Raw genomic sequence first — 53,270 nt, 5'->3', positions numbered from 1 at the left:
TGAAGCGGGGCACCCGCGGCCCGAGCGCCTTCACCACCCCCAACGCCCGCTCGGCGGCGGTGCGATGGGGCTCGGAGCCGGTGTGGGCGGCGTAGCCGAGCAGCGCGCCCGCGGCGGCCGTCCACCCGGAGGGCGTCGCGTTGTCGGTCGGGTCCTGCGGCCGGCGGATCAACCGCTCGGCGTCGGCGGCGGTGTCGTAGAGCCCGCCCGACTCGGAGTCGGTGAAGCGGGCGATGACATGGTCGAGCAGGAATCCGGCGAACTCCAGCCAGACGCCCTCGCCGGTGACCGAGGCGAGCGCGAGGAAGCCCTCGGCGACATCGGCGTAGTCCTCCAGCACGCCCGCGTTGGCGCCGACTCGGCCGTCCTTGCTGGTACGGGCCAGCCGGGTCTGCTCGTCGAGGTGTAGCCGTACGAGGAGATCGGCGGCCGACACCGCGGCCTCGACCAGGTCGGGACGGTCGAAGTACGCGCCCGTCTCGGCGAGCGCGGCGATCGCGAGGCCGTTCCACGCGGCGACGACCTTGTCGTCACGGCCGGGAGCGGGGCGCCCGGCGCGCGCGGCGAGCAGGCGCTGCTTGACGGACTCGACCTTCTCCGCGTCGAACAGGCCGTCCTGCTGCGGGAGTTGGAGGACCGAGGAGCCGTGCTCGAAGGTGCCCTCCTCGGTGACGCCGAAGTGCTCGGCGGCGACACCGGCGTCCTCCTCGCCGAGGACCTCCACGAGCTGCGCCGGCGTCCAGACGTAGTGGGCGCCCTCGACGTGCCTGCCGCTGCCGTCGTCGCTGTCGGCGTCGAGGGCGGAGGCGAACCCGCCCTCGTTCGTGCGCAGTTCACGCACCATGAAGTCGGCGGTCTCCAGCGCGACACGGCGCGCGAGCTCGGAGCCCGTCGTACGCCAGAGGTGCGCGTAGACGCGGCAGAGCAGGGCGTTGTCGTAGAGCATCTTCTCGAAGTGGGGCACGACCCATTCGCGGTCGACGGAGTAGCGGGCGAAGCCGCCGCCGAGCTGGTCGTAGATACCGCCGCGGGCCATGCGCTCGCAGGTGTCCGCGGCCATCTGCAGGGCGCCCTCGGACCCGGTCCGCGCATGGTGGCGCAGCAGGAACTCCAGGGCCATGGACGGCGGGAACTTGGGCGCCCCGCCGAATCCGCCGCGCTGCGCGTCGTACTCGCGGGTGAGCCCGAGCAGCGCCTGCGCGAGCTCCTCCTCGCCGGGGGCGTCGGGGCCGCCGTAGGAGATCTCCCGTCCGGCGAGGTCCCGCACGATCTTGCCGGCGACCTCGGCGACCTCGTCGCGCCGGTCGGTCCAGGCGCTGCGGACACCCTCCAGGACCTGGCGGAAGGAGGGCATGCCGTGGCGGGGGGCGGGCGGGAAGTAGGTGCCGAAGTAGAAGGGTTCGGCGTCGGGGGTGAGGAAGACGGTCATGGGCCAGCCGCCCTGGCCGGTGGCGGCCTGCACGGCCTCCATGTAGACCGCGTCGACGTCGGGGCGCTCCTCGCGGTCGACCTTGACGCTGACGAAGTGTTCGTTGAGGTAGTCGGCGGTGGCCCGGTCCTCGAAGGACTCGTGGGCCATGACATGGCACCAGTGGCAGCTGCTGTAGCCGACGCTCAGCAGTACGGGTTTGTTCGTCTTCCGGGCCTCGTCGAAGGCCTCGGCCGACCAGGGCCACCAGTCGACGGGGTTGTCGGCGTGCTGGAGGAGGTACGGGGACGTCTCATGGGCCAGTCGGTTCACCCTCCCACTCTCCCACGGGGTCGGGGGCGGCGTAGAAGCGCAGACTGACCCGGCGTGCCCCCTCGGGGGCGTCGTCTCCGGGGCGGCCGTAGCGGTCGAGGAGCTCCTCGTAGGCGCGGACGAAGGCGTGCAGGTCTTCCCTGGTCATCCAGGTGCCGGTGCGCCGCACCTGGGCCCAGCCCTCCGGGCCTCGGTACTCGGCGTGGGCGCGGCGGAACAGGCGGGTGTCCAGCTCGATCTTCAGCAGGGCGAGCTGCTCGGCCGCCGCGTACTCCGCCGGCTCCATCGTGGCCGGGTCGGGCGTGGTGTGGCTGAACGGCAGCGACCGCCACCAGCGCTCCCGGCCGCCGGACTTCTCCGGGATCTCCTCGATCAGCTTCTGCTCGGCGAGTTTGCGCAGGTGGTAGCTGGTGGTGCCGGAACTCTCGCCGAGTTCCTTCGCGAGCACGGTGGAGTTCGCCTCGCCGTGCCGGCCGAGGTAGTCGAGGATGCGGCGGCGCACGGGGTTGCCGAGGGACTTGTACAGGGCGGTGCGCTCGACGCTGGTCATCTCGGACATGCCGACACCGTAACCCCGAGAACCCTGAGTCGACCCTGAATTCTGCCGAGTTTTCTTTGCAGAGAAATCTCTGCGGTCTAGCGTGGAGGCATGGCGACGAAGAACCTGAACAAGCGGCAGAAGCAGCGGGACGTGCGGCAGTTGACGGGGTGGACGCTGCTCCTGCTGGGGCTGGCGGTGGGCGCGGTGGCCGTCGCCCTCAAGCGGTGGACGCTGCTCCTGGTGGGCGCGGCGGCCGTGCTGCTGGTGCCGTGGATGGTGGTGCTGGGCCTGACCCTTCCGGCCAGTACCGAGGTGCGGAACTGGTCGCTCGCCTGGATCGGCCTGGACGTCCTGATGGCGGCGGGCTGCGCGGCCACGGCCTTACTGGGGCTGCGCGGCGACCCCACGGTCCGTCTCACGGCCTCCGCGACGGCGGCCGTCGCGGTGCTGGACGCCTGGTTCGACATAACGACCTCGGCCTCGGGGGCGGCCCTCGTCCAGGCCCTGGCCTGTGCGGTGGCGGAGGCGGGGCTGGCGGTGGCGTGCGTGATGCTGGCGGTGGGCACCGCTCACGAGTCGGCTCCGCCGCCTCCCGGCGCCCGGGACGTCCGTCGATGATCGGCGCCCTCTGTCGCTCACGCCCCGCCCGAAGGACACTCGTAGGCAAAGGAGTTGCCGCCGGAGGGGGACGGGACATGCGGGACAGTCATCGGGCCGACGCCGACCGGCTGTTGGCCCGGGCCGTCGGGGAGGAGGTCCGGCGCTCCGGCGGGCGCACCGACGCGACCGTACTGCTGTCCCGGGCACGTGGCGCGCTGGACGCGATGGCGGAGACCGCCGCCGAGGAGTACGAGGCGTACACACGCGCACTCGACGCGGACGAGACGGGCCGGATCGGCTTCGGACAGCGGTACGCGCGGGAAGGCGCCGGAACTCCCCTGCTGGTGGCGGCCGTCGCGGCGATCGCCGCCGCCGTGGCCGACCTGGCCTTCGGCACGGACACCGGCACCGCGGTGGGCGTGGGCGTCACCGTCGGTGTCGTCGGCGCCGCGGCGACCGTCGTCAAGGTCGCCGGCTCGCACCTCCCCGCGGCCCACCATCGTGCCGGCGCCGCGGGCCAGCCCGGCGGCGCCGAGCAACTGCGCCTGCAGTGGCTCACCGCCCTGGAGGTCCGCGGCATCCGCCCCTTCCTCGACCAGCAGCGCGTCCTGGCCGCCTCCACCGGCCCCAAGCAGACGGGCCCCCGGCTGAAGGGCGCGGACAAGAGCGCGGCGGCCCGGGGGAGAACCGTGCTGCAGCAGTCCTTCGGTCAACTCCCCGAGCCGGACGGCCCGTTCGCGGGCCGGCGCCAGGAGCTGGCCCGTATCCGCCAGTGGGTCCAGGCGTCCCGCGCGAGCACGGAGACCCGTCCCACGGTCGTCGTCCTGCACGGCGCGCCCGGCAGCGGCCGTACGACTCTCGCCATCCGCGCCACCCATGACCTGAAGGACTACTTCCGCGGCGCCTGCGTCGTCGACCTGCGCGGCAACAGCACGGACGAGCCGCCCCTGAACACCCGGGACGCGCTCCTCCACCTCCTCAACCGCCTCGGCGCACCCCGCGAGCAGCTCCTGTTCCGCGAGCGTTCCTCCCCCGACCAGCAGGTCAAGCGCCTCAGCGAGCTGTACCACCAGCATCTGGCCGGCCTCCCGGTCACGATCGTGCTGGACGACGCCTCCGATCCCGAGCAGGTCCGCACCCTCGTCCCCGAGCGCTCCGACAGCCTGGTCCTGGTCACGGCCCGCGAACCCCTCCGGCTCCCCTCGGGCCTGCACGCCCAGGTCCACGAGCTGCCGGTGGAGCCCCTGGACCCGGCGGGCGCCGACGAGCTGCTGGGCGCGGCGGCCCAGGACGACTCGGGGCCGTACGACGCCGAATCCGCGGACCGGATCAGGGAGTTGTGCGGCGGCCTGCCCCTCGCCCTGACCATCGCGGGCTCGTCCCTCGGCCCCCGCTCACCCCGTCGGCTGGCCACGGACCTGGGCGCGTACGGCCCGGTGGAGCCGACCGAGCGGGCCCTGTGGCTCCGCTACACCGACCAGTCCGAGACGACCCGCCGTCTGCTGCGCCGTCTCGCCCTGGCGGGCCGCGCCTCGCTGGGCGCCGCTGCCGCCGCGGCCCTCCTCGCGACCGACGAGACCGAGGCCACCCGCCATCTCCTCGCCCTGTCCCGCGCGGGCCTGATCGACCACGTCCGCGGCAACCGCTACCGCCTCCACGACCTGGTGCGGGCCTTCGCCCACGCCCGTCTCCTCGACGAGGAGGAACCGACCGAGCGCACCGCGGCCCAGGAACGCCTGATCGTCAACTACGCCGATCTCGCGGACTCGGTGCTGCGCCTGGTCGACGGCAACATGTCGACCCGGTCGGACCGCTTCAGTCCGCACGGCTTCACCTCCCTGGACGAGGCCCTGCGCTGGCTGGACGACGAGTCGAGCTTCATCACCTCGGCCCTGCGGCACGCGGAGGGCGTGAACCAGGCGGCGGTCCTCAGCCTCCTCGGCGCCCTGTGCGACTACTGCCTGCTGCGCGGCGACCTCTACCGCCTGGGCGAGATCAGCGAGCTGGCACAGGCCGTCGACCAGGGTCTGCTGGTCCGCTCGGTGCAGTGGCGCACCGGTATCGCGGCCCGCCAGCTGGGCGAGCTGGACAAGGCCCGCACCACCCTGTCCTCCGTGGTGGACCTGTACCGCGAGGCACACCACGACGCGGGCGCGGCCCGCGCCCTGTGCTCCCTGGGCATCACCCTCCACCACCAGGGCAACCTCACCGAGGCCGAGACGAAGCTCCGTGAGGCCCTGGTCCTGCAGGCGCCCGACGAACTGGCCACGGACCGCGCCTGGACCATGCACGCGCTGGCGGCGGTGGAGCGCGACCGCGGCCATGTCTCCGAGGCCCTGACCCTGCTCACCGACTCCCTCGTCCTGCACCACGCGGGCGAGTCCCTGCACGGCGAGGCCTGGGCCCACTTCCAGCTCGGCCAGCTGTCCCTGCGCATGGGCGACGTGCCGCGCGCCGAGTCAGAGCTGCGCGCGGCCCTCGACCGCTACGGCCGCACCCGCGACGCCCGCGGCGAGGCCTGGGCCCTCACCCAGCTCGCCCGCGCCCGTCTCGTCGCCGGCGACCCCTCGCCGGCCGTCGACGGCCTCCGCCAGGCGGCCTCCCGCCACCGTGACAACGAGGACGCCCGCGGCGAGGCCTGGACGGTCTACTACCTGGGCCAGGCCCTGGAGGAGAGCGGCAACCTCGACCTGGCCGTGCGCGAACTGGAGCGCTCCCGCACGATGTTCTCCCGGATGCGGGACGTCTACGGGCTGGCGTGCGCCCGCCACCACTCGGCCCGGGTGACCCGGGACCAGCGAGCGGCGCAGACGGGCTCCCTGCGCAACTCGGGCTTCGCCCGCCAGCTCCTGGTGGACGCCCGGAGCGACTTCCAGCGCATCGGCGTCGCCCACGGCGAGGCATGGACATGCCTGGAGCTGGCGGTGGTGGACGCGGGCAACACCCGTACGCCCCAGGCGCTGACACTGTGCGACCAGGCGGTCGAGCTGTTCACGTCCTACGGCGACCGGCGCGGCGAGGACTGGGCGCGCTTCCTGCGCTGCACCCTGCTGCCGTACGCGGCACCGGGCGGCGTGGAGGTCGGCACCGCGGTGGCCCTGGAGGACCTGGGCGAGCTGCGGCGGACGGGCCACCGCCTCCGCGACGAGAAGCTCGACGACTACGTGGGGGCGTACCAGCTGCTGCTGGAGCGCGGTGTGAACCTGGAGGACGGCTGGCAGGCCTGGCGGCTGGGGATGGTGCCCAGCCGGCATGCGCGGGAGGTGATGGGGGTGCCCTCCGGCACGGTGTGATCCCGTGCCGCCCCGGAGGGGCACGGGATCACACCGCCGGTCGCCCGGCGCTCAGCCCTTGGTCGGCGAGGCCTTCTCGGAGGCCGCGGCCGTCTTGCCGGAGGCCTGCGCCTCCGGGTCCGCGGTCTCCTCGAACGTCACCTTGCCCATGTGCTTGCTCATGGACTTCATCAGCGTTCGTCGATGATCGGGTAGTCGCTGAACAGGGGGAATATCCCCTTGCGTTGATCATCTGGGAGACGAATGGGAAAAGGTGGCAGCCATGGCCCTGTGCTGAGGAACTTCTCCCAGACCTCCTGGAGGTACTCGACGATACGCTCCTCCATCGCCACTGAGACGTTGGTGTAGACACCTTCGACGCCAGGAAGTTCATGGCCCATGCGGGCCTCTTTGGCGACGCGAGCGATGTCGGCCCCCGGCTCATCGAGGAGCTCGCGGTGCCAGTGCCTCAGCCGGTAGATGTCCTGGCCGGCCATCTCCTCTACGGCTGGCAGCTTCGGCCGGACGAACCGCTCGTACCCCTTGCGGGACTTCCGTTCCGGTGCACCGCCGCGGATGGGGCGCCAGTAGTCCCGCGCGAACTGGGTGCCCAGGAGCGGCTTACCCATGTGCGAGAGGAACATGAACGGCTTGTCGTGCGAGGCGAGCAGGGCCGTGTGCATCTCGTGCAGGAACGGCGGAACCACGAGAGTGCGGTAGGACTCGTACTTCGGCCCGGCGAGGGTGGGCTTCTTGTTCACGTAGTACAGCTGGTGCTGGACCCGGAGCGCGGGCAGCTTCGGCCCGTACCGCGCCGCTGCCTTGACGCGGCGATCGCGCACCGGATCGGAGGCTGGCCAGTACGGAGAGGCGTAGCCGCGTTGCATGCCATACATCTCGCCAGGGGGGCGTAGCCCGGTGAAGGCGATGGTCCAGATGTAGGTCCAGCCGGTGAAGCCCCACACGTGGTAGGCGTTGGTGGCGAGTTGGTGTACGGCGTGGATGGGGAGATCCGACTTCTCTCGCCGCGTCTTCTTCTTGGTGTACCGGCCACGTCGGCGCTGCTCGATGATCGGCGAATCCGTCCGCAGTTTGTACTTGAGGACGGCGTCCTCCATCAGCATGCGGAAGAGGCCGCGCAGCTGGTCGGCGTAGTTGTCGGAGTATTTGGCCTCGATCTCGGTCTTCCACAGTTCGTATTCGAGGGCGGTGATGGCGCCGACGGGACGTTGCCCCCAGTACGGGATGATCACAGCGTTGAGCATCCACCTGTAGCTGTCCATGGAGTTGGGCCGCAGGGAGACGGTCTTGTACCACAGCCAGCAGTACGTCTCCATCAGCGTCTGGGTGTCAACGCGCGGGATGTGCTTGCCGTGCCGGACGTCGTATTCACGGTCGAGACCGTAGTTGTACGCCTCGTCCTCGTCCTGGAACGGAACGCCGGGCTCGGGTCCGGAGGCAGACTCGTAGATCTTGGTCTTCGTGGGCTGGCCGCCGGCGTCGCGTTTGTACTGCCCGCCCCACCATTTCACTCGGATGCTGTTGCCGCGGCGCTCGATGTACGGCATGCGCCATCCCCCAATTGGTGTGTGGCAGGGCGCCAGCCGTCACGGCCTGGCAGGGTCCCCGCCGTTGCCGCCCTGCTGCATCACTCCGACTGAGCAGCCGAGGCAGGCCTCGCAGTCGACGCCCTGGCCGCGCATCCATGTCCGGACAAGAGAGCGGGTCTCTGCGTCGGTGAAGACGTCCGGGCTGAGGACGCACACCGTCTGCCCGTTGAGCTCGAGGACGTCTGCGATGAAGCCTGGCGCTCCGTCGTAAGTGACGACTGTTGCCATTGATCTCCCCCACTTCTCCAGGATCGGAGCCCCCAGGCGGAACGTCAGAGTTACATGTGTCACCTGGTGTCGGCAGGGGTTACTGACCGAAAACTCGGTCATTCAAGTCACGATCTGATTACGCCGAAATGGTTGTACGGATCGGTCTACGAGTTGTCGGATTCGTTCAGGAAGCCGAGGCGCCGCAGCTCCTCGAGGACGCCGTCACTCATCGCCTGGTCTTCACCGAGGGTGATATCCGGCCGGATCAGGCGCGTCCATTTGGTGATGGCCTGCCGCAACGCCGGCCCCAGTTGCTCCTGATCGACGCGCGTCGAGCGCCCACCGACGAACAACTGGCCACCATCAGCCAAGGCGAGGGACTCCCCACCTTCGAGCACTGCCACACAGGCACCCGACTCGAGCTCAAAGCCCGCCTCGAGCTTCTTGTAGCTCATGACGTTGACCGGGTCACCATTCTCGATCTTGGTGTAGGTCGTCACCGACATGTCGCACCGCTTGGCCGCGACGCGCTTGTCGGTAATACCCAGCATGGTGCGCCGCTGGGTAACGAGTGACCCGAGTCGCCTCCTGTGGCGAGCGGTGTCATCACTGGTGGACGCCATGACGCCCATGATGACAGCTACCTCTAGCTACCGCCAGGAATCTCCATCGACGTGACCTGAACTTGGCACCCCCCTGGCTCTGTCGCAACCTCGCCAGTCCTGAAAGTTAGAGATTTCTAGAGATTACTGGTGAGTATCGCTAGCGATAGCTAGACACAGTCGCTAGATTTCTCCACATGCACAGACCCCCAGCCACCTTCCAGGTGGACGGGACGGCCATCCGCACCCGCCGCATGGAGCTGGGCCTGACTCGAAACGACTGCGCCAGGAAGGCCGGCATCAGCGGGCCCTACCTCAGCCAGCTCGAGACCGGCGCCCGGCACACCCTGCGGCCCCCCACCTACAAGCGCCTGCGCACCGTCCTCGACGTGCCCGCGACTGACCGCCGACTCCTCGCCCCAGCCGAAGAGCAGCAAGAACAGGAGAGCGATGCCCGCCACATCGGCCGCCCCGACGCGGCAGACGAAGACGGCTGATCCCGTCCTCGAGAACTTCTACAACCTCAAGGCCGCGACCGTACGGCTCGGCCTGGCCACCGAGGACGAGGACGACAAGCGCGGTCAGGACTGGCTCCGCAGAGGAGTCAACCGCCCCCAGGACGGCAGCAAGGGGCCCCGCTTCCCGGTGCACCGGATGGCGAACCAGCTCATGTTCAGCGACTCCGACCTCGCGGTGATCGCCGAGCTGATGCACGACAAGCCTCACGGCCACAACAAGCCGCGTCGGCCCCGCTCGAGAAGGACTGCCCGGTCGAGTTCCTGACCACTGGCCACGCGCACGGCAAACGGGGCCGCCCGGACCCTGCCCGGTCCGCAACGGCCCCGCTCGAGACGTCACCTCACCTCAACCAACCTGAAGCGAGGCTCACATGGAGCAGGCTACCGAGACCACCACGCCCATCGCACCCCCGAGAACCGACACCTTCGCCCACGCGCACACCGTGGCCGGAGCCGTCATCAGCTACCTGGGCACCGACGAGGTCCCGTTCGCCGTCGAGATAGAGGAAGACTTCCCCTCCGGCTGGCGAGTCCACCTGAAGTTCCGCGAGACCCGCGCCGCCGGCCTCCTCGCGTTCGCCGCCCTGGTCGACGTCCCCGTCACCCGCGCGACCACGGAGTTCGGCATCCACCTCGACGCCTACGCCCGCATCGAGTCCGTCGAGGTCCGCGGCAGCGCCCTCGTCTCTCCGCCCATCGCCGCCCAACTGGAGCACCAGCCCGGCTCCGCCGAGCCCAACCCCGAGCCCGCGGCCGAGGAGACGCCGGCCGTCCAGCCCGTCCCGCTCGGCGCCAGCGTGCTCGCCACCGTCCCCGCCATCACGCCCGTCACCGGCGACACCGCGGACGGAGGCCAGTGAGCCAGGACCCGCGGAACGTTCCGCTCAAGCTCCACTCCGCCATCGAGATGACCGCCGCCCTCCTCGATCTGCCCCTGGACACCCAGCAGCGTGAGGCCCTGGCCCTCGAACTCACCGGGCCCGTCCGCGCGTTGATCGCTGAGGCGCTCGCCGCCGCCGGTGACGACACCCCCGTCCGCTACGCCGTCACCGCCGGCGAACCAGTGGCGGACTCCGCGGAGTTCGAGGCGACCGAGTACGCCGGATGCCTCGCCCGCGTCGGCCTGGACGTCGACCTCGACTCCCCGGCCGCCGAGCTCGCCGCGCGGCTGCGCTCGACGCAGTACGACGTCATCGCCACCGAGGTGCCCGACGCGCGCACACTCGGCATCACCGTCCGGCCGCAGTCCCTGGACTGCTGGCGCTGGTGGATGCACCGGCTGGGCATCGACCCGGCCACCGTCACCGCCGACGGCACCGCAGTCACCGCGACCGGCTGCTGCAAGGGCGTGACCGTCCGCCTGCGCGGGGAAAGCGTGCCCGACCTCCTGACCGACCATGCGGCGGCCCGGCTCATGGGCGTGATCGTCGAGACCGAACCGGCCAGACCGTGAACGGCACCGCCAGCGCCACCGAGTGGCTCGTCTGTAGCGGCATCGGCTGCGGTACCGGCGCCCTGGTGCTGGGCCTGATCAAGCTCGCCCTCGACACCGAGGGCGTCGGGCCCGGCCTCACCGCGCACCGTTCCCCGGCCGCACCGCCGCCTGCGGCACTGCCCGCCCGCGCCCCCGCGCGGAGGCCGCGGCACGCCGCCCCGCTCGTCCTGGCAGAGACCCAGCCCATCCGCGTGCTCCACCACGCACGCCACGCCAAGAAGGCCGCCTGACCATGGACTTGATCGAGACCGTCTACTTCGGATGGAACCCCCTCGCCCACGCCGAGGGCTGCACCACCCCCGTGTGGGACGACGCCGAGGTCCTCCACAGCGAGGGCATCCGCCCCGGTATCACCGGCGACGAGCACCACACCTGCCCTAACGGCATCTGCACTCACGCCGACGCCTTCGGCCGCGTGCATCTGCGGCTGCTGTGCCGCACCTGCCACACGGTGCACACCCTCTCCGGCGAGAGCCTGACCCAGGCCATCTCCCACACCTCGGCGACCGGATGGGGCCAGCCCCCGCGCCAGATCGGCGAGCTGTGGCTGTGGCCCGGCCGCCCGGTCATCGCGGGCGGTGAGCCGCACCAGTACCTCGTCACCCGTCAGCCGTACAGCGTCACCACGGAGACGCTGTACGGGATCATCACCCGCTACCGCGACGCCGACGGCACCCCCCGCTGGCTCGCCGGCGCCGTCCCTGACGAGGACGGCGCGCACCAGATCTCCACCCTGCGCTGGCGGCACTCCTCCCACGGCCTGGCCGAGCTCGAGGACGCCGCCGCCTGGATCACCGACGCCGAGACCGTTCGTACCGTGGCGGTGGCCGTCTGATGGGCACCACCCAGGAGAACTCGCCGCGTCGCGTGGACTGCCCGGCGCCCCCACTCGGCTGCGCCGCATCCGCCGGCACACCATGTCTCAGCCACGGCGGCACCCGCGCCCGCAGCACCTTCCACCAGGCGCGTACCGCCGCGTGGAATGCCGCGCGGTTCGCCGCTGCACCCGCCGCCAAGCTCGTCGTCGACGCCGCCGCCAACCGGAGCATCCGGCACGGCAAGCACGCCGCCGAGCTGCTCGATGAGCACGGCTACACGGCCGAGGCCGAGCTGATCCGTAAGGCCGTGAGCGACCGCCACGGACTGATGTCCGCCAAGCAGGCCGCCGTGCTGCTGCTCGACCAGGCCGAGGGCGGTGAGAGCTGATGGCCTCCGGATACGTGCTCCTCGTCGCCTCGTTCACCGCGGCCGTCGCCATGGTCGCGTGGGCCGCCCTGATCGGTACGGGCGGTGAGCGCTGATGCCTACCCGTGCCCAGCGCCCGCGCCTGCCGGAGGTCAGCGAGGCACAGCGAAAGGCCCGACTGGCCTGGAACGGCGGCAAGACGGGCGCCAGCCACCCGGCGACCAGCTTGTCCGTCTTCGACGTCTGCAGGGCCGACGGCTGCGGTACGCCGGTCACCGGGCGCCGTCCGCCGGCGGACGGGATGGTCCAGGTCCGCGGCGCCGCCGATGGTGCGGCCGCGCACTGGTACTGCGAGGGCAGGTGCGCGGCGATCGCCCGAGCTCGCGCCGAGCTCCGCGCCATCCCGATGCGGTCGGGCGGTGAGAGCTGATGGCCGACCGGATCGAGGTCATCCGCAGCGTGCTGGTGGCCGACCAGCCCGTACGGCCGTTGCTGGCCTACGAGTTGCGCGGTCCCCTCGTGCAGCTGCTCGGATCCGGCACCACCGATCCGACCTGGCAGGCCCCGCCCACCCTGCTCGCCAAGGCGATCAGCGCCGCCTGGGCCCGGGCCGAGGAGAAGGACACCCCCGCCGGCGGCAACACCGCCGGAGGCCCGGGGGCGCCGTCCACTCCTCACGCCCTGGTCCTCGAGGCCGCCGGCCTCGACTTCCGCGCCACCTGCCGGTGCGGTCGCCCCATCGGCCGCACCCCGCAGGGCCGCTCGGTCGACGGCCTGGTGGGCCTGTGGGAGCAGCACGCCGCGCAGGCCGACCCCGACAGCGCATGGGCCAACGCCGTCAACTCCCTTCACTCGACCTCGATCGGAGCGTCATGACTACGCGTGAGGAACTTGTCGTGCTGGCCGTCAAGGTGGAGGACGTCCGTCTCGGCGACATCACCGACCATCTCGGCGGCCGCCTGAAGGTGCGGGAGATCGTCCACCGCCCGTATCTGTGGGACCTGGCAGGCGACGAGCCCGGGCACGTACACCGACAGGGACGGGGCCCTGACGAGATCGAGCCGCAGTTCCGCCGCCGTCTACCGAAGAGCGACACGGTGCGGGTGTGGCGCACACTCGACGCGATCGGCCCGGTGCGCGGTCACGGCCGGAAGTTCGAGCACACCGACCTGGTGGTCCGCGGCTGGTTCAAGTTCTACAGCTCCCACACGGCCGGCTGTTCGTGCGGCTGGCGGGACAAGACCACGTACACCGATGGCTCGTCGCCCGAGCTCGCCTGGCGGCAGCACAAGACCGCCACCCTGACCGGGCAGACGCACCAGGCGCAGCCCGGGCTGCGCCTGGTGACCGAACTGCAGGAGGCGAATCAGAGCCTGGCTCCGGTGCCGTGGACGTTCCAGCCGGTCTACAACGGCCCGGCCGCCGGCGGCGGTATGGCGAAGGGACGCCTGGACGGTCTGCCGCTGGAGGCCGCCCGTACGGCGATGGCTGGATGGGCGGGCGTCCTGGGCGCGGACGAGGTCAGCGAGTACCGGTATCCGGCCCGGCAGGGGCCGTGCGGCTGGCGGTCGCCGAGCGTTGAGCTGACGGTGTCGGCGTATGGCGGCGAGCGCGCCCTCGTCGAACTGTCTGCGCTCGCCCAGGAGCACACACCCGAAGCGGAGCCGGGGGACGGTGGGTCCCCCGTCGGCGTCCCTGACGGGGGTGACGACCCGTGGTGAACGGCTCGCGCCGCCCGTCGTGCACGTCGCTGGGCCTGCCCCACGCGCTCACCTACGCCCGCCTTTACCCGTCGGGCTGGTGGTGCGCCCGGCACACCCCGAACGCGCTTGCCGGACGGCCCGAACCCCCACCCGGCCCCGGCTGGCCCATCCACCGCCAGCCCCCGCCCGACGCCAACCCGCCCGAGGCCGCTGCCCCGCCAGCGCCGAGCACCGACAAGGACCCGAGGACATGAGCGCACCGGTCAGACCACACGTCCCCTCCCCGGCAGACCTCGCCCACCGCCCCGCCCCTGCCCCGGCCAAGACACCGGCATCCCGCGCTCCCTCACCCCGGCCGGCCGCCCCGCGGGCCTCCGTGGCGACGTCGGCGGCAAGCCTGATCGCGCCGGGTCAGCTCGAACCCCACGAGATGCTTCGGCGGATGTACCAGCAGGGCATGCGCATCAGCCGCATGCATCCCGAGGCGCGCCTCACCGCCCTCACTCTGCTCGGCTACGCCAACTTCCGCACCGGCCTGATCAACAAGCACTTGACCGGCACCCGCGAACTCGCGCACGACACCGGCCTCACCGAGGGCCAGGTCCTCGTCCAGATCGAGGTCCTCACGCAGCGCGGCTGGCTCACCCGCCGCGTCCTGGACGTCGGCCCCCGCACGGGTCAGCAGGTCCTCCAGCTGTGCATTCCCACCGTCGTGCTGCAGCAGCTCCGCGGCCGCGGGCCTGCCGCCACCTGACCACCCGCCCGGCGACCACACCCCCGGCGTCCCCCGCGCCCTCGGTCGCCACCACCGGGCCCCGCCTCGCCCTCCCCCAGCAGGCGGGGCCCGGACCACCACCGCCTCAACCACCCAGCAGACAGGCCCGAGATGGAAATCCGAAACTCCGAACCCAGCCGACTGTTCCGCGCCACCAATGGCGGCGCCGGTCTCAACTTCGAACATCCCTGCTCCCACGGAATGGCCGCCGTCTCCTTCCACCTCCTTGGCCAGACGGAGGACGGCACCGAGGACGACATCGGCATCCTCCTGCCGACCTGCTCAGCGCCCGCCATCTTCGGTGCCGCGCTCGCCTACATCGAAGCCGCCTACGGCAACGACGCCGGCGAGGAGTTCCTCGCGGTGATGCATGCCTCCAGGGACCAGGCGGCCGCGATGCTCGCGGCCCGACGCGCCCAGTACGAGGCGGCCGGACGCGCCTGCTGCCAGGCCGGCTTCTTCACCCAGGGACGCGAGCACACCTGCAGCCCCGAGACCCGTTCCTGACCCACCCCACCACCAGAGGAACCCATGTCCGCCGTCGCGCTCGCAGCCCACACGGCTGCACCGCACCCCCAGCCGCCCCGCGCGGCCGCTGGGGTGCGCCCGCGCGACGGCGGCATGACGGTCAAGGTCCCCCTGCGCCTGGTCGTAGGCACTCAGTACCCGGATGCGGCCCTGAGTACCTACGTCAAGATCGCAGCCCTGGCCCTCCGCCCGGAGGGCTGCACCGCGAAGGTCGCCACCCTCGCCGCCTACCTCGGCATGTCCAAGTCCGCCGTCGAGCGAGGCCTCAAGCCCCTGCGCCACCCGGACCCGGTCGACGGCATCACCGAGATCCCGACCACCCGCCGTACAAAGCGCGGCGGCAAGGGCGAGTCCGCCCACCGCGTCACCCGCCCGCTCGCCGACGGCGAGCTGTGGGTGCGGATCCCGGTGCGCGCAGCCGAGACCCTCACGCCCCGCCTGCTGCGCCTGTACGCGCTCCTCGCCTACTCCACCGCCCGCCGCATCCCGGTGACCGTCGCCGAGCTCGGCGAGATGCTCCACCACCACACCGGCAAGCACGCCGGCGAGCACCTCGGCGAGCGCCAGGCCCGCCGCCTGGTCGACGACCTCGAGCTGACCGGCTGGCTCACCGTCGGGCGCCGCGAGGGCGAGCAAGGCCGCCACACCTACGAGACCCACCGCCACCCGCTCCACCCGGTCCCGGCCGCGCCGGAGGCCGCGGCCCTCGATGACCAGGACGAGCAACTCCCGCTGTGGGAGTCGGCGTCACCGGTCGTCTATGACGGATCGGGTCCGGGCGATCATGACGGATCCCTCGCGTCTAAGGAAGATCACCGGACTGACCGACGCGATGAGACGGACCCTGTGGGGGTTTCCCGCCGTAGGCGAGGTGACCGTAAGTGGGTCCCCGCTCCTGTGGAGAACCCGGCCAGGACCGCGCCGGACACGTTCCGGCCTGGCCCCTCTCGCGCTCCGCGCGGGAACCACCCCACCGCCGCCAGCCCGGGCACCCCGTACGGCGGCCCGGAGCTCCGCTGGACCCGGCGCATCCACACCGCCCTGGCTCCGGTCCGTCACCTCCTCGACGAGCACGTCAGCCGGTTCCTCCTGCGCAAGGTCGCCCGCGAGATCGGCCGCCAACTCGACGACGAAGCCCGCAACTTGATGACGCCCGAGCGGATGGCCGCCCGGATCGCCGCCCGCTACCTCGACGCCCGCACCATCCGCGACGTCGGCGCGTGGCTCCTGCACGTGGCCATCGTTCCCAAGGGCTGCGGCCTGCCGCTGTGCGAGCACGGCTACGTCTGGCCCACCGGCGAGCCGTGCGAGACCTGCGCCCACACGCGGCAGATCACCAGCGAGCAGTGGCGCCAAGCCCGCGCGTGGGACGAGCGGCTCACCCAGCTCGTCCAGGAGCAGGCGCTGACCAAGGCCAGCTACCGGCAGCGGTCGCAGACGTCCGACGAGGAGGTCCTCGCGGCGGCGGCCCAGCACGGCCCCGCCGCCGCACTCCACCGCTACGGCGTCCTCCGCGCGAGTGAGCTGCTGCGCACCGCGTACGGCGCGCTCCCTGAACTCCCTTCTGCTGCGCCCGCGTTAGCGCCTGCCGTGCCCATTCCGTGTGCCGTCGAGGAGGCGCCCATGCGCGACGACTACATGCCCGCCGCCTTCCGTACCGCGGTCGGCCGAGCAGAGCTGACCGGGGCGCTCACGGCCGCGTGCCCGGTGCCGGGCTGCCTCGCCGACGAGGGCCAACCCTGCACCACGCCGCGCGGCCGCCGCCGCGCCGCACCACACACCGCCCGAACAGCCGCTGCCGCAGCGCGCGGAGAGGAGTCCTGATGCCGACCGTCCCGCACCCCACCCAAGGCGTCACCACCTGCACCCGGTGCGGCGCCCGGATCCGCTGGGCCACCTGCACCACCGGCCACAACAAGGGCCGGCGCATTCCCCTCAACGCCCTGCCGTCCCCGGCCGGCGGCCTGGCCGCGCACACCACGGGACTCGGCGGCCTGGTCGTGCGCGAGCTCGACCCGGACCGGCCCAACCCGGAGGGCCTGGAGTGGAAGGCCGTCGCGCACTGGGACTCCTGCACCGGCAACAGCCAGCAGGCCGCACCGTCACGGTCGCGGCCCGCGCGGCGCAGGCCCTCCGTGCAGCCCCCGCTCTTCGGCCAGCCGCAGGGGAGGCGGACGCGATGATCTTCCGGCATCCGAAGCAGGACGAGATCCGGGCTCTCCTGGCCGACGGCCTGACGAACACCGCGATCCGGGAACGGACCGGCGCGGACGTGTCCACCGTCGCTCGGTTGCGGGCGGACGGCGGGTTCGGCCCGGCCACAATCACCCGTCGCGGCACCCGGCCGCACCCGAAGGACGCCCAGATCCGCCGGCTCCTGCGCAAGGGGCTCAGCAACACCGCGATCGCCACCAAGCTCGGCGTCGACCGGGCCGCCGTACGACGCATCCGCAAGGAGACCGGGATCCCGTCACCCGAGCGTCAGCCGCTGTCCCTGGAAGAGAAGTGGAAGCAGCGGACCAGGCCGATGGAGGGCGGCCACCTGGAGTGGACCGGTGAGCGCGTCAACGCAAGCCGCACCCCGGTGATGCGCTACAAGGAGGCGACGTACACGGCGGCCGCGATCGCGTTCCGGCAGAGGACCGGTCGGGATCCTGTGGGCCAGGCGAAGGCCGAGTGCGGCGTGCACCAGTGCGTTGCCCCCGACCACGTCGAGGACGAGCCCGGGCGCACGCGACTACGCGAGCAGCTGCGGATCCTCCTCGGCAAGGGAGAGCGGCCGTCCTCGTGCCGGCGCGGACACGATCAGGGCGAGCACGGGCGTCTGTCGCCCGACGGGGTCGCCTACTGCCAGCTGTGTCACGTCCTCGGTCGCACTGCCCGCAAGGGGGCGCAGTGACACCGGATGCAACTGCAGCGGGGGTGGGCTGGCAGTCGTCCGCGGCCTGCGGCGGCACCAACTACAAGACGTTCTTCACCGCCCAGCCCGCCGAGGCGAAGGAGATCTGCGGCGGCTGCCCGGTCCGTGTCGAGTGCCTGTATGACGCCCTCGAGAGCCAGGCCACCAACGGCATCTGGGGCGGCCTCACCTACAAGGAGCGCCGCGCCCTGCCCGCTCTCCCCGCCGATCGTGCCGCTGCGCTCGCCGTCCTTGTCGAGCTCCGCCCGGCGGCGGCCGCACCCGTGCCAGCCGTGGCGGCGAAGCCGAAGAAGACGGTGGCCAAGGCGAAGAAGAAGGCGGCGCCCGCGCGCCGAAAGAAGAAGGCCGCCGCCCCGAAGCCGAAGGCGACCGCCGCCGTGCGGGAGGACGTCGCCGAACTCCTGCGCGCGGGCCGAACCCTGCGGCAGATCAGAGAGCAACTGCGGGTGTCCACACGGACCGTTGTCGCGACCCGGCAGGCGTACAACATCCCCTACCCGAAGGGCCCCGGCTTCCGGTACACGCCCGAGCAGCGTGCGGACAACGAGCGGCGCACCCTCGAACTGCTGAAGGCGGGCGCCACCTCCGCCGAGATCACGGAGCAGGTCGGTATCAGCGCGCCGACGATCCTCGCCATCCGCAGGAAGGCCGGCCTGCCGAGGCCGGTGCGGTGCGGAGGCCAGGCCCGTACGAAGGCCGAGGCCTTCGCCGCGTCCACCGAACCGTACGGCGACGGTCACGTGCGATGGACCGGGCCGACGGCCGGCCGAATGGCCCAGCTGTGGGCCGACAGCCGCCGCTTCAACGGCCGGCATGTCGCGTTCGAGCAGCACCACGGCCGGCCGCCCGTCGGCTACGTGCGCAGCAACTGCGGCGAGCAGGACTGCATGGCCGGAGCCCACCTCACCGACGACGTCCTGCGCCGCGCCCAACCGGAGGAGGAGCCGGTGACGGTCCAGGCCCTGAAGGACCTCCTCGACGAGATCGATGAGCAGGGCGGCCCGCAGGCCGCCCGCGACAAGCGCCTCAACCTCACCCGCCCCGCCGGCCCGACGACCGAGGAGCCCGACCCGATGCCCACCACCGACCCCGCCGAGCCGAAGCCCACCGCCCCCGGGCCGCGACCGTCCATCGCCCAGGCCACGGCCGAGGTCACCGTCTCGGCACTCCCGCTCGCCGACCTCCTGGCATGGGGCGACGAGCACCCCGACCCCGCAGTCCAGGACCAAGCCGCCCGCGGCCGCGCCATCCTCACCGGCCTGCGCAACCGGCACGCCACCGACCAGGAACTGGCCGCCCTCGCCACCAAGCGCCAGCAGCTGGAGAAGCAGCTCGCCGCCCTCACCGCCCGTCAGGCCGAGCTCGCGCCGCCGAAGAAGACCAAGCGGAAGACCGGCGTGTACGTCCGCGACTACGACGCGCGCACCGTGCGGGCCTGGGCCGCGGAGCACGGCGTCGACTGCCCTGGCGTCGGCCAGATCCCCAAGCGCGTCCTCGACGCCTGGCGTACCGCTCACGCTTCGGCCGGCGGTGCCGTGTGAGCGCGCCCGCCGAGTGCCCGATGTGCCACCAGCCCACCCGGTCCGCGGCCGCGAAACAGCGGGGCGGGATCGGCGGCCGCTGCTGGCGCAAACTCCGGCCCGCCCAGCGCGCCGCGATCCGCAAGGACCCGGCACGCTACCGCGCCGTCCTCGCCCGGCCCGTGCCCGTGGCCGACGACCAACTCCCCATGGAAGAGCAGGAGCCCAGCCAATGAGTCATCCCGAGCCCGGCACATCAAGGCCCTGTCCGTGCTGTCGACAGCCCAAGGGCGCAGGCAAGTACCTCTGCTTCGCCTGCTGGGGCAACCTGCCCTGCACTGCACGCCGCGCCCTGTCCCGCCGGGACAGCAAGGCCGTGGACCGCCTCCAAGAGCTGTACCGCCAGGTCGCCGCTGGTGTACCCCTCGCAGAGATTCAGGTGACGCTGTGACACGCCCGTCGAACCTCCTGTGCTCCGCGTACATCGGTCTGTTCCTCTGGCTCCTCTACTGCGCCGTCCAGTCCGCACGACACGGCGCCTGGTGGGCGACCGTCGTCTTCGTCGTCGGCACGTGCCTGGCCATGGTCGCGTTCCTCCGCGAGGACCAACTTGATGACCTGTTGCGCCGCGAGGCCGTGCGAGCAGAACGCGAGGCGCGGCCAGTTCTCACCCCCGACGAGACGGCCGACGGCGTGGTCGCGGTGGCCTTGGCTGGGGAGTGCTGCGACCGCTGGTGGACCAGCGCCGGCGCCGACCACGACCCGACCTGCCGCAGGCAGACCCCCGAGAGCAGCGCAGCATGAGCGAGCTGATCGTGTACCGGTACCTGTGCCCGCTGTGCACCAAGGGCGACATGGGCCCCTCCGTGGGCCGGTGCCTGCACTGCGCCGGCCGCGGCCTCACCAACGATGTCGAGCACTTCCCGCCCGACATGATCCGCGAGGCCCCGGTGCCGCCCGGGGTGATGCGGAAGCCGTGTGCGGATTGCGCGTTCCGGCCTGGCTCGCCGGAGCTCGAGGACGGCGGCCGCTGCTTCCCCGAGGACGGCCCGTTCTGGTGCCACCACGGCACCGCCCGCGGCTACGGCGGCAGCCACCAGCCGTACGGGGCCTGGCAGATCGACGGCCACCCCCGGGACATCCCCCTCGGCGAACTCATCTGCGCCGGCTGGTGGGCCAAGGCCACCGGTCGGCCCCTGCCGACCGAACCCTTCCGCGACATCGACACCCCGAAGAAGGACTGACCATGCACGACCCGATGACCGTCGCGTTCGAGATCCGCTCACCGTGGCCCAAGCCGGCCGTCTTTATGACCGAGCAGGCCGCCCGGACCGGCACCCGTTGGAAGGCCGGTGGCGCGTTCTGGGTGCTCGCTGGGCGCGGCCTGTACTTTCCCAGCCTGATCACTGTCTGGCACCGCGAGCCAGGCAACCGCGATGCCCTGACCGTTTGCGGTCGGCGCGTCCAGCGGAGCGGCGGCACATGGCACCGCACTCGCGGGTGGCGACTGCACGTCCACCACTGGCGCATCCAGATCCCTCCTCTGCAGGCGCTACGGCGGCGCCTGCTGACCCGCTGCACCTGGTGCGGCGGCAGCTCCCTGAACAGCGACCAGGTCAACGTCTCCCACCAGTGGAACCGGGCCCGCGGCCACTGGTGGCAAGGCGAACGCGGCCTGTTCCACATGGACTGCTCGGCCATCCAGTCCGCCCACTCCACCTGCCTGTGCGACAAGCCGCTCCTGGACGAGGTCACCTACGGCCGCTGCTCCCGCTGCACGAAGCACCGCTCCTACGGCACCACACCCCAACGCCTCGACCGCGCACGCACCCTTGCCGCCATCCCCGTCGGCCGCCGCGAACTCCCGATGGAGGACTGATCCGTGAGCAGCACGTTCTACCTCGTCTGCCTATCCCACGATCCGGCCCTTGATGCCCGCGAGTACACCAGTGCGGAAGCTGCCGAAGCCGCCGTCCGGGAAGGCACCAGCGGACACCCCAACTGCGACCTGATGATCGTCCGATCCTCCGGGGCACCGGTCGAAGTCGGCTGCCCCGGCCACGGCTTCGCTGACGACGCTCGGCCTCCGGCGCATTGGTGTCGCCTCCGCCACGCCCACACTGAGTGGGTCGACGTCGGGTGGCTGCACGTCCTCGTCCACGCGCGCCTGGCCGACGCACTGCCGGAGAATGTCGCGCGTCACCACGACCTGTCGTGCTGGACCGAGCAACGTCTGTGGCGGTTGCGCAATGAGCTCGGCCTCGAGCTGCCCCGCCAGGTGGACGAGTCCAGCACCACACCAGGCGCCGTCGTCCACGAGCAGGTGTTCGGGCAGGCCCAGGCCGTACAGGGGGTGGACGAGCAAGCTCCCCCTGCCGCTACATGCAGCCCGGTTCCCTCAGGGTGGCGGCAGAACCCTGACGGTAGCTGGACGCTGCCATTCGACGACGGCACCCTCACCGCATCTGCAGAAGTGAACAGACTCCGCCTGGACCTTCTGCTGCTCTTCTTCGCCGGGCCGGCCTTGCGCGGTGGGGCATGACGGACTGGCGCGGCTGGCGAATCCCCCACCCGGACATGGTCATCCTCGACGAGGCGCCACTCGTCCCGCTCAGGACAGTGACCTTCGACGAGGCCGGCGTCGAGCACGTCGTCGCGGACTGGCCCGGCATCGAGTGGCCCCGCAAGTCCGGCAAGGGCGCCTTGCGGCGAGCTCTGTCCGGCGAGTTGACCGTCGAGTTCCCTGCCTCACAGTCTCTGGCCCGGGCATTCAACGCGCTGTTCGCCGCCGACTGGGCCCGGCAGGAGCGGATGCTGCAGCGCCTCGCCGCTGACCTGGGTACCTCCGCGTCGCTCGCCAGGAAGCAGTTTCAGGACGTCGTGCGGGTCCTCGAGGACGCAGGCCTCGCCGACGGCTACGGCCGCCTCACCATCCCCCAGCCCGTACGCCCGCCCATCCTCGCCCCGTCCAGACGCTGACGAGCTCACCCCACCCCGCACCACCTGCAGGAAGGCGGACCCCATGATCTGCACCCTGTGCACCACCACCCAGCTTGAGCACGGCACCCTGTGCCCGGCCTGCACCCGCGACACCCTCGACCGTCTGCAGCGCCTGCCCCGCATGTGGCTGTCCCTCGAGGCCTGGCTCACCCCTGGCAGCAACGGCCCCGCCCAGTACGGCGGGCGCGCCCGCATGGCCGAGGCCCCCATGCCCCTGGTCCAGGAGGTCCTCGACCTACGCGCGGCCGGCGGCATCGTCGGCGTCCTCGAGGACTGGCGCGACGCTGTCCACCACACCCGGGGCCTGCCGATCCCGGCCCGGGTCGGCTCGCTGTGGCACCGCCTTGCCCACGCTGCCGGGGAACTGGAGGAACAGATCTACTTCATCGCCCTGTGGGAGCAGGGCGGAGAACTGGGCCGCGAGCTCCGCCGCCTGGTCGACCGCGTCCGCGCGGTCGTCCAGCCCGGCCGCGCTCTCGACGAGCCGCCCGCACCGACGTTCCTCGGGTACTGCGTCGCCGCCGACCCCGACGGCATCGTGTGCGGGACCAAGCTCTTCGCGGACATGACCCGGCCCGTCCAGTGCACCTGGTGCCTGTGCCCGTACCCGCCCGACTCGTGGCTGGCCCTACGTCAACTCCAGCCCGGGCGCCCGCAGCCAGCCGGACCCGAGGTTGGAGAGCGAGAGCCGACAGCGGCCTGAGACTCACGGCGCCCGGTCAGTCGAGGATCCCCAGCTCGGTGTCCGGACGACAGAACCCGCACGACTCCAGCTGCGCGTCCGTCAGCGCCAGCCGCGCCTCCTGCGCGGACACAGGGTGGGTGCGGTTGCTCGTCATCGTGCAGTCGTCCAGGTGCACCGTGGCCTCCAGCGGCCCCTCGGGCGTACGACGTTGCTCGATCATGAACCCGGCAGATCCCCGGCCCGTGCGCGTCGGTGCCGGCCCGAGCGCGGTTATGGCCGGCCGGGGGCGGGGGGACGGTGGGGTGTGGCTGGCGGGCTTCCGGTTCTCGGCCACGGCGAGGGCCTGCCGTACACCGTCGACCTGCAGCCGGAGGTAGAGGACGACGGTTTCTTCCTCGGCGAGCTGCTTCTCGAGGTACGCCAAGATCGCCCGCAGGCGGGGCACATCCGGCGGCAGCTCGTTCACGTGTTCGATTCAAGCATCACGCCCGTACCGCGTCGAGGTGAGGGTGTGACTGCTAGGGCTGGACGGGCTCCGGGTGGCGGGCCGCCTTCTTCACCGCGGCCTCGACGTCGTAGCGCGTCTTACCGTCTGCGGCCGCATGCTCGGTGACGGAGGCCTGGACGCCGGCGGCCGCCTTACGCCAGTCGCTCCAGGCCTTGCCGTACGTCTCGCTTTGCTGCTCAGTCCAGCCGTCACCTCGGGCGGGCTGGCCGTACTCGTCGAGCAGGGCGAGGACGCGGGCGTGTGCGCTGTCGGCGGCGCGTTGCATGTTCACGAGTTCTTCGAAGGTGTGTGCCACGTGCAGGGATCCTAAGGCGGGCGCGCGCGAGCCCCCGCCGTGACCCGCTCAGCGGGGACTCGAGATCACAGCTCAGTCCGATGGCTTCTCGCCGGCCTTAGGGCGGGCGGTACCGGATCCCTTGTAGGCACGGAACACATCCTGCACGGTGCTGAGCCTGACCTGGAGGCGGTCGGCGATCTGCCGGTACGAGAGGCCTTGACCGTCATCCCAGAGTTCGCGGATCAGGTCGGCGCGCTCCTTCGACCAGGTCCTGTTGCGCTTGATCTGTTCGGCCATGATCCGACTCTGGGCCCTGACGCGTTCCTCTCGGTCCGCGATTCCCTCGACTGCATCAAGGGCGTCCGACACGCGGCGCACCTCCTCGTCGCTCATCCCGGCCCTTTCCTTCGGTGGGCCGCTTGCCATGGACTGTAGGGGACCCCTACAGTCGTGGGCAAGCAGCTCGACTGCTGCACAACGGAAAACCCCTCGCCCCAATGGAGCGGCTACTCCGGGGCGAGGGGGGACCCGTCCCAAGCGATCACAAGGAGCAGGTCCGCCATGGAGCGTACCCAGACCATGGACCCCGGCGAAGTCCTCGCCCGCGTCCTCTCCCGGCCGAGCCACCCCGCGCAGATCATCAGCGCGACCGTGGTCCTCCTCGAACAGCACGGCAGCACCAGCCCGGTCACCGCGGGGAACTTGCAGACCGACCTGACCGCGGCCGAGGACGCGATCGTGGGCACCTGCCCCGAGGCCGTACGGCACACCGCCGCCTTCCGCGCCCGCTCCGTCCTGCCGCCCCTGGCCGACGTCAGCCGCGGCGAGTACGCGACCCTCCTCCGCGCGGCAGCCCGGGAGCTCGGGTGACCGCCCGCTACGGCCGTGCCGCGGCCCAGACGGATCAGCAGGTGCGGCGGATGCTCGGCGAGATGGCCGACCGGCTCGAGGCGAACCGTCCCGACGAGCCGATCACCGCCATCGGCCGGCTCGCGCTCATGCAGGCCACCACCATGGACCCGCCGCTCGCCCGCGCTCTGCGCTCGCGGGTCCCCGAGATCACCGGCTCGCTCCTCCGGCGCGAGTACGCGGTGCAGCTGCGTGAGCTGGCCACCGGCAACGGGCAGCCCCGTACGCAGGCCGAACGCGTCGCCGTCCTGCACGCCGAGTGCGACCAGGACTACACCGACGGCCTCACCCATCAGGACCTCAACGCCCACCGCGACGACGCGCACCTGATCGCCGGAGCCTCCCAGTCCGCGCAGGCCCGCGCGGACAGAGACCTCTGACCAGGGCCGCTGCTCTCGCTGCTCACCCAGACCGGCCGGTCCCGCCCCCGCCCCCGAGCGGGGCCGGCCTCTCCACGTTTGGAGTCCACGTGTTTCTGGACCAGCCCCTCGCGTGGGCGACCGGCCACGGGCCCGTCGTCCTGGTCGCGGGCGTCCTCCTCGCCGCGCTCGGCGGATTCATCGTGCACCGCACCAGCGGCGCCGTCCTCACCGCCGGCATCGGCGCCCTCGTCGCCACGTCGTTCTCCGCCGACACCTCCTGGCGGTTCGCCGGCGACCGGCTCGGCATGCAGGACAACGAGCGCCTGGCGCTGTTCGCCGCAGGGGAGGTCGCCCTCCTCGCGTGCGCCGTCATGGCCCGCGCCAACAAGCGGGCCACCGCCACGGACACCGAGGCCGGCACCCCGGGCGTGCCCGGGGTCCTCGTGTGGTGCATCACCGGCGTGCAGCTGGTGCCCGCGTTCGCCGAGTCCGGTGTCCTGGGCGGCACGGTCCGCGCGGTGTTCGGTCCGGTCATGGCCGCCCTGCTCTGGCACCTCGCCATGGGCTTGGAGATCCGCGTCAGCCGCCCGGAGGCACTGTCCACCGGGGTGCCCGCGCAGATCGGCCGCGAGCTCCGCGAGCGGCTCCTCAGCTACATGGGCCTCGCAGTCCGCGGCCGCACCGCCGCCCAGGTCTCACGCGACCGGGCCACCGCCCGCGCCGTGCGCCTCGCCTCCCGCAGGCACCTGGGTTGGTGGGGGCGCGCCGCCCTCAAGGCCTCCGTCGCCCGCTCCGGCGCCGCCGTCGACGCCTCCCAGCGCCACCAGCTGCTGCAGCAACTCGCCGCCCGACGCAACGCCTCCGCGCTGCGCGACGTCGAACTGCCCACCCCGTGGACCGCCGCACCCGTACCCGAGGCGTACCCGGGTACCCCGCTCGGCGTCGCCGGGGCCGAGCTCCGCCGCATGGACCCGGTCGACGCCGTCCTGCAGGTACACGCCGCACACCCCGACGCCGGCCCGGCCACGCTCGCCTCGCTGTGCACCGAGTACGGCGTACCCGTCTCCGAGGCCCAGGTACAGGTGGCCCTCCACGCCGCACCTCCACCCGTACCCGCCCGGGTACAGGTACGGGGCGACGTACCCGCGCCCGCGCCGCGCCTCGAACTGTTCCCCGTGCCGCCCGCCGACCCCGTCTCGCAGCCCGACGCGCACCAGGCCGTACCCGACACCATCGAGTACGCGTACCAGCACGGTGACCTGCACCTCGACGTCACCACCGAGGCCCAGGTACGCGCCGAGCACGCGTGCGCCGTACCCGCCCAGATGATCCGCCCGGCACGTACCCGCACCGAGGTACACGCCCGCGTACCCGACCGCAGTCCGGGTACGGCACCGGACCGACGCCCGCCCACCCGCCTTTCCGGCGAGGGCGCCCCACTCCGTCCGGCTACCGCCGACCCGGCGCGCACCCCGGCCCGGGTACACGCCGTACCCGCACCCGGAGTACACGCGAGCCAGCAGGTACCCCCCGTACTCAAGGCCTCGGGTACGGCGGGTACGGGCGTACCCGACGAGCTGCTCGAGCGGGCCCGCCGTGTCGACGCCGACCACATCCACACCCACGGCCGCCCCGCCCCGATCCGTGTCCTCAAAGCAGCGCTCGGCGTCGGACAGCCCAAGGCCGAACTCGTCCGCCAGGCCCTCAGCGAGCCGAGCCCACGGGCGGGAGCCCGGCATGGCTGAGACGCCCACGGTGACACTGCGGGACCTGGCCGACGCCTGGCACGCATGCGCGGTCCTCGGCCTGCTCAGCCCGGCCGCAGCCGCAGTGACCGACAGCGTCGGCGCGCTCCTCGCCGCCGCGGCTCTCCTGCAGGGCCACGGACGGCCCGCGGCAACGCTCACCCTCACCACGGCCGCCTCCCTCCTCGCCGGCGCACTCATCCACCGCGGCGGTGCGCTGTGACCGTCGAAGTCTTCTGGCCCATGGCCGCGCTCCTCGGAGCCGTCGGCCTCCACGCCCTCGCGCCGCGCCGGGCCCCTCTGCTCTACCTCGGGCCCGCCGCCTGCACCGTCGCCCTCATCACCCTCGCCGTCCTCTCCGTCACGGCCATCTGGAGCCACTGACCATGCTCATCAACGTCCTCGCGGTCCTCTTCCTCCTCGGCGTCGCCGGGGACCTCCACGGCAAAGCGCGCTGGATCGGCGCCGCCGTCTGCTTCGGCCTGGCCCTCGGGTTCGCCCTTCCGCTCTTCCTGACCTGGGGGATCTGACCGTGCCGTACATGGCCATCAACCTCGGGGGTGTCGCCGTCGGCGTCGGCATCATCCTCGCGTTCCTCATGCGCTGGATCATGAAGGAGAAGAAGCGGCTCGGCGCCCTCGTCCCCTTCGTGCTGTCCGTGCTCTACGGGATGCTCGCCGCGCTCGCCGCACTCGGCGCCTGGTCCGTCCTGGGAGCGGTCACCTGGCTCGGTCTGTGGGCGGGCAACGTCGCCGGGTACGCCAGCCTCGTGTGGGGCATCGGCGGCAAAGCCCCTGACGTGACCCGCGCCCACCAGATCGTCCTCACCGACGGCGGCTACGCCATCGTCTTCCTGCTCACCATCATGCTCGGCTGCCTCCTGAAGTGGGGGCCGAAGCAGGCCAAGTCGAAGATCATCCTGGGCTGCCTCGCGGGCATCCTCATCGCGCTCTCCGGCAACGTCGCCGGGGTGGCCGCCATCCCCCTCGGCTCCGGCGTGAACTTCGCGGGCATCGGCTTCACCGGGGTGTTCGGATGAGCGCCACGCAGCAGCCGGAACCCGAGACGGCGGAGCCCGAGGAGCCGGGGGAGCAGTACGAGCGGACCGCCCGCCTGGTTCTCATACTCGTCGCGGGGCTGGCCCTGTGGGGCCTGCTCGCCGCGTTCCCCTACCTCGCCTACGTGATGGTCGGCGTCCTCGGCACCGTGGGCTGGCAGCGTGCACGGTCGTGGTTCGTCGCGCGCGGCAACGAGCCGGCCGAGCCCGAGCAGGAGACGCCGGCACTCGATGTCGGCGAGGCGTTGCGGCGCCTGGTTGGCAATGACAACGGCGTCCTCCTGACCCGCCTCCGCGACGACCTGAAGCTGCCCGACACCAAGAGGGTCAAGGCCCTCCTCGACGCCGAGGACATCACCTGGAAGGCGGTGCGCACCCCGCACGGCAATGGCCCCGGCGTACACAAGGGCGACATCCCGGCCGACCCCTCTCCCGTCACCACCGACGCCCACGGAAACGGTTGTTGCTGCAGGTCAGGCGACAACAACAACACCGACAACAGTGACCGGCCACGGGCAGGAGAGGGGATCCGTGTAGAGCGCACAGACGACGGTCTCCTGATCTACGACCTCGCCGAGCAGGCGGGGACCTCCAGCACCGTTCGTGGGGAGGTGAACGACCGATGATCCGACGCCTCTGAGCCCGGCTCGCCTACGAGTACTGCGCGACATGCGGCTGGTGGACGAAGCCCGGCTGTGGCCACTGACACCCGGCTCGGCTTCACGAGCCCATCCCTGTGCAGGGCCGGGTGCGTCATCCTGAGCCCATGCCCGCCTCTGTGAAGTTCACCGGTGAAGACAAGGACATGACCCTCGACGAGCTCGCCGATTTCGTCGAGGCCGCACGCAAGGCCGGCGTCCCGCGCGACAACCCCGTCCGCGCTGAACTGTCGACGTCCGGAAAGATCAAACAGGTCGAGGTCGCGCTCGACGAGGACACCGACTGAGCGCCGCCTCGAGCGCGACGAAGGAGGAGAGGACTCGATGAGCGAGCGTATGAACGTGAGGGTGCTGCTGCTGTTCGGCGATCAGGCCGAGGTCGTGGCCGACGTCCCGCCGGAGGAGCGCGCTGAGCCCGAGCGCTACCCGGCCGAGGAGATCGCTGACGCCGTCGGCCTCGAGGCCATGCAACTGCCCGGCAAGCGGCTGTCCGCCGACGTCGGCGGCGATGGCCGGTTGTCCGGCTGGCAGCTGGCCTGACCCTCCCCGTAGCGGCCCTGGCTCTGAGTGAGCTGGGGCCGTTTCCTCACCCTCGGGTGTTGCAATCCACTACTTCAATGCTGTAAAGTACTACTCAAGAGGTGAGGGGCTGCGAACCCCGACCCTCCCGATCCATCTCAACTCAACAGTGGAAGGACAGTCACATGGCTGACCGTGAGGACGAGATCATGGGGGCCCTGGCCCACTCGATCTCATTCATCTACACGATGCTGGTCGACATCTGCGGGGCACTCCCCGTGCGCATCGGTCTCCCGACCGACCGCCACATCCCCGCAACGGACGCAGTCCCCGCCATCAAGCGGGTGTCCGAAGTCGCCCACGACCAGCCCATGGGTGAGGCCCAGGCGTTGCAGCTGTACACCGGCTGCATCCACCTTCTGGCCGCCATCGACCTCTACGGCCTCTGCGCCATGAGGTACGAGGACACCCGAGCCGAGGGTGCAGGAGTCAACCTCCTGCACGCAGAGCAGGAGTTGAAGTCACTGGCCCTCTGGCTGGTGATCAACGAGGCTGACTGATCCAACACCGCCCCCGGCAGCCAGCCGGGGGCGGTACCCACTGAAGACGCGAGACCGGCGAGGGCCAGGCCGAAGCCTCGGCACACCGTGCCGTTGCGAAACCCTCGCCGGTCGGATCCATCCCTCACACAGGAAGGACAGAGCACCGATGGTAGACCGCCACGCGAAGCCCACAGCGCCCCGCAGACCGCCGGAGACCGTCGAGGAGATCGCGTCCCGCACCGGCCGCCCACTCACCACCGTGAAGAACACCTGGCGCCGCCACCCCGCCTGGCCCAAGCCCCTGCCCGAGAAACGCGGCCGCTGGGTCCAATACGACCCCAACGCCATCGACACCTTCATCCGCGAGCACGTCGAGCGCCAGGCCGTCGAGCTCGAGCCCCGCCGCCTCTACACCGCCCCCGAGCTCGAGGCCGCCGGCATCGGTATCACCGCCGGTACGATCCGCGCCGACCTGACCCGCAACCGCTGGCCGGAGCCCGACGCCACCGACGGGGGCACCAACCGTTGGTACGGCGCCACGGCAACACAGGCACTAGCAGCGCGGCGCGGGTATCGCAGGGCCAAGGAAGCGTGACGACTCGACACCCCTCTCCGAGGTTGCGGCGGAGAGGCTTATTTCTGAGCTGAAGCCGTCACGCGTCCCGTATCGTCCGCCGTATGGCGAGCACAATCTGCGGCTGGTGCGGAGACCGCGCCCACATGACCATGGTCACGGAACCGATCCCACTGCCGGAGCAGCTCTCAAGCTACGCCAGGTCGGACGAGTCTGACTGGTTGACGGCCATGGCAGCTTTCGTCTGCGCCAACGAAAAATGCCGCCGCTTGTCCATCGGTTGGGGCAAGATCTTTCGGCATGGTCAAGGCACCCTCAAGGAGAAGCTGGCAACAGCAGACCTAAAGTGGGAGCCAGTCCATACGCGTCGGCCGAACTTCGACGACGTCCCCGCCGAGATCGCCAGTACTGCCAGCGAGGCTCACGCATGCTTGAGCATTGGTGCGGCTCGCGGTGCCGTGGCGCTGGCGCGGGCGGTCGTTGAGGCGACAGCCAAGGCGAAGGGCATCTCCACTGAGGGAATCGTCCACAAGATCGATGCCCTTCGGGATGGCGGCATTATCAGCACACTCACCGCTGACGCGAGCCATCAAATCCGGCGGGACGGAAACAGCATCGCCCACGGCGACATCGGTGACGAGCCAATCTCGCAGGATGACGCCGAGGCAATTCTGGAGTTTATGGATGCCCTGCTTGACGAAGTTTTCCAGCGTCCGGCAAAGCTTCAACGACTCAAGGATCGACATGAGGAGCGCAAGCAGGGCTGAACGGCGGACAACCCGCCCATGAGCCCAGGGCGCCCACGAGGCTAGGCACGCCGGAGTCCCTCACGTCACAACTAGGACACACCGCCGCCACGGACACCCACGGGCATGCATGCTGCACCGGCAGTCACAACAAGCTCTTGGGGGGCGCCGTGTCCGAGTACAGCGACGTACAGAAAGCGGTCCGGGCGGAGAAGCTCCGGATCTGGTTCGCGTGGATCAGCGGCAACGCGATCATGCTGATCATCGCGCTCGCGACGCAGCACGTGGCGGTCGTCAGCGTGGTCACGCAGGTGCTCCTGGTCGTCGTCTTCCTGGGGCTGACGGTGGCGCTTTTCCGAATGACCGGCACGCTCAACCGGCGCGCGGCAGCGGCCCGCCGACGGGTACTGGGCGAGGACTACCCGGGCTGACCCTGGTCTCACAACGACCCCGCCCCGAGCGGGGCCTTCGTCACGCCCACACCCGACTCGCCGCCGCGCACGCGCCCCGACTCGAACACCTGCTGCACCATGGGCCACATGCAGTACTCGTCCATACCTCCCGGCTACCTCACCACCGCGCTCGCCGCCAAGGCATGCGGCGTAGAGCCCGCAACCATCCGCGACTGGGTCCGGCGGGGCCTCCTCCACCGCGCCGCCGGTACCCCTCGTCACCCGCTGTACGTCGTCGACGCGGTCACGGCCGCCAAGCTCGCCGCCAAGCCCACACGACCAGGCCAACGCGCCAGCCGGTAAACCCTGCTTGACGTGCGACGATCCGTGCGCCACGATCTTCCCGCACAACCATGTCCAAAAACGGACACCACGAACGCACCACGAAGGCCCCGGAATCGGCGAGATCCGGGGCCTTCGTCGTGCCCGGCGCCCGCCGCACGGGCCGCTCACACGGCGCTCACTTCCGGGGGGTTGGGAGCGCCGGCAGCTGTACGGCGGGCGCCCTCTCGCCGCCAGGAGCCCTCATGCCCGACACCACACCCGACCCGGCCTGGGCCACCGAGCAGCTCGTCGCAGCCCAGGAGGGCGCCGTCCGCTGGGCAGACGAGGCGGAGCAGACCGCCCTGGCCGCCGCCGGCAAAGAGGACTACGCCACGTCGCATGCCAGCACGACGTACCTGCGCGAGGCCGTCGCCGACGCGCGCCAAGAGGCACAGGCCCTCCGTGGACGTTCCGCCGAGGCCTCCCGCCTTGCTGAGATGTGGGCCCGCGTCGCCCACGCCCTGCAGCCGTCGCAAGCCCCCGGCAACGGCGAGCCAGTCCTGTACGACCTCAACGTCGCGCTGGCCCCCCAGTCCGCCGCGGAGGCGCTCGAAAGCCAGCTGCTCAAGCTGAGGGAGCGCCGCCCGAAGAGCAGCTCCTGACGGGAGGTGTGCCATAGCCGCCAACCCCCGCAACGGGCGCCCCTATCGCCGCCTGTGCCGCGACCAGCGCGCCCTGCTCCTGCCCTGTTGGTGGTGCGGCGGCTCTATCCGCTACGACCTCACCGGCCTCCTCGCGCAGCGTCACCGCGACGCCTTCACCCTCGACCACGCCGTACCCCTGACTCGCGGCGGCGACCTCCTCGACCCCGCCAACGCCCGCTCAGCACACCGCAAGTGCAACAGCGCCCGCGGCAACCGCACCACCACCGCAGCCCCCCAACGCTCGTCACGGAGATGGTGACCAATGACCTACGACGAGGCCTACGCCGAGCTCGCCCGACGCTTCAAGGCCGCCCACGCGCGGGGCAGGCTACGCGTCCTCACGCCCCGCAACTCCGCCTGGCAGACGCGCACCGGCCTCGCCCGGTGGATCGGCTACGCCGTGCACGAGCCCCGCGACTTCGCGTACGCGGCGCCCCGACGCCTCGCCTGTCGCCTCTTCGGCTGGCACAACCCCACCTGCGTCGGACGCCCGGCGCCGCACCCACGGAGGTGGTGACCATGGCCTCCGGTGAGACCGGCGTGTACGCACGCTGCCCCGTCTGCGCAGAGCCCATCGAGCTCAACGCGACCGTCAAGCTCGACATGAAGCGCGTGGTCGTCGGGATCGACACCGCCCCCATCAACGAGCACCTCGCCACCCACCACGCCCCACTGACGACGAGCCTGCCGCCGACCTCCCAGTGAGGCCGTGGACAGAGCGTCTGCTCCGCCGCCTCACCCGACGCTGCGACGTCCACGACAGGCCGTCATATCCACAAATACAGCGGCTCGAACAGGACCTCGGCCAGCCCACGAGCGCACAGCCCGAGAGCTTCGCTGATGCGTACGCCGACCCCCTGATCATCGACTGCGGCCGCACCTGGTGCCGCACCAGGAGACGCTGATGCGCCCCAGCATCGTCACCTTCCTCCGAGCCGTCTCCGCTGCTGAGGCTCCACGCCAGCAGGACTCACCCCAGCAGGGCACCACGACCACCGAATGGTTCGTCACCACAGCAGCAGCCCTACTCAAGGACGGCCACACACCGGACTCCGTAGCCGCCGCGATCATCACCGGCAACCACGAGTTGCTGCGCCCTGCCCGCAGCAACGGGGAGCGCGTGCTGCGCTTCCGGAACCGCCAGGAACTCCGCGCAGGGTTCGCCCTCTTCGCCTGGGCCTACGAGGGCGACCGCTTCGTGAAGCGCGTGTCACACGCGTACGGCGGCGAGCGGATCGATTTCCACAACGGCACGTCCGTCCTCTTCCACGTAGGCCCTGGCTGCCTCTGGCCTCTCGCCTGCGACTACCCCGCCCCCTGCCCTGGCTGCCAACCGCACCCGGAGACGCTGATGCGCCCCAGCATCGTCACCTTCCTCGAGACCGTCCTCAGCGCCGAGGCCGTACGCCAGCGCAACCCGTCCACCCAGTGGCACGACAAGGACTGCGAAGCCGTCCCGCACGTGCTCTACCCCGGCCTCGAGACGGGCACCTGCACCTGCGGCGTACCCGCCCAGGTCCTCGCCGAGATCGAAGCCCGACAGGCGCTCCTCGACGAGCACCAAGACACCAACGACGGCGACTGCGGCACCTGCGTCGGCGGAGACTGGGGCTACCCCACCCACGGCACCAGCAGCCCCCAAAGCCACCCCTGCCGCACCCTCCGCCTACTCGCCCAGCCCTACGCTGATCGCCCCGGCTACGAGGAGTCGTGGAAGCCGTGACCCCGTCGCGCACCGTCACCGAGCACCTGGACAATCGCCACGCCCGCTACACGCCGCAGCAGCCACTGCCCCAACTCGCAGGCGAGGATGGGCGCATGACGACGTACGACGGGCCCGCGACGGCCACCGCAGACGGCACGGAGTACGACGTGACCGCCCACCTCGGCGGAGGACTGCGAGAGTGGCGCGGCGCGATCGAGGCCGAGGACGACGGAGCCGCCTGGCAGATCCAGGAGGCCCGCAGCGCCACCCTGCGCACCGCCGAGGGCAGCGAAGGCAAGTTCTTCGCCATCCACCTTCAGGCAGGCTCCACAGAGCTGCAGATCCAGGGCAGCGGCCAACCGCCCTTCGGACCCTGACCAACTCTCTCAGATGTCCCGACACACCCCCAGGTCCCTCCCGCGCGGCATGGTGCACACCTGGAAGGCGACGGGATGCGGCAACCGCGAGGCCCGCAACGGCGCCCCGTCCTAGGCAACGGGGCGCCGTCCACACGGAGGTGACGACCGTGACGCAGAAGGCGACCCTCCAACCGAGGCGCACGCCCACCCCGCCCCCACCGCCGCCTCCGGCAGAGCCGAAGTGCCCATGCTGTACGTAGTCACCGGTCCGCCGGCTGCAGGCAAGTCCTCGTGGATCGAGGCCCGCGCGAAGGCACGCGACATCGTCATCGACCTGGACCGCATCACCCGCGCCCTCACCGGCCCCGGCGCACCCCAGTGGAACCACGACCCCATCGCCAGCCGCATCGCGCTCCGCGCCCGCTACGCGGCCATCGACGAAGCCGTGAAGCACCTCGACGACACCGACGTGTACCTGATCCACACCATGCCCAGCGACACCTGGCTGGCCCGCTACCAGCGACTCGGCGCCGAGATCATCACTGTCGACCCAGGCGAGCAAGTGGTACGCGACCGTGTGCGAGCGATGCGATCAAGCGCGATGGAACGCGTCGTCACCCGCTGGTACCGGCACTACCGCGGTGGTCAGCCCCGGCCGGCCACCGCGCAGTCGTCGCGCGACTGGTGACCCAGCGCCACCACCCCGCAGCCCATCACCCAGAGCTACACGACGCCCTGTTCGAGCGTCGTCGAGCGACTCGATCATGATCGTTCGCGCGGTCGACGGGTGGGAGTGGATCAAAAGTTGGGCGGAAGGGCGGGCGACCCAAACGCCCTTGTCGCCCGATTCTCTCCCCGAGCCGTTTCACTTTTCCGCCGAACCGAACTCCAGCCGAAAAGTGCACCATGCACCCACTTCGATGCCCATCACTCTGCGTGACATCGACCGGTCTTCACTCTGCGTGACGGCTCGTCAGATCGGAGGCGATCATGGGCGAGCCCGGAGCCAAGCGCGTCCGCGCGGGTGCCGTCGCGAAAGCGACCACGACCGAGCTCGATGACCTCGGCGTATCCCCCGAGCGGAACGCTTCGGCCGCCGCCGCGATGCGCCTCGCCAAGATCATGGACTCGTCGGTGGACCCCAAGGAGGTCGCGGCCGCCGCCCGCGAGCTCCGCCAGGCCATGCACACAGTGCGAGCGCTGGCGCCTGTGAAGAACAGGGGGGACATCGTCGATGAGCTCGCTTCTCGCCGCCCCCGCCACAGCGCGTAGCAGCCCTGACCCGATCGGCTGCCAGAGCCCGCGGATCATCTCCACCCCGCACTACAAGCGCATCGAGACCGGGCGTTGGAGCGGCGTCGAGGACCAGGAGGCGCTGGCCTTCCGCTCTCCTGCAGGTCAGGAGGCCATCGAGCTGGCGGCCGATGCTGGGCTGCATCTGGATCCGTGGCAGCAGCTCGGGCTGCACCACTCGCTGGCCGAGGACGACGAGGGCCGGTGGACCTCCTTCGAGGTCGTCCAGAACGTCACCCGGCAGAACGGCAAGGGCGGTTACCTCGAGGCCCGGCAGATGGCCGGCGTCATGCTGTTCGGCGACAAGCTGGTCATCCACACGGCGCACGAGTTCAAGACGGCGCGTGAGTCCTTCCGCCGGCTGGACCAGATGATCGAGGGCTCGTACGCCCTCAGCCGCCGCGTGAAGCGCGTCGTACGTGCGCACGGTGAGGAGGGCTTCGAGTTCCACAACGGCGCCCGGATCCTGTTCCTGGCGCGTACGGGGGGCTCGGGGCGTGGTTTCTCCGGGGACCTGGTCGTGATGGACGAGGCGATGTCGCTGCGGGCGGCGCCGATCGGTGCGCTGCTGCCGATCATGTCGGCGCGGCGGAACCCGCAGCTCGTGTACACCTGCTCGGCCGGCATCGGCCAGGAGAGCGAGCAGCTCGCTCTCCTGCGTGCCCGGGCGCTGGCGAACTCTCCTCTGCCGGACGAGTCGCTGACGTACCTGGAGTGGTCGGCCGTACTGCACGCGCGGGAGTGCCCGCGGGACGAGGACGGGCGGATTGTGTGTGCCGAGCACGACGACCGTGCGGACGTACGGACGTGGCAGCGAGTGAACCCGGCCCTGGGGATCCGGATTCGGGTGCAGGCGGTGCGGCGCGAGCTGGCGACGATGCGGCCGGATCTCTTCAACCGTGAGCGGCTGGGGATCGGTGACTACCCGGCGCAGGCTGAGGAGACCTGGCAGGTCATCGACGAGGCCACGTGGCGGGCCCTGCGGGTGCGTCAGTCCCGGCTCACGGATCCCGTCGGGTTCTCCATCGACACCACCCCGGAACGGACTTGGTCGGCCATCAGCGTGGCCGGTGGGACCGAGGACGACGGACGGCACGTCGAGGTGGTGGATCACCGGCCTGGCACCGACTGGGTGATCGAGCGCGCCGCTGATCTGGACGAGAAGTGGTCACCATGCGCGTGGGTGATCGACGAGGGCGGGCCGGCCGGATCGCTGGCCCCGCTGCTGCGGAAGAAGCTCGCTCAGCGCGGGCGTGACCACCTGGTGGTGGCGCCGAAGGTCCGCGAACTCACGCAGGCCTGCGGCCAGTTCTACGACCGGACGCAGAACCAGAGCCTGCAGCACCTGGACCAGGCGCCCATGGCGACCGCACTGGGCGGCGCGACGAAGCGGGATGTGGGCGATGCGTGGCTGTGGTCGCGGCGCAACGACGGCGTGGACGTATCCCCGCTGGTGGCAGGGACGTACGCGCTGTGGGGCTGGGAGCAGTACCACGACGTCGAGCCGGAAGGGGCGCCGAACCTGTGGTGAAGAAGGAGCCGGAGCCGGCGGAGTCGTCGGCGCGTACGGGCGGCCGCGGGCTGCTGGTGCTCGAGGTGGTGTTCGTCCTGGTGGCGGTCGCTGGCCTGGCCCTGTGGAGCGTGCCCGGGGCGCTGGTGGTCGGTGGCGTGCTGGGGGTGCTGGCGTGCGAGCGTGCGTCGGCCAGCAGGCCTGCTGTTGAGGGGCGGCAGGGCGGGGAAGCGGCGGGGGGTGAGCGGCCGTGAGTGGGCTCTTCGGGTTGTTCGACGGGCGGACACAGCGAGGGCTGGAGAGCCCGGCTCAGCCGCTTACCTCCGCCGCGCTGACGGAGTTCCTCGGCGGGATGCGGTCGGACGCCGGTATCCCCGTGTCGGAGACGACAGCGCTGCGGACTCCGGCCGTGTGGCGGGCGGTGAACGTGATCGCCGGTGTGTCGTCAGCCCTCCCGATGCCGGTGTACAAGGTGGGCACGAAGGAGAAGCAGTCGTCGACGCTGCTGGAGAACCCGCACCCGGATCTGACCCCGGTGGAGCTGTGGCGGTACGCGTACACGTACCGCGCGCTGTGGGGCAACGGCTACCTGCAGAAGATCCGCGACGGGGCCAAGCAGATCCGTGAGTTGTGGCCGATCTCCTCGGACCGGGTGCAGGTCGATCGGGAGAGGCCGTACGAGGGCAACCCCTCGGGGAAGATCTTCTGGGCGACGGACGACTGGGGCACCGTGCACCGGCTGACGCCGTACGAGGTCCTGCACATCCCCGGCCTTGGCTACGACGGGCTGACCGGCTGCTCGCCGGTGAGGATGGCGGCGCAGGGCATCGGGCTGGCGCAGGCCGCGGAGAAGAGCGCGGCCCGGCTCTTCGGCAACGGCAACATGCTCGGCGGTGTGCTGCAGACGGAGCAGCGCCTCGAGCCCGATCAGGCCGAGCGGCTGAAGCAGCGGTGGAAGGCCAAGATGGCCGGCGTCCACAACTCCCATGAGGTCGCCGTCCTCGACAGCGGCGCCTCCTTCAAGCCCGTCACGATGCCCAACACGGACGCCCAGTTCCTGGAGTCGCGCGAGTTCGAGAACGCCGAGATCGCGCGGATCTTCGGAGTGCCGCTCTTCCTCCTGATGGAGACCCACAAGTCGACGAGTTGGGGCACAGGGCTTGAGCAGCAGGCGCAGGGCTGGGTGACGTTCGACCTGCACCCGACGTGGCTGACGCCGACCGAGCAGCGGGTGACGAAGGAACTCCTGCCGCCGTCGCAGTACGCGAAGTACCAGATGGGCGGGCTGCTGCGCGGCGACTCTGCCGCCCGGGCGACGTTCTACCGCGCGATGCGGGACGTGGGCGCGTACTCGGCGAACGACATCCTCGACCTCGAGGACAAGCCGCCGCTCGACGGGCCCGAGGGCGACCTGCGGCTGCAGCCGCTGTACATGGCCCCGCTGGGCGTGAACCCGCTCGCCCCGGACGGCGGCCAGCCGGCCGGAGCGAGCTCGAACAGGGCGCGGGCGGCCGCGCTCATGGCGGAGGCGCAGCGGCTGCTGCAGACCCCGGACGACATCGAGGAAGGCCTGTGATGAGGACCCTGACGAGGACGACGACCGAGGAGCGCCGCCGCCTGCCTCTCTCGACGGCGGGTGTGGCGATCCGGGCATCCGACGAGGGCGACTCCGTGGACGAGCGGTTCCACGGGTACGCCGCGGTGTTCAACTCCCGCACGGCGATCGGCAATCCGCTGCGCTGGGGGTTCTACGAGGAGGTTGCCCCGGGCGCGTTCACCAAGACGCTCCAAGAGGGCGACGCGCGGATGCTGATCGACCACGACTCGTACTACGTGGTGTCGCGGGTGTCGGCCGGCACGCTGCTCCTGGCGGAGGACGACCGGGGCCTGCCGGTTGACTCGGCCCTGGACCCGGCTCTGTCGTACGTCAACGACCTCAAGGCCAACGTCCGCAACAAGAACATCACCGGCATGAGCTTCGGCTTCTACGTCGTCAAGGACGACTGGACGACCGAGACGGTGGAGACCTCCGACGGGCAGAGCGTCGAGGTCGAGGTACGCCGGATCCTCGAGGTCCGGCTGATCGAGGTGTCCGCGGTGACCTTCCCCGCGTACGTGGACACCGAGGCCGAACTCGCCAGCGTCGCCAGCGCGCTCGTGCGGCGCGGCGACCAGGCGGCGATCGAGCAGCGCGCCCAGTTCCGTCCGGAGCTCCGCGACCTGCTGCAGCTCGTCGGCACGCAGCCCGCCGGCGGCACCGCCCCTGCCGGGCGCGATAGCGGGGCAAGCACACAGGAATTGACGGCAGTTGGCAGCGAGCCGGGTGAGTCCACTCGCGAGACCAGCACACCGGAGCCCGCCGCGGCCCCGGCCGCCACCGAGCCGGCAGAGACCACTCGGAGCGACCTCGACGCGCGCGCACTCCGGATGAGGGGCCTGGCCGCCCGCTACGGGCTGCCCACGTCCCGCTCGTAACTCACGTACTCACCCGAAGGCCCTGCACCCCTGGTGTGGGGCCTTCGCCATGTCTGAAAGGAACCGACATGAGCGTGCAGCTCAGGCGGCTCATCGAAGAGCAGAACACCGTGTGGCAGCGGATGCAGGACATCCAGGCCGCGGCCGAGGCCGAGAACAGGGACCTGACCACCGAGGAGCGGCAGAGCTGGGACGAGGCCGAGGCACGGCTCACGGTCGTCTCCGGCGACATCGACCGCCTCAACCGCATGGCCCAGCTGTCGCAGATCGACCGCAGCCAGATCGTCAACACCACCGGCGAGCCGAACGACGACCGCCGCGGCACCGACGCCGAGGAGCAGGCCCGCCGCTACAGCGAGGCCTTCGGCCGGTACCTGCGGGGCGGCATGGACCGGCTCACGCCGGATCAGCGCAACCTGATGATGGACAACGAGGTCGACCTCCGTGCCATGGGCGCGGGCATCGACACCGCCGGCGGCTTCACCGTGCCGGACGAGTTCCGCAACATCATGACCGAGACGATGAAGGCTTACGGCGGCCTGCTCGGTCTGGCCGACGTCATCCCGACGTCGACGGGCGCCGACCTGAAGTGGCCCACCAACGACGACACCGGCAACGAGGGCGAGATCCTCGGCGAGAACGTGGCCGCCGGCGAGCAGGACATCAGCCTGGGCGGTCGGACGCTGAAGGCGTACATCTTCTCGTCCAAGCAGGTCAAGCTGTCCATGAGCCTGCTGCAGGACACCGCGTTCAACCTCGAGCAGTGGGTGCCGCGCAAGCTCGGCGAGCGCATCGGCCGCCGCGCCGCGCGCGCCTGGACGACGGGCACCGGCGTGGACCAGCCCGAGGGCCTGGCCACCGGCGCCGTGGTCGGCAAGCAGGGCCTCACCGGTCAGACCACGTCGGTCATCTACGACGACCTGATCGACCTGGAGCACAGCGTCGATAGCGCCTACCGGCCCAACGCCCGGTACCTGATGAACGACGCCACGCTCAAGGTCATCCGCAAGCTCAAGGACAGCCAGCAGCGCCCGCTGTGGGTGCCGATCCCGGCCCCGGGCTTCCCGGCCACCATCAACGGCTTCGAGTACTCCCTCGACAACTCGATGCCGACGCCGGCCGCGAACGCGAAGACCATCGCCTTCGGCGACTTCAAGGCCGGCTACGTCATCCGCCAGGTCCAGTCCGTGCAGACGCTGCGCCTGGTCGAGCGCTACGCCGAGTACCTGCAGGTCGCGTTCCTCGGGTTCTCCCGCCTGGACGGCATGATCCAGGACTCGGCCGCGATCCGCATGTACCAGCACTCGGCGACCTGACCAACTCCTCTGACGGGCCCGGGACTTCGCGCCTGGGCCCGTTGGCACTCACAGGAAGGAGCGCGTTGTGAAGGACGCGTACAGCAACGTCACCGTGCGGGAGACCCTGGCAATCGCCACCCGCACCGCCTCGGCGAACGGCACCGGCGTGGACCGGTACCTCAACGGAGCCGGCTTCCAGGACTGCATGTTCATCGTGCACACCGGCACGATCACCGACGGCACCCACGCCATCGACGTCCAGGAGTCCGACGACAACACCACCTTCACCTCAGCAGCGTCCTCGGATCTGCAGGGCACCGAGCCGTCCATCGGCGCCACCGACGACAACAAGATGTACGTCGTCGGCTACAAGGGCACCAAGCGCTACGTCCGCCTGGCGGTGACCGCGTCCGGGACGACGTCGGGCGGCACGTACGGGGCGTCGGTGCTGCTGGCCAACCCGCGTGTGGCGCCGGTGGTGCACCCCTGATGCCGCGTATCAGGGTGCTCGAGGCGATCGCCGGGGCCGACTTCTCGTGGGCCCCCGGCGACGTCATCGAGGTGAGCAACGACGAGGCCGCGGCGTGGGCCGACGGGCACCGTGCCGAGCTCGCCAACGACCAGGAGGACGGCGCCGGTGCGGCGCCGTCGGAGGTGCATGGTGTGCCGGTGGTGGTCGGCGAGGACGGCCAGGCGCTCGAGGTCCTCGCCGCGACGGTCGAGGACACCGACCCTCCGGACGACGCGGAGGACGACGGGCGGCAGTGGGTGCGCTGGTCGGTGGCCGTACGCCTGCCGGTCCGGGCGACCGCCGAGGACGGCGCAGCCCCGGACTCGCTTGCCGATCCGGCGGACCTCGAGAACGAGGACCCCGCGCAGGAGGCCACCGCGCCCAAGCTGTTCGATCCCCGCGAGCACACCAACAAGGAGGTGCTCGCCTACCTCGACACCGTCGGAGAGCAGGAGGCGTTGCGCGTGCTCGACATCGAGGCGACCCAGGGCGATCCCCCGCGTGCGGGCATCGTCAAGAACCGCGATCAGATCCTCGCGGCCGCCCGGGCCCGGGACGCAGCCGAGGGCGGCGGGCAGCTCGGGGCGGAGAAGGCCGCGGAGTTCTCCCGGGGCGGGGGCGGCGAGACCGCGCCCGAGACCCGCGACTGGTAGAGGAGGCGAGAGGTGCCGTACGACCTCGGCGCGACCGCGCGCCTGACCGCCGAATGCCGGGAACCGGGCGGCGCCCTCGTCACCGCCGGCACGGCTACCGTGACAGTGACCTTGCCGGATGGCACGACCGCCACTCCCACGGCCGCCGAGACGTCGACGGTGGGCCAGTACCGGGCCGACTACGTCACAGCGGACGCGGGACGGCACACCGTGCGCTGGGTGTTCACCAGCCCGGCGCACGCCTACACGGACAGCTTCGACGTCCGCGACCAGGCGCCGCCCACGGTGCTCTCCCTGCAGGACGCCAAGAGCCTCCTGAAGAAGGAGAGTCCGGCGGACGACCCGCTCGTCCGGTTCTGGCTGGAGGCCACGACCCGGGCGGTGGAGTACTTCGTGGGCCCCGTGGTCGTGCGCACGGTGACCGAGGACCACCAGGTCGGCCTGGAGCGCTCGCTCGCCCTGCGCAAGACCCCGGCGATCTCCCTGGTTTCCGTGACCTCGCTGCGTGCTGGGGGCTACGACTACGACACGGGTCTCCTGCACCTCGACCCGGTCACGGGCGCGGTGACCCGTACGGACGGCGGCCTGTTCACCGGGCCGCTGCAGGTGGTCTACCGCGCAGGCCGGCCGATCATCTCGGCGAACATCCTCGCCGGGTCCCAGCTGATCCTGCAGCACCTGTGGCGCACCGTGTCCGGGCCCGGACGTCCGCAGCGCGGAATGGACGACTTCGACGTCACCGAGCCCATTCCCGGGCTGGGCTACGCCATCCCCAACCGGGCCCGGCAGATGCTCAATCCCGACGACGACGGACCAGGAATCGCCTGATGGCCACCTCAGCCGTCCCCAACGCCATCACCCAGCTCGTCGGCATCCTGCGTGATCCACCGATCGACAACGTGGACGTCTTCGACGGACCGCCCACCGACGACGTCAACACGCAGGACTTCATCGCCATCGGCTGGGTGCCCGACAACGACCAGGCCGCCGAGCTGACGCAGACCTTCAACGCGGCCGGCGCCCGCACCCGCGACGAGGACTTCGCCATCGCCGGATGCATCGACGTCTGGTCGGGCGACACCGACTTCGCGACCGTACGGAACCGCGTCTTCGAGCTGCTCGGCGAGCTCGAGCAGCGCCTGCGCGCCACCAACGTGAACCCCGATGCGCCGAATCTCAACGGCGCCGTGATGTGGGCGCACCTCACAGCTGGCGTACTGCGCCAGTACTTCGCCGACCAGGGCGTACGGGCCGCTCTGAACTTCACGGTGACCTGTCACGCCCGGATCTGAGGAGGAGGAGACATGGCGCGTGTGCGCTTCATCGGCCCTGAGCCGGTAAGGGTGCCCGAGCTCGGTGACCGGACCGTCGAGCCGGACGAGGTCGTCAAGGTGCCCGACGAGCGGTTCGACGGCTACGTGTGCCAGCCCGCCGCATGGGAGGCCGTCGAGGAGCCGAAGGCCGCGACAGCGAAGAAGACCGCGGCCAAGACGCCGCAGAAGACGGAGGGCTGATCCATGGCGATCGGATCCGGGCTCGGCGCCCAGATGGGCATCGCAGCCGAGAGCAGCTACGGCACCTTCCTGGCGCCGACGAAGTTCATCGAGTTCACCAAGGAATCGCTCGCCCTGAAGAAGACGACCGCGCAGTCTGCGGGGATCGCGGCCGGCCGTCTGCTGCCGCTGTCGTCCAGGCGAGTCGTCACGCGGAAGGAGGTCACCGGGTCGTTCGACATGGAGGTCTCCAACAAGGGGATGGGGGTGCTGCTGCAGTCCCTGATGGGGACGACGGTCACGCCCGTGCAGCAGGCGGCGACGACCGCGTACCTGCAGACCCACACGCTCGCCTCCGTCGCGGGCAAGAGCCTGATGATCCAGAAGGGTGTGCCCTTGACCACGGGCACGGTCACCGACAAGTCCTTCATCGGCTGCAAGATCACGTCCGGTGAGTTCGCCTGCGGTGTGGGCGAGATGCTCACTGGCTCGTTCGAGGTCGACGGCAAGGACTGCGATGAGAGCCAGACCCTGGCGGTCGCGAGCTACTCGAACATGTCGCCATTCCACTTCGGGCAGATGGCGCTGAAGACCGGAACGTACGGCGCTGAGACGGCGCTGGACGGCATCCGCAAGGTGTCCTGCAAGATCGAACGCCCCCAGGACGTCGAACGGTTCTACGCGAACCAGGCCTCGTTGAAGAAGGAGCCGATCGAGAACGACCAGGTGAAGATCACCGGGTCGCTCGAGACGGACTACGTCGCGACGACCCTGGACGACCTCCACACCTCCGACGGGGCGACCTCGCTGGTGTGGGAGTTCATCGGCGCGAACATCGCGTCGACGTACTTCGAGACGTTCCGGATCACACTGCCCGCGATCAAGCTCGACGAGGGCCCGCCCACCGTCGACGGCTTCGGCGTCGTGAAGCCCACTTTCAACTTCACCGGTTTGTACGACGGCACCAACCTCCCCAAGATCGAATACATGAGCACGGACGTCACGCTGTGAGGTGATCTCATGGTCCAGAACGTCCGCGTGATCGGCACCGGCCAGCTCCTCGAGCTGTCGGCCAGGCTGCGCCGGGCCGGTCACGAGAACATCCGTCAGAGCTTCCAACGCCGCATCCGGCGTGCCGCCGAACCCCTGCGCAACGACCTGCAGGACACGATCCGCCGCCTCGACATCCGCTCGCAGGGCCGCGGTACCGGCAAACGCGGCGGCCCCACCCTCACCACCCGCCCTATGCGGGCCACGATCGCCGAGGCCATCCGCATCTCCGTGCGCACCACCGGCGACCCGGGCGCTCGCGTGTGGGTCGACAAGGGGCGCCTCCCGCCGGATCTGCGGCGTATGCCCGACGTCATCAACACCGGCCGTATCCGCCACCCCGTCTTCGGCAACCGCCGCCGCTGGGCGCAGCAGTCCGCCAACCCGGGCTGGTGGGACAAGACCGTCCGCGGTCACACCGACCGCATCACCCGCGAAGTCGAGCGCGTCGCCGACGACGTGCGTCGGCACCTCGAATAGGCAGGAGCAACCCCCCTTGATCATCGTCTACACACCCACAGGTGGAGAGCCGCAGGAATACGACGCCCGCAGCCTGCGCGTCTCCGAGGTATCCATCGCGCAGCGCACGGCCGGCATGAAGTGGGGGGAGATCGAGCAGGGTCTCGACTCCGATGACCCCGAGGCCATGCGCGTCATCGTCTGGGTGATCAAGAAGCGGGCCGAGCCGACACTGCGGTACGGCGACTTCGACCCGCTCATCACCGAAATGACCACCCGCATGAGCAGGCAGGAGGTCACCGACTACGTCGACAACGCCTTCGCCCTGGCCGAGACGGATCCGGACGTGACCACGGATCATGTGGTCGGCGTCCTGCAGCGCATCATCGCGGTGGCCGTCGACCCCGAGCATGCTGAGCAGCTCATCGCTGAGAAGGCCGCAGGCCCAAAAGAGTCGACCGCCGAGGACGCCCCGGAGCAGCAGCCGCCGCCGGAGGAGTCCAGCCCCTCGAGCACGACGCCGACATCGACGTCGTCCGAGGCGACTGGCTCGGGCTCTTCGCCCACCTCCTCCACATCCCACCCGGAGCTGTCGACGACCTGACGCTCCCGGACTTCTTCGGGCTCATTGCGTGGATGCACCGCCACCAGTCCCTCCAGTCCCAGCAGCCCGAAGGGGGTGGTGAGTAGTGCCCACGATGAACTTCCTGCTCACCGGCCGCGATGAACTGTCCCGGCTTTTCGACCGGGCGGGCGATGCGAGCGACCGCCTGGCACGCCGCCTGTCCCGGCTGGACCAGGACAGCAAGGCCGGCGGGAAAGCGCTGGAGGAGCTGAAGAAGGCGGCGCTGCTGCTGGCGCCCGCGGCGATCCCTGCGGCCGCCTCGCTGGCGCCGATCGCCGCTGGCGCGGGCACCGTCGCGGTGGCGGTCGCGGCAATGGGCGCCGCGCTCATCCCGCAGATTTCCGCGCTCAGCGATGCGGCGGACGCGCAGAAGAAGTACGACGACGCGGTCAAGAAGAACGGGGCGTCGTCCCAGCAGGCTATCCAGGCGCAGATCCTGTACGCCGAGAGCATGGCAGCTCTGCCTCCCGCTACGCGGAAGGCAGCCGCTGAGCTCGGCGTACTCAAGGACGACTACAAGGCCTGGTCCGACAGCCTGGCCGGCGACACCATGGCGCCCTTCACCAAGGGGCTCGAACTCGTTGACGCACTGCTGCCGAAGACGACCGGCCTGGTGAAGGTCACGTCGGCGGAGGCCGACCGGTTCGTCACGATCATCGGCGGTGAGATGGCCTCCCCGGGCCTCGACCGCCTGGACGGCAAGTTCACCAACTTCGCGCAGAAGACGCTGCGCAGCGTCAACAACGAGATCGTGCACCTGCTCAACGCGGGCCAGGGCAAGAACTTCGGCGGTCCCGCCCGTGAGTTCATGGACTGGGCGAAGGCCCAGGGGCCGACCGTGGCGAGTGTCCTGAGCAGTGTGGCCATGGCCCTCGTGCACGTTCTGCAGGCCGGGAGCGACGTCGGCGTGGGCCTGCTGCAGGTCGTTCAGGTTGTCGCCAAGCTGGTCGGTGCTGTACCGCCCGAGGCGATCGCCCTCTTCCTGCAGTTGGCGTTCGCGCTCAAGGCGACGAAGGCGGCAGTCTTCGCATTGGCGGCCGGTCGCACCGCATTGGCTGGGTTCGCCACACAGATCATCGCGATGCGCACCGCGGCGGCTGGCACACCAGGCGCCCTCGCGGGAGCTCGCGCGGCCATCGGCGCACTGTCCCTGAGTGCGAAGGCCGCGGTCGCCGGTACGGGAATCGGTCTGCTGGTCCTGCTCCTGACGTCGCTGTCCCAGACGAGCAAGCAGGCACCGCCGGACGTCGACAAGCTGACCAACTCGCTGAAGCAGCTGGGCTCCACGGGCCGGGTCACCGGTGAGGCGTCCAGAGCGTTCGGCAAGGACCTCGGCGAGCTGTACGACAAGGTCCGTTCCCTCACTGATCCCAGCACGACCGACAAGATCCAGCAGTTCCTCGTCGGCTGGACCGGGTGGGACTCAACACCAGTCAAGGACGCCAAGGAGAACCTGGACGCTGTCGACAAGGCGCTCGCCGGGCTGGTGCAAAACGGCCAGTCGGACCTGGCGGCGGCCGCGGTCAAGCGGCTGACCGCCGAGTACGGTAAGGGCGGACGCGACACCAGCAAGTTCACCGGCCAGCTCAACGACTACAAGGACGCCCTGTCCGACAGCCGGTTCGAGCAGCAGCTGGCGGCCGACTCCATGGGGGTCTTCGGCGCGCAGGCGCAGTCCGTGCAGCAGAAGCTCGACGCGCAGAAGCAGAGTACGGACGGTCTGCGGCAGAGCATTCAGGCTCTCAACGATGCTCAGAGGGCCGGGCTCGGCGGGATGATCGGCTTCGAGGCCGCCATCGACGCCGCGGCGAAGGCGGCCCGTGAGAACGCCGGCGCGCTGACGATGTCGCACGGTCAGCTCAACCTCAACAGTGAGAAGGCCCGCAACGCGGCCAGCGCCCTGCAGGACTTGGCCTCGAAGACGGACGAGGCCGCGGCGAGCGCGCGGCAGTCGGGTTCGTCGTGGGAGACGGTCAACGGCATCTACAGCCGCGGCCGGTCGGAGCTGATCAAGTCAGCTCAGGCGATGGGCCTGACCAAGAGCCAGGCCGCGCAGCTGGCGAACCAGATCCTACAGATCCCGGACAGGACCACCACGGTCACGATGCGGAAGGAGGACGCACAGCGGGACCTGGAGGCGTTCAACGCCGCGGTCCGGGCGGCCCCCGGGTCGAAGAGCGTCACGCTCAAGACGCTGTCCACGGCGGCTGAGCAGCTCCTGACCAGCTTCGGCCTGAAGGTGAAGCGGCTGCCCAACGGGTCGGTCACCGTGACGGCGAAGACGGGCGCCGCCCTGTCGGCGATCAAGAACGTGAAGGGCGCCGTCGACAGCCTGAAGAGCAAGACCATCGGTATCGGGATCTACAAGACGACCTACCTGAACACGGTCCAGAAGGGAAAGAGCATCCCGGGGATCACCCCCTACGCCAGCGGCGGTACGCCGAAGGCCGGGGAGCTCGCCATGGTCGGCGAAGAGGGTCCCGAGCTAGTCGTGTTCGGCAAGGACGCCACCGTCTTCGACGCGAAGAAGACCCAGTCCATGCTGCGCGGATCCGGCTTCGCGGCCCGCAGCGCCACCAGCTCGGGCGCGGCCGTCGCGCAGGGGCTGGCCGCCGGCATGCTCGGCGCACGCGGGCAGGTGAACGATGCTGCCCGGGTGACGGCCGGCGAGGTCACGGCCGGCATTCGCGAGGAGCTGCAGATCGCGTCGCCATCGAAGAAGGCCAAGGCGTTGATGGCCGACGTCGGGAAGGGCTTGGTCATCGGCCTGACCGGCACCCGCGACAAGATCAAGTCGACTGCTGCCGACCTGGCCAAAGACATCCGTACCGCGTTCTCCGGGAAGAAGGAGTCCGGGCTGCTGCGGATGGTCGACAAGGACACCAAGCGGCTCCTCGACCTGGCGGCCAAGCGCGACAAGATCGCCGCGAAGATCGCCGAGGCGAAGAGCTACGCGTCCGACCTCACCAAGACCGCCCGCTCCTCGGCCAGCCTGTCCAACCTGGGTATGGGTGAGGGCGAGGTCACCGCGGGTGGCATCAAGTCGGGGCTGGCGCAGAAGCTGGCCCAGATCCGCCAGTTCAGCCGGTACATCTCCACCCTCGCGAAGAAGGGCCTGAACAAGGCGTTGCTCCGGGAGGTCCTCGACATGGGCCCCGTCGACGGCTACGCCTACGCCTCCGCCCTCGTCGGGGCGGACAAAGCGACGTTCTCGGCGATCAACAAGACCCAGACGCAGATCGACCAGGAGTCCACGAAGCTCGGCCGGAAGGGAGCCGACGCTCTCTACGACTCCGGGAAGAACGCCTCGAAGGGGTTCCTCGCGGGCCTGGCATCCCAGGAGAAGGACCTCGAGAAGCTCATGGAGAAGATCGCCAAGAGCATGCAGAAGTCCCTGCGCAAGGCTCTCGGCATCAAGTCCCCTGCCCGCAAGCTGATCCCCGACGGCGTCGACACGGCCCGCGGTATCGCCGTCGGCGTGCTGGCAGGTCTGCCGCACATCGACCGGGCCATGAAGGCCGTGTCCGGCCGAATGGCCGGCCGCGCAGCCATCGCCCCCACGGCGGGGCTGCCGGCGGTCATGCGCTCCGGTGGCGGGTCGATGAACGTGCAGATCAGCGTGACCGATGCGCGGGACCCGATCGCCACGGCGAAGGAGATCCGCCGCGAACTGCTGGAGCTGAAGCGGGTGTTCGGGATGAACGTCGAGTTGAAGGTGGGGTGATCGCGTGCCACTGCTGGTGGAGATGGGCTGGGGCGGCCTGGTGCAGCTTCCCGCCACCATCACCTGGACGGACATCACCCAGTACGTCGACGTCATCAAGGCGGGGGTGACTATCGCCCGGGGCGCCTCGGACGAGCTGTCGGACACGCAGCCCGGCACGGCCACCCTGCGCCTGGACAACGCGGACGGCCGGTTCACGCCCGGCAACAGCGCCAGCCCGTACTACCCGTTCGTGCGGCGTAACGCGCCGATCCGGATCAGCGTCTACACGCTGCCCACCGTGTCCGGGGCGGCGCCCTACCCACTCGCGATGCTGGGCGATGATTTCGACGACAACCGCATCAACACGACTACCTGGGGCGGGAATTTCGGGGGCGTGACCGAGGTCGGCGGCCGCGCGCACATCCCTTGCGCGGCCGGCGTGTTCGCCGGGTTCCAGACCGCCCGCACCTGGAAGCTGACAGGCAGCCAAGTCGGGGTGAAGGTCGCGACACTGCCCGCCGCCTCGACGGCGACCGCGTGCACCGCGGGCCTCTTCGTGAACTCGGCGACCGCGGGCACACGCATCGGGATCGAACACAACCGGGTAAGCGGACAGATCTCCTTCAGGTCGGACGTCGGCTACGCCGACGGGGCCGCGGTCACCCTCACCTACGACCCGATCCAGCACGGCTGGCTGAGGGTCCGGGAAGCATCCGGCACCGTGTACTGGGAGACGTCCGGAGACGGCTACGTGTGGACGGTCCGCCGCACCCTGGCCACCCCGGCCTGGGTGGGCACGGACACGGTGACGTTCTCCATGGAGTCCCACCGCGATGTGGGCACCGCCGACGCTTTCGAGGTGGAGGTGGTCGGCGCGACGGTCCGGCCGCGCTTCTACGGCATGGTCAACGAGTTCCCCGTTGACTGGGAAGGCCTCGTCTCCACGGTCACGGTCTCGTGCACGGACCTGTTCAAGCGCCTCAACCGGCTGTCCGCGCTGCGGTCGATGGCAGCCGAGGAGATCCTCGTCCAGGCGCCGATGGTGTACTACCCGCTGTCCGAGGACAGCACCTCGGCCACCGCTGGCGACATCAGCGGCAACGGCGCCCCGTCGCTCGCCATCACCCAGTCCGGAGTCGGCGGCACCCTCACCCTCGGCGGCGCCTCCGGGCCGCCGGAGACCAGCGAGAGCCTGCCGGTGTTCACGCCGTCGTCCGCGACCGTGGGCCAGTGGCTGTCTGCCGACCTCGGCCCCCAGTACGAGGGCACCCTGTACCGCTGCTGGGAGGCCTGGTTCCAGACCACGACCACCGGCCGCTGCATCATGGGCATGCACTCCGCCGACCTGGTCTACCAGCACCTGTTGTCCATCGCGGCGGGCGGCAACCTGCAGATCGAGTGGACGTCCAACCTCACCAGCACCCTCACCGTGGAGACGGTCAGCGGGCCGACCACGCTCGCGGACGGCAACTGGCATCACGTCGTCTACGACCAGCGCGAGGGCAAGGTGTGGATCGACGGCACCCTCGTCGACTCCTCCCTCGCGGTGCCACGCGGCTTCGACCAGCGTGTCCTGCACGTCGGCGGCTACCGCAACACCCGCCTGTGGAACGGGCAGATCGGGCACGTCGCCGTCTACCAGACCCTGGACTACTCCGTCGGCCCGCTCATCACCGGCCACTACACGGCCGGCATGACCGGCTTCTCCGGCGAGGATGCCGACGTGCGCTTCACCCGCCTGGCCAGCTACGCGGGACTGACCAGCGTGACGATCTCCGGCGCCACGTTCGACCCGATCGCCTCCCAGGGCCCGGGCGGCAGCCAGGTCGTGGCCCGCATGCGGGAGGTGGAGAGCACCGAGTCCGCCCGCCTGTTCGCCGTCCGCGATGGATACGGGCTCGCCTTCCAGTCCCGCGACCTGCGCTACAACCCGGCCCCGGCGGGCGAGAGTTTCACCGCCGACTACGCCGACCTGGAAACCCGCAACGTCGACTTGGCCGACGACGATCAGAAGCTGGTCAACACCATCGAGGCGAGCAGGCCGGGCGGCGCCACCCAGAAGGTGTCCGCGCCGTCGAGCGTCCTGGCGTTCGGGGTCTACGACCCGGGCGCCCTCTCGATCCTCAAGACGTCCGACAACTCGGTGCTGGACGCCGCGTACTGGCGGGTCTCCCGCTACGCCGACCCGGCGCCGGAACTGCGCGAGGTGCCGATCGAGGCGCTCACGATGTCCAGCTACCTGGGCATCCTCGCCGCCGACATCAGCTCGTACTTCTCCGTGACCAACCTGCCTGCCCAGGCGCCGGCGTCGTCGATGCGGGTCACCGTCGAGGGCTACACCGAGACGATCCGCAACAACTCACACGTGATCCAGTTCCACACCTCCGCCACCAACAACGACTCGGTGTGGGTGCTGGACGACCCGGTCTACTCCGTCCTCGACTCCACCACACGCCTCGCTTACTAGGAGCCCTCATGCCCATTGCCGTGGTGCGCGCCGAGACGTTCTACGTCCCGCCGCCTCCCGAGCCTGCGGACGCCTGGGCTCTGATCCCGGCCGCGCTGCTGGTGTGGCGCTGGTACGAGACCCGCATGGGCCGACGCGTCACCCCGCCTGAGGAGATCGTCGACGAGGTGTACTTCGCGCGGATCAACCAGAACCGGTGGATCGCCGACTGCTCGTCGTGCGGGTCCGCCGCGGTCGTCTCACCGGCCGACCCCCGCTACGCCTGCACCGAATGCGGCTGGGGCTGGTGCGCGATCGTCTTCCCGGCCGACGTCGCCGCCGTCGAGGCCAGCCTGATGGGCCTGAAGCCCGGGCTGCGGAACTGGTGGAACGAGGACGACCCCAACAACCCGAACAGGCCGCCGGATCCGGTACCGGATCCCGGCCCCATGAGGGAGTCGTCATGACGTTCGCCCCGCGTACCTGGGTGGTCGGCGAGGTGGTCTCGGCCGCGCTGATGAACCAGGAGATACGCGACCAGTTCAACAGCATGTTCGCCGGGTGGACGGCCTACAACCCGACCTGGACGTCGTCCGGTACCGCGCCCGTCCTGAACAACGGCACGCTGACCGGCCGCTATATGAAGATCGGCCGCACGGTCATCTGCCACATCAACCTGATCTCAGGGTCGTCGACCACCTACGGCACCGGGACCTACTCCTTCTCCCTGCCCGCCCAGGCCGCCAACGCCGGCGCAGCCCTCGTCTCCGCCTGCCAGCTGCTCGGCACCGCCCGGTGGGCCGGCGAGACCGTCATCAGCGCCAACGCCAACACCACCACCCCGTTCATGTCCACATCGGCCACCGACGCCCGCCTGCTCGGCCTCACGGCCACCGTCCCCGAAACCCTTGCCTCCGGCGCTCAGCTGCGCATGACGGTCGTCTACGAAGCCGCATCCTGACCCACCCCGTTCCCCACGCCCCGAGCCGTCGGCCGGGGTTTTCCTTTTGCCCTGGAGGACCCGTTGTCCACCACTCCGCTGACCGCCGCCAGAATGCTCGAGGTCCTCAGAGCCGAGGGCCTGACCGTGAACGAGCACGCTGGCTGGGCCACGCACAACCGAGAGGCCGTCACCGGCAAGGTCTTCGGCCCCGTCATCGGCGTCCTGATCCATCACACGGCCGGCCACGGCGACAAGGAACTCTGCTTCGACGGCAGATCCGACCTCCCCGGCCCACTGTGCCACTCCTGGCTCGGCCAGACCGAAGGCCTGTGGATGGTCGGCCACGGACGCGCCAACCACGCCGGCCTGGTAGACCTCGACGTCCTCAACGCTCTGCGTGCCGAGACGAGTCCGCTGCCCAAGGACGATCAGGCCAACGCCGACGGCAACGACTGCCTGTACGGCCTGGAGATCGAGAACCTCGGCAACGGCAAGGACCCCTACCCGGACGCCCAGTACCA

74 protein-coding genes and 1 pseudogene (1 of these 75 running past the window's edge) are annotated in these 53,270 nt (G+C 70.6%); 67 read left to right on the top strand and 8 right to left on the bottom strand.

What is annotated here, in order from left to right; translation table 11 throughout:
• Together ABZT17_RS12310 and ABZT17_RS12305 are read right to left on the bottom strand one after the other, a co-directional pair.
• Positions 1–1,741, bottom strand: the 5' portion of a protein-coding gene (locus ABZT17_RS12310; protein ID WP_356347185.1) for a thioredoxin domain-containing protein. 290 nt of this gene lie to the left of the window's left edge; the window shows 1,741 of its 2,031 coding nt (coding positions 1–1,741); it begins with the start codon at positions 1,739–1,741; its stop codon lies beyond the left edge, outside the window.
• Positions 1,722–2,300: a helix-turn-helix domain-containing protein gene (locus ABZT17_RS12305; RefSeq protein WP_356347183.1), complete on the bottom strand. Its 579-nt coding sequence runs from the start codon at positions 2,298–2,300 to the stop codon at positions 1,722–1,724. Before ABZT17_RS12305 ends, ABZT17_RS12310 begins: the two co-directional genes overlap by 20 nt.
• Before the next feature lie 90 nt (positions 2,301–2,390).
• On the opposite strand from ABZT17_RS12305, the gene ABZT17_RS12300 reads away from it, so the two are divergent.
• Together ABZT17_RS12300 and ABZT17_RS12295 are read left to right on the top strand one after the other, a co-directional pair.
• The gene (locus ABZT17_RS12300; protein ID WP_356347181.1) at positions 2,391–2,900 is read left to right on the top strand and encodes a hypothetical protein; all 510 of its coding nucleotides are present in this window, start codon (positions 2,391–2,393) and stop codon (positions 2,898–2,900) included.
• Between the two features lie 77 nt (positions 2,901–2,977).
• Positions 2,978–6,175 (top strand): tetratricopeptide repeat protein, encoded by a 3,198-nt coding sequence (locus ABZT17_RS12295; protein ID WP_356347179.1) that lies wholly within the window; start codon positions 2,978–2,980, stop codon positions 6,173–6,175.
• Positions 6,176–6,345: 170 nt separating this feature from the next.
• On the opposite strand, the gene ABZT17_RS12290 is transcribed toward ABZT17_RS12295, so the two are convergent.
• The 3 genes from ABZT17_RS12290 to ABZT17_RS12280 form a co-directional block, all read right to left on the bottom strand.
• Positions 6,346–7,722 carry an integrase gene (locus tag ABZT17_RS12290; RefSeq protein ID WP_356347177.1) on the bottom strand — a complete coding sequence of 459 codons (1,377 nt, stop codon included), beginning with the start codon at positions 7,720–7,722 and terminating at the stop codon, positions 6,346–6,348.
• 39 nt (positions 7,723–7,761) lie between these two features.
• On the bottom strand, positions 7,762–7,992 hold the full coding sequence (locus tag ABZT17_RS12285; RefSeq protein ID WP_356347174.1) for a hypothetical protein: 231 nt from the start codon (positions 7,990–7,992) through the stop codon (positions 7,762–7,764).
• A 146-nt stretch (positions 7,993–8,138) separates the two neighbouring features.
• Positions 8,139–8,597, bottom strand: a complete 459-nt coding sequence (locus ABZT17_RS12280) for a hypothetical protein (RefSeq protein WP_356347172.1) — start codon at positions 8,595–8,597, stop codon at positions 8,139–8,141.
• 176 nt (positions 8,598–8,773) lie between these two features.
• Between ABZT17_RS12280 and ABZT17_RS12275 the strand changes: the two genes are divergently transcribed.
• From ABZT17_RS12275 to ABZT17_RS12160, 24 genes and pseudogenes are all read left to right on the top strand, one after another.
• Positions 8,774–9,073, top strand: coding sequence for a helix-turn-helix transcriptional regulator (locus ABZT17_RS12275; protein ID WP_356347169.1), 300 nt, complete (start codon positions 8,774–8,776; stop codon positions 9,071–9,073).
• Entirely contained in the window at positions 9,027–9,359 is a 333-nt protein-coding gene (locus tag ABZT17_RS12270) for a hypothetical protein (protein ID WP_356347167.1), read from the top strand. Before ABZT17_RS12275 ends, ABZT17_RS12270 begins: the two co-directional genes overlap by 47 nt.
• A 106-nt stretch (positions 9,360–9,465) precedes the next feature.
• Complete coding sequence (locus tag ABZT17_RS12265) at positions 9,466–9,954, top strand: hypothetical protein (RefSeq protein ID WP_356347164.1); 489 nt, start codon at positions 9,466–9,468, stop codon at positions 9,952–9,954.
• Positions 9,951–10,547, top strand: a complete 597-nt coding sequence (locus tag ABZT17_RS12260) for a hypothetical protein (protein ID WP_356347161.1) — start codon at positions 9,951–9,953, stop codon at positions 10,545–10,547. Before ABZT17_RS12265 ends, ABZT17_RS12260 begins: the two co-directional genes overlap by 4 nt.
• A complete protein-coding gene (locus ABZT17_RS12255) occupies positions 10,544–10,819 on the top strand; it encodes a hypothetical protein (protein ID WP_356347159.1) in 276 nt (91 codons plus the stop codon). Before ABZT17_RS12260 ends, ABZT17_RS12255 begins: the two co-directional genes overlap by 4 nt.
• Positions 10,820–10,821: 2 nt before the next feature.
• Positions 10,822–11,424, top strand: coding sequence for a hypothetical protein (locus ABZT17_RS12250; RefSeq protein ID WP_356347157.1), 603 nt, complete (start codon positions 10,822–10,824; stop codon positions 11,422–11,424).
• Positions 11,424–11,795: a hypothetical protein gene (locus tag ABZT17_RS12245; RefSeq protein ID WP_356347155.1), complete on the top strand. Its 372-nt coding sequence runs from the start codon at positions 11,424–11,426 to the stop codon at positions 11,793–11,795. The genes ABZT17_RS12250 and ABZT17_RS12245 overlap by 1 nt, the downstream gene beginning before the upstream one ends.
• A gap of 94 nt (positions 11,796–11,889) precedes the next feature.
• On the top strand, positions 11,890–12,204 hold the full coding sequence (locus tag ABZT17_RS12240; protein WP_356347152.1) for a hypothetical protein: 315 nt from the start codon (positions 11,890–11,892) through the stop codon (positions 12,202–12,204).
• Positions 12,204–12,650: a hypothetical protein gene (locus ABZT17_RS12235; RefSeq protein ID WP_356347150.1), complete on the top strand. Its 447-nt coding sequence runs from the start codon at positions 12,204–12,206 to the stop codon at positions 12,648–12,650. The genes ABZT17_RS12240 and ABZT17_RS12235 overlap by 1 nt, the downstream gene beginning before the upstream one ends.
• Positions 12,647–13,495 (top strand): hypothetical protein, encoded by an 849-nt coding sequence (locus tag ABZT17_RS12230; RefSeq protein ID WP_356347148.1) that lies wholly within the window; start codon positions 12,647–12,649, stop codon positions 13,493–13,495. The genes ABZT17_RS12235 and ABZT17_RS12230 overlap by 4 nt, the downstream gene beginning before the upstream one ends.
• Positions 13,489–13,731, top strand: coding sequence for a hypothetical protein (locus ABZT17_RS12225; RefSeq protein WP_356347145.1), 243 nt, complete (start codon positions 13,489–13,491; stop codon positions 13,729–13,731). The genes ABZT17_RS12230 and ABZT17_RS12225 overlap by 7 nt, the downstream gene beginning before the upstream one ends.
• Positions 13,728–14,231: a hypothetical protein gene (locus ABZT17_RS12220; protein WP_356347143.1), complete on the top strand. Its 504-nt coding sequence runs from the start codon at positions 13,728–13,730 to the stop codon at positions 14,229–14,231. Before ABZT17_RS12225 ends, ABZT17_RS12220 begins: the two co-directional genes overlap by 4 nt.
• A 132-nt stretch (positions 14,232–14,363) precedes the next feature.
• Positions 14,364–14,759 (top strand): hypothetical protein, encoded by a 396-nt coding sequence (locus tag ABZT17_RS12215; RefSeq protein WP_356347141.1) that lies wholly within the window; start codon positions 14,364–14,366, stop codon positions 14,757–14,759.
• Positions 14,760–14,783: 24 nt separating this feature from the next.
• Complete coding sequence (locus ABZT17_RS12210; protein WP_356347138.1) at positions 14,784–16,604, top strand: hypothetical protein; 1,821 nt, start codon at positions 14,784–14,786, stop codon at positions 16,602–16,604.
• Positions 16,604–16,963: a hypothetical protein gene (locus ABZT17_RS12205; RefSeq protein ID WP_356347135.1), complete on the top strand. Its 360-nt coding sequence runs from the start codon at positions 16,604–16,606 to the stop codon at positions 16,961–16,963. The genes ABZT17_RS12210 and ABZT17_RS12205 overlap by 1 nt, the downstream gene beginning before the upstream one ends.
• Positions 16,960–17,679, top strand: a complete 720-nt coding sequence (locus ABZT17_RS12200) for a hypothetical protein (RefSeq protein ID WP_356347133.1) — start codon at positions 16,960–16,962, stop codon at positions 17,677–17,679. The genes ABZT17_RS12205 and ABZT17_RS12200 overlap by 4 nt, the downstream gene beginning before the upstream one ends.
• Positions 17,568–17,891, top strand: a pseudogene (locus tag ABZT17_RS12195) (WhiB family transcriptional regulator); the annotation flags it as partial. The gene ABZT17_RS12200 and the pseudogene ABZT17_RS12195, both read left to right, overlap by 112 nt.
• Positions 17,892–19,237: 1,346 nt before the next feature.
• Entirely contained in the window at positions 19,238–19,456 is a 219-nt protein-coding gene (locus tag ABZT17_RS12190; protein WP_356347130.1) for a hypothetical protein, read from the top strand.
• Between the two features lie 211 nt (positions 19,457–19,667).
• On the top strand, positions 19,668–20,024 hold the full coding sequence (locus tag ABZT17_RS12185; RefSeq protein WP_356347128.1) for a hypothetical protein: 357 nt from the start codon (positions 19,668–19,670) through the stop codon (positions 20,022–20,024).
• The gene (locus tag ABZT17_RS12180; protein ID WP_356347126.1) at positions 20,021–20,464 is read left to right on the top strand and encodes a hypothetical protein; all 444 of its coding nucleotides are present in this window, start codon (positions 20,021–20,023) and stop codon (positions 20,462–20,464) included. The genes ABZT17_RS12185 and ABZT17_RS12180 overlap by 4 nt, the downstream gene beginning before the upstream one ends.
• 2 nt (positions 20,465–20,466) lie before the next feature.
• Positions 20,467–21,099, top strand: a complete 633-nt coding sequence (locus tag ABZT17_RS12175; protein WP_356347123.1) for a hypothetical protein — start codon at positions 20,467–20,469, stop codon at positions 21,097–21,099.
• A 3-nt stretch (positions 21,100–21,102) separates the two neighbouring features.
• Positions 21,103–21,762, top strand: a complete 660-nt coding sequence (locus tag ABZT17_RS12170; protein WP_356347120.1) for a hypothetical protein — start codon at positions 21,103–21,105, stop codon at positions 21,760–21,762.
• Positions 21,759–22,199, top strand: coding sequence for a hypothetical protein (locus ABZT17_RS12165; protein WP_356347117.1), 441 nt, complete (start codon positions 21,759–21,761; stop codon positions 22,197–22,199). Before ABZT17_RS12170 ends, ABZT17_RS12165 begins: the two co-directional genes overlap by 4 nt.
• A gap of 43 nt (positions 22,200–22,242) precedes the next feature.
• Positions 22,243–22,923 (top strand): hypothetical protein, encoded by a 681-nt coding sequence (locus tag ABZT17_RS12160; RefSeq protein ID WP_356347115.1) that lies wholly within the window; start codon positions 22,243–22,245, stop codon positions 22,921–22,923.
• Positions 22,924–22,939: 16 nt separating this feature from the next.
• Here ABZT17_RS12160 and ABZT17_RS12155 read toward each other — a convergent pair whose 3' ends face one another.
• The 3 genes from ABZT17_RS12155 to ABZT17_RS12145 form a co-directional block, all read right to left on the bottom strand.
• Entirely contained in the window at positions 22,940–23,371 is a 432-nt protein-coding gene (locus ABZT17_RS12155; protein WP_356347112.1) for a DUF6233 domain-containing protein, read from the bottom strand.
• A gap of 52 nt (positions 23,372–23,423) precedes the next feature.
• Complete coding sequence (locus tag ABZT17_RS12150; protein WP_356347110.1) at positions 23,424–23,708, bottom strand: hypothetical protein; 285 nt, start codon at positions 23,706–23,708, stop codon at positions 23,424–23,426.
• Positions 23,709–23,780: 72 nt separating this feature from the next.
• Positions 23,781–24,083: a helix-turn-helix domain-containing protein gene (locus ABZT17_RS12145; RefSeq protein WP_356347108.1), complete on the bottom strand. Its 303-nt coding sequence runs from the start codon at positions 24,081–24,083 to the stop codon at positions 23,781–23,783.
• A 168-nt stretch (positions 24,084–24,251) separates the two neighbouring features.
• Here ABZT17_RS12145 and ABZT17_RS12140 point away from each other — a divergent pair, with 168 nt between their 5' ends.
• The 41 genes from ABZT17_RS12140 to ABZT17_RS11940 all read left to right on the top strand — a co-directional run.
• Positions 24,252–24,560, top strand: a complete 309-nt coding sequence (locus ABZT17_RS12140) for a hypothetical protein (RefSeq protein ID WP_356347106.1) — start codon at positions 24,252–24,254, stop codon at positions 24,558–24,560.
• Positions 24,557–24,979: a hypothetical protein gene (locus ABZT17_RS12135; RefSeq protein ID WP_356347104.1), complete on the top strand. Its 423-nt coding sequence runs from the start codon at positions 24,557–24,559 to the stop codon at positions 24,977–24,979. The genes ABZT17_RS12140 and ABZT17_RS12135 overlap by 4 nt, the downstream gene beginning before the upstream one ends.
• Positions 24,980–25,068: 89 nt before the next feature.
• On the top strand, positions 25,069–26,706 hold the full coding sequence (locus ABZT17_RS12130; RefSeq protein ID WP_356347101.1) for a hypothetical protein: 1,638 nt from the start codon (positions 25,069–25,071) through the stop codon (positions 26,704–26,706).
• Positions 26,699–26,929 carry a hypothetical protein gene (locus ABZT17_RS12125; RefSeq protein ID WP_356347098.1) on the top strand — a complete coding sequence of 77 codons (231 nt, stop codon included), beginning with the start codon at positions 26,699–26,701 and terminating at the stop codon, positions 26,927–26,929. The genes ABZT17_RS12130 and ABZT17_RS12125 overlap by 8 nt, the downstream gene beginning before the upstream one ends.
• A complete protein-coding gene (locus ABZT17_RS12120) occupies positions 26,926–27,090 on the top strand; it encodes a hypothetical protein (RefSeq protein ID WP_356347096.1) in 165 nt (54 codons plus the stop codon). Before ABZT17_RS12125 ends, ABZT17_RS12120 begins: the two co-directional genes overlap by 4 nt.
• A 2-nt stretch (positions 27,091–27,092) precedes the next feature.
• Positions 27,093–27,236, top strand: a complete 144-nt coding sequence (locus ABZT17_RS12115) for a hypothetical protein (protein ID WP_356347093.1) — start codon at positions 27,093–27,095, stop codon at positions 27,234–27,236.
• Positions 27,237–27,247: 11 nt separating this feature from the next.
• Positions 27,248–27,745 (top strand): hypothetical protein, encoded by a 498-nt coding sequence (locus tag ABZT17_RS12110; protein ID WP_356347091.1) that lies wholly within the window; start codon positions 27,248–27,250, stop codon positions 27,743–27,745.
• On the top strand, positions 27,742–28,389 hold the full coding sequence (locus ABZT17_RS12105; RefSeq protein WP_356347088.1) for a hypothetical protein: 648 nt from the start codon (positions 27,742–27,744) through the stop codon (positions 28,387–28,389). The genes ABZT17_RS12110 and ABZT17_RS12105 overlap by 4 nt, the downstream gene beginning before the upstream one ends.
• Positions 28,390–28,529: 140 nt before the next feature.
• On the top strand, positions 28,530–28,709 hold the full coding sequence (locus ABZT17_RS12100; protein ID WP_356347086.1) for a hypothetical protein: 180 nt from the start codon (positions 28,530–28,532) through the stop codon (positions 28,707–28,709).
• Between the two features lie 37 nt (positions 28,710–28,746).
• Entirely contained in the window at positions 28,747–28,962 is a 216-nt protein-coding gene (locus ABZT17_RS12095; RefSeq protein WP_356347084.1) for a hypothetical protein, read from the top strand.
• Positions 28,963–29,126: 164 nt separating this feature from the next.
• The gene (locus ABZT17_RS12090; RefSeq protein WP_356347081.1) at positions 29,127–29,501 is read left to right on the top strand and encodes a hypothetical protein; all 375 of its coding nucleotides are present in this window, start codon (positions 29,127–29,129) and stop codon (positions 29,499–29,501) included.
• A gap of 148 nt (positions 29,502–29,649) precedes the next feature.
• Positions 29,650–30,078, top strand: a complete 429-nt coding sequence (locus ABZT17_RS12085; protein ID WP_356347079.1) for a hypothetical protein — start codon at positions 29,650–29,652, stop codon at positions 30,076–30,078.
• Between the two features lie 83 nt (positions 30,079–30,161).
• Positions 30,162–30,824 (top strand): DUF4145 domain-containing protein, encoded by a 663-nt coding sequence (locus ABZT17_RS12080; RefSeq protein WP_356347076.1) that lies wholly within the window; start codon positions 30,162–30,164, stop codon positions 30,822–30,824.
• Between the two features lie 149 nt (positions 30,825–30,973).
• Positions 30,974–31,234: a hypothetical protein gene (locus ABZT17_RS12075; RefSeq protein WP_356347074.1), complete on the top strand. Its 261-nt coding sequence runs from the start codon at positions 30,974–30,976 to the stop codon at positions 31,232–31,234.
• Positions 31,235–31,342: 108 nt separating this feature from the next.
• Positions 31,343–31,558, top strand: a complete 216-nt coding sequence (locus tag ABZT17_RS12070) for a MerR family transcriptional regulator (protein WP_356347072.1) — start codon at positions 31,343–31,345, stop codon at positions 31,556–31,558.
• A 224-nt stretch (positions 31,559–31,782) separates the two neighbouring features.
• A complete protein-coding gene (locus ABZT17_RS12065) occupies positions 31,783–32,181 on the top strand; it encodes a hypothetical protein (protein WP_356347069.1) in 399 nt (132 codons plus the stop codon).
• A gap of 13 nt (positions 32,182–32,194) precedes the next feature.
• A complete protein-coding gene (locus tag ABZT17_RS12060; RefSeq protein ID WP_356347327.1) occupies positions 32,195–32,482 on the top strand; it encodes an HNH endonuclease in 288 nt (95 codons plus the stop codon).
• Positions 32,483–32,485: 3 nt separating this feature from the next.
• The gene (locus ABZT17_RS12055) at positions 32,486–32,740 is read left to right on the top strand and encodes a hypothetical protein (protein ID WP_356347067.1); all 255 of its coding nucleotides are present in this window, start codon (positions 32,486–32,488) and stop codon (positions 32,738–32,740) included.
• A gap of 2 nt (positions 32,741–32,742) precedes the next feature.
• Complete coding sequence (locus ABZT17_RS12050; RefSeq protein ID WP_356347065.1) at positions 32,743–32,928, top strand: hypothetical protein; 186 nt, start codon at positions 32,743–32,745, stop codon at positions 32,926–32,928.
• A gap of 199 nt (positions 32,929–33,127) precedes the next feature.
• Positions 33,128–33,946, top strand: a complete 819-nt coding sequence (locus tag ABZT17_RS12045) for a DUF6221 family protein (RefSeq protein WP_356347063.1) — start codon at positions 33,128–33,130, stop codon at positions 33,944–33,946.
• Positions 33,943–34,305 (top strand): DUF4873 domain-containing protein, encoded by a 363-nt coding sequence (locus ABZT17_RS12040; RefSeq protein ID WP_356347061.1) that lies wholly within the window; start codon positions 33,943–33,945, stop codon positions 34,303–34,305. Before ABZT17_RS12045 ends, ABZT17_RS12040 begins: the two co-directional genes overlap by 4 nt.
• A gap of 229 nt (positions 34,306–34,534) precedes the next feature.
• Entirely contained in the window at positions 34,535–34,975 is a 441-nt protein-coding gene (locus ABZT17_RS12035; protein ID WP_356347058.1) for a hypothetical protein, read from the top strand.
• Between the two features lie 302 nt (positions 34,976–35,277).
• Positions 35,278–35,559: a hypothetical protein gene (locus ABZT17_RS12030; protein ID WP_356347056.1), complete on the top strand. Its 282-nt coding sequence runs from the start codon at positions 35,278–35,280 to the stop codon at positions 35,557–35,559.
• The gene (locus ABZT17_RS12025) at positions 35,522–37,111 is read left to right on the top strand and encodes a terminase (protein WP_356347054.1); all 1,590 of its coding nucleotides are present in this window, start codon (positions 35,522–35,524) and stop codon (positions 37,109–37,111) included. Before ABZT17_RS12030 ends, ABZT17_RS12025 begins: the two co-directional genes overlap by 38 nt.
• Positions 37,108–37,344, top strand: a complete 237-nt coding sequence (locus tag ABZT17_RS12020; RefSeq protein WP_356347052.1) for a hypothetical protein — start codon at positions 37,108–37,110, stop codon at positions 37,342–37,344. The genes ABZT17_RS12025 and ABZT17_RS12020 overlap by 4 nt, the downstream gene beginning before the upstream one ends.
• Positions 37,341–38,666, top strand: a complete 1,326-nt coding sequence (locus ABZT17_RS12015) for a phage portal protein (protein ID WP_356347049.1) — start codon at positions 37,341–37,343, stop codon at positions 38,664–38,666. Before ABZT17_RS12020 ends, ABZT17_RS12015 begins: the two co-directional genes overlap by 4 nt.
• A complete protein-coding gene (locus tag ABZT17_RS12010) occupies positions 38,666–39,565 on the top strand; it encodes an HK97 family phage prohead protease (protein WP_356347046.1) in 900 nt (299 codons plus the stop codon). The genes ABZT17_RS12015 and ABZT17_RS12010 overlap by 1 nt, the downstream gene beginning before the upstream one ends.
• Before the next feature lie 68 nt (positions 39,566–39,633).
• Positions 39,634–40,881 (top strand): phage major capsid protein, encoded by a 1,248-nt coding sequence (locus ABZT17_RS12005; protein ID WP_356347044.1) that lies wholly within the window; start codon positions 39,634–39,636, stop codon positions 40,879–40,881.
• A gap of 67 nt (positions 40,882–40,948) precedes the next feature.
• Positions 40,949–41,353, top strand: a complete 405-nt coding sequence (locus ABZT17_RS12000) for a hypothetical protein (RefSeq protein WP_356347042.1) — start codon at positions 40,949–40,951, stop codon at positions 41,351–41,353.
• Positions 41,353–42,027, top strand: coding sequence for a hypothetical protein (locus ABZT17_RS11995; RefSeq protein ID WP_356347039.1), 675 nt, complete (start codon positions 41,353–41,355; stop codon positions 42,025–42,027). The genes ABZT17_RS12000 and ABZT17_RS11995 overlap by 1 nt, the downstream gene beginning before the upstream one ends.
• Positions 42,028–42,039: 12 nt before the next feature.
• Positions 42,040–42,855 carry a hypothetical protein gene (locus ABZT17_RS11990; protein ID WP_356347037.1) on the top strand — a complete coding sequence of 272 codons (816 nt, stop codon included), beginning with the start codon at positions 42,040–42,042 and terminating at the stop codon, positions 42,853–42,855.
• Entirely contained in the window at positions 42,855–43,319 is a 465-nt protein-coding gene (locus ABZT17_RS11985) for a hypothetical protein (protein ID WP_356347034.1), read from the top strand. The genes ABZT17_RS11990 and ABZT17_RS11985 overlap by 1 nt, the downstream gene beginning before the upstream one ends.
• A gap of 12 nt (positions 43,320–43,331) precedes the next feature.
• Entirely contained in the window at positions 43,332–43,541 is a 210-nt protein-coding gene (locus ABZT17_RS11980) for a hypothetical protein (RefSeq protein ID WP_356347032.1), read from the top strand.
• 3 nt (positions 43,542–43,544) lie between these two features.
• The gene (locus ABZT17_RS11975; protein WP_356347030.1) at positions 43,545–44,531 is read left to right on the top strand and encodes a phage tail tube protein; all 987 of its coding nucleotides are present in this window, start codon (positions 43,545–43,547) and stop codon (positions 44,529–44,531) included.
• 9 nt (positions 44,532–44,540) lie between these two features.
• Entirely contained in the window at positions 44,541–45,050 is a 510-nt protein-coding gene (locus tag ABZT17_RS11970; RefSeq protein WP_356347027.1) for a hypothetical protein, read from the top strand.
• Between the two features lie 16 nt (positions 45,051–45,066).
• Positions 45,067–45,633, top strand: coding sequence for a hypothetical protein (locus ABZT17_RS11965; RefSeq protein WP_356347025.1), 567 nt, complete (start codon positions 45,067–45,069; stop codon positions 45,631–45,633).
• Positions 45,634–45,727: 94 nt separating this feature from the next.
• The gene (locus ABZT17_RS11960; protein WP_356347324.1) at positions 45,728–49,378 is read left to right on the top strand and encodes a hypothetical protein; all 3,651 of its coding nucleotides are present in this window, start codon (positions 45,728–45,730) and stop codon (positions 49,376–49,378) included.
• Between the two features lie 4 nt (positions 49,379–49,382).
• Complete coding sequence (locus ABZT17_RS11955) at positions 49,383–51,827, top strand: LamG-like jellyroll fold domain-containing protein (RefSeq protein WP_356347023.1); 2,445 nt, start codon at positions 49,383–49,385, stop codon at positions 51,825–51,827.
• An 8-nt stretch (positions 51,828–51,835) separates the two neighbouring features.
• Positions 51,836–52,273: a hypothetical protein gene (locus tag ABZT17_RS11950; protein ID WP_356347020.1), complete on the top strand. Its 438-nt coding sequence runs from the start codon at positions 51,836–51,838 to the stop codon at positions 52,271–52,273.
• Entirely contained in the window at positions 52,270–52,767 is a 498-nt protein-coding gene (locus ABZT17_RS11945; protein WP_356347018.1) for a hypothetical protein, read from the top strand. The genes ABZT17_RS11950 and ABZT17_RS11945 overlap by 4 nt, the downstream gene beginning before the upstream one ends.
• 63 nt (positions 52,768–52,830) lie before the next feature.
• Positions 52,831–53,270: N-acetylmuramoyl-L-alanine amidase (locus ABZT17_RS11940; RefSeq protein ID WP_356347016.1), on the top strand; the 440-nt coding region annotated here is incomplete at its 3' end.

This window comes from Streptomyces sp. NPDC005648 (assembly GCF_040605395.1).
Taxonomy (GTDB): domain Bacteria; phylum Actinomycetota; class Actinomycetes; order Streptomycetales; family Streptomycetaceae; genus Streptomyces.
The sequence above is the reverse complement of the archived record's forward strand: the minus strand, read 5'-3'. Positions and strand labels throughout refer to the sequence as shown.

Bases quoted from the DNA above. Each gene is read 5' to 3' on its own strand.
- ABZT17_RS12305 (WP_356347183.1), bottom strand. From the start codon at position 2,300: ATGTCCGAGATGACCAGCGTCGAGCGCACCGCCCTGTACAAGTCCCTC.
- ABZT17_RS12300 (WP_356347181.1), top strand. From the start codon at position 2,391: ATGGCGACGAAGAACCTGAACAAGCGGCAGAAGCAGCGGGACGTGCGG.
- ABZT17_RS12295 (WP_356347179.1), top strand. From the start codon at position 2,978: ATGCGGGACAGTCATCGGGCCGACGCCGACCGGCTGTTGGCCCGGGCC.
- ABZT17_RS12290 (WP_356347177.1), bottom strand. From the start codon at position 7,722: ATGCCGTACATCGAGCGCCGCGGCAACAGCATCCGAGTGAAATGGTGG.
- ABZT17_RS12285 (WP_356347174.1), bottom strand. From the start codon at position 7,992: ATGGCAACAGTCGTCACTTACGACGGAGCGCCAGGCTTCATCGCAGAC.
- ABZT17_RS12280 (WP_356347172.1), bottom strand. From the start codon at position 8,597: ATGGCGTCCACCAGTGATGACACCGCTCGCCACAGGAGGCGACTCGGG.
- ABZT17_RS12275 (WP_356347169.1), top strand. From the start codon at position 8,774: ATGCACAGACCCCCAGCCACCTTCCAGGTGGACGGGACGGCCATCCGC.
- ABZT17_RS12270 (WP_356347167.1), top strand. From the start codon at position 9,027: ATGCCCGCCACATCGGCCGCCCCGACGCGGCAGACGAAGACGGCTGAT.
- ABZT17_RS12265 (WP_356347164.1), top strand. From the start codon at position 9,466: ATGGAGCAGGCTACCGAGACCACCACGCCCATCGCACCCCCGAGAACC.
- ABZT17_RS12250 (WP_356347157.1), top strand. From the start codon at position 10,822: ATGGACTTGATCGAGACCGTCTACTTCGGATGGAACCCCCTCGCCCAC.
- ABZT17_RS12245 (WP_356347155.1), top strand. From the start codon at position 11,424: ATGGGCACCACCCAGGAGAACTCGCCGCGTCGCGTGGACTGCCCGGCG.
- ABZT17_RS12240 (WP_356347152.1), top strand. From the start codon at position 11,890: ATGCCTACCCGTGCCCAGCGCCCGCGCCTGCCGGAGGTCAGCGAGGCA.
- ABZT17_RS12235 (WP_356347150.1), top strand. From the start codon at position 12,204: ATGGCCGACCGGATCGAGGTCATCCGCAGCGTGCTGGTGGCCGACCAG.
- ABZT17_RS12230 (WP_356347148.1), top strand. From the start codon at position 12,647: ATGACTACGCGTGAGGAACTTGTCGTGCTGGCCGTCAAGGTGGAGGAC.
- ABZT17_RS12220 (WP_356347143.1), top strand. From the start codon at position 13,728: ATGAGCGCACCGGTCAGACCACACGTCCCCTCCCCGGCAGACCTCGCC.
- ABZT17_RS12215 (WP_356347141.1), top strand. From the start codon at position 14,364: ATGGAAATCCGAAACTCCGAACCCAGCCGACTGTTCCGCGCCACCAAT.
- ABZT17_RS12210 (WP_356347138.1), top strand. From the start codon at position 14,784: ATGTCCGCCGTCGCGCTCGCAGCCCACACGGCTGCACCGCACCCCCAG.
- ABZT17_RS12205 (WP_356347135.1), top strand. From the start codon at position 16,604: ATGCCGACCGTCCCGCACCCCACCCAAGGCGTCACCACCTGCACCCGG.
- ABZT17_RS12200 (WP_356347133.1), top strand. From the start codon at position 16,960: ATGATCTTCCGGCATCCGAAGCAGGACGAGATCCGGGCTCTCCTGGCC.
- ABZT17_RS12180 (WP_356347126.1), top strand. From the start codon at position 20,021: ATGAGCGAGCTGATCGTGTACCGGTACCTGTGCCCGCTGTGCACCAAG.
- ABZT17_RS12175 (WP_356347123.1), top strand. From the start codon at position 20,467: ATGCACGACCCGATGACCGTCGCGTTCGAGATCCGCTCACCGTGGCCC.
- ABZT17_RS12165 (WP_356347117.1), top strand. From the start codon at position 21,759: ATGACGGACTGGCGCGGCTGGCGAATCCCCCACCCGGACATGGTCATC.
- ABZT17_RS12160 (WP_356347115.1), top strand. From the start codon at position 22,243: ATGATCTGCACCCTGTGCACCACCACCCAGCTTGAGCACGGCACCCTG.
- ABZT17_RS12145 (WP_356347108.1), bottom strand. From the start codon at position 24,083: ATGAGCGACGAGGAGGTGCGCCGCGTGTCGGACGCCCTTGATGCAGTC.
- ABZT17_RS12140 (WP_356347106.1), top strand. From the start codon at position 24,252: ATGGAGCGTACCCAGACCATGGACCCCGGCGAAGTCCTCGCCCGCGTC.
- ABZT17_RS12125 (WP_356347098.1), top strand. From the start codon at position 26,699: ATGGCTGAGACGCCCACGGTGACACTGCGGGACCTGGCCGACGCCTGG.
- ABZT17_RS12115 (WP_356347093.1), top strand. From the start codon at position 27,093: ATGCTCATCAACGTCCTCGCGGTCCTCTTCCTCCTCGGCGTCGCCGGG.
- ABZT17_RS12110 (WP_356347091.1), top strand. From the start codon at position 27,248: ATGGCCATCAACCTCGGGGGTGTCGCCGTCGGCGTCGGCATCATCCTC.
- ABZT17_RS12105 (WP_356347088.1), top strand. From the start codon at position 27,742: ATGAGCGCCACGCAGCAGCCGGAACCCGAGACGGCGGAGCCCGAGGAG.
- ABZT17_RS12100 (WP_356347086.1), top strand. From the start codon at position 28,530: ATGCCCGCCTCTGTGAAGTTCACCGGTGAAGACAAGGACATGACCCTC.
- ABZT17_RS12095 (WP_356347084.1), top strand. From the start codon at position 28,747: ATGAGCGAGCGTATGAACGTGAGGGTGCTGCTGCTGTTCGGCGATCAG.
- ABZT17_RS12090 (WP_356347081.1), top strand. From the start codon at position 29,127: ATGGCTGACCGTGAGGACGAGATCATGGGGGCCCTGGCCCACTCGATC.
- ABZT17_RS12085 (WP_356347079.1), top strand. From the start codon at position 29,650: ATGGTAGACCGCCACGCGAAGCCCACAGCGCCCCGCAGACCGCCGGAG.
- ABZT17_RS12080 (WP_356347076.1), top strand. From the start codon at position 30,162: ATGGCGAGCACAATCTGCGGCTGGTGCGGAGACCGCGCCCACATGACC.
- ABZT17_RS12070 (WP_356347072.1), top strand. From the start codon at position 31,343: ATGCAGTACTCGTCCATACCTCCCGGCTACCTCACCACCGCGCTCGCC.
- ABZT17_RS12065 (WP_356347069.1), top strand. From the start codon at position 31,783: ATGCCCGACACCACACCCGACCCGGCCTGGGCCACCGAGCAGCTCGTC.
- ABZT17_RS12055 (WP_356347067.1), top strand. From the start codon at position 32,486: ATGACCTACGACGAGGCCTACGCCGAGCTCGCCCGACGCTTCAAGGCC.
- ABZT17_RS12050 (WP_356347065.1), top strand. From the start codon at position 32,743: ATGGCCTCCGGTGAGACCGGCGTGTACGCACGCTGCCCCGTCTGCGCA.
- ABZT17_RS12045 (WP_356347063.1), top strand. From the start codon at position 33,128: ATGCGCCCCAGCATCGTCACCTTCCTCCGAGCCGTCTCCGCTGCTGAG.
- ABZT17_RS12035 (WP_356347058.1), top strand. From the start codon at position 34,535: ATGCTGTACGTAGTCACCGGTCCGCCGGCTGCAGGCAAGTCCTCGTGG.
- ABZT17_RS12030 (WP_356347056.1), top strand. From the start codon at position 35,278: ATGGGCGAGCCCGGAGCCAAGCGCGTCCGCGCGGGTGCCGTCGCGAAA.
- ABZT17_RS12025 (WP_356347054.1), top strand. From the start codon at position 35,522: ATGAGCTCGCTTCTCGCCGCCCCCGCCACAGCGCGTAGCAGCCCTGAC.
- ABZT17_RS12010 (WP_356347046.1), top strand. From the start codon at position 38,666: ATGAGGACCCTGACGAGGACGACGACCGAGGAGCGCCGCCGCCTGCCT.
- ABZT17_RS12005 (WP_356347044.1), top strand. From the start codon at position 39,634: ATGAGCGTGCAGCTCAGGCGGCTCATCGAAGAGCAGAACACCGTGTGG.
- ABZT17_RS11995 (WP_356347039.1), top strand. From the start codon at position 41,353: ATGCCGCGTATCAGGGTGCTCGAGGCGATCGCCGGGGCCGACTTCTCG.
- ABZT17_RS11985 (WP_356347034.1), top strand. From the start codon at position 42,855: ATGGCCACCTCAGCCGTCCCCAACGCCATCACCCAGCTCGTCGGCATC.
- ABZT17_RS11980 (WP_356347032.1), top strand. From the start codon at position 43,332: ATGGCGCGTGTGCGCTTCATCGGCCCTGAGCCGGTAAGGGTGCCCGAG.
- ABZT17_RS11975 (WP_356347030.1), top strand. From the start codon at position 43,545: ATGGCGATCGGATCCGGGCTCGGCGCCCAGATGGGCATCGCAGCCGAG.
- ABZT17_RS11970 (WP_356347027.1), top strand. From the start codon at position 44,541: ATGGTCCAGAACGTCCGCGTGATCGGCACCGGCCAGCTCCTCGAGCTG.
- ABZT17_RS11960 (WP_356347324.1), top strand. From the start codon at position 45,728: ATGAACTTCCTGCTCACCGGCCGCGATGAACTGTCCCGGCTTTTCGAC.
- ABZT17_RS11950 (WP_356347020.1), top strand. From the start codon at position 51,836: ATGCCCATTGCCGTGGTGCGCGCCGAGACGTTCTACGTCCCGCCGCCT.
- ABZT17_RS11945 (WP_356347018.1), top strand. From the start codon at position 52,270: ATGACGTTCGCCCCGCGTACCTGGGTGGTCGGCGAGGTGGTCTCGGCC.